This is a genomic window from Kitasatospora indigofera (genome assembly GCF_014655955.1).
Classification (GTDB): Bacteria; Actinomycetota; Actinomycetes; order Streptomycetales; family Streptomycetaceae; genus Kitasatospora; species Kitasatospora indigofera.
The window spans coordinates 1-55,411 of sequence record NZ_BNBO01000045.1; the positions used below are offsets into that span (position 1 = coordinate 1).

The 55,411-nt window shown below is 73.7% G+C and carries 53 protein-coding genes (1 of these 53 cut by a window edge); 31 read left to right on the plus strand and 22 right to left on the minus strand.

The window, feature by feature from the left end; translation table 11 throughout:
* Window positions 1-74: 74 nt before the first annotated feature.
* From IE329_RS29145 to IE329_RS29155, 3 genes are all read right to left on the minus strand, one after another.
* Entirely contained in the window at window positions 75-1,286 is a 1,212-nt protein-coding gene (locus IE329_RS29145; protein WP_190213991.1) for a DUF5667 domain-containing protein, read from the minus strand.
* Between the two features lie 256 nt (window positions 1,287-1,542).
* Window positions 1,543-2,484 (minus strand): ECF subfamily RNA polymerase sigma factor, BldN family, encoded by a 942-nt coding sequence (locus IE329_RS40905; RefSeq protein WP_229927855.1) that lies wholly within the window; start codon window positions 2,482-2,484, stop codon window positions 1,543-1,545.
* A 549-nt stretch (window positions 2,485-3,033) separates the two neighbouring features.
* Complete coding sequence (locus IE329_RS29155) at window positions 3,034-4,209, minus strand: HAD family hydrolase (RefSeq protein WP_229927856.1); 1,176 nt, start codon at window positions 4,207-4,209, stop codon at window positions 3,034-3,036.
* 214 nt (window positions 4,210-4,423) lie between these two features.
* Here IE329_RS29155 and IE329_RS29160 point away from each other — a divergent pair, with 214 nt between their 5' ends.
* From IE329_RS29160 to hemB, 7 genes are all read left to right on the plus strand, one after another.
* Entirely contained in the window at window positions 4,424-4,711 is a 288-nt protein-coding gene (locus IE329_RS29160) for a glutaredoxin family protein (protein ID WP_190213992.1), read from the plus strand.
* Window positions 4,712-4,978: 267 nt separating this feature from the next.
* A complete protein-coding gene (locus IE329_RS29165; protein WP_190213993.1) occupies window positions 4,979-5,716 on the plus strand; it encodes a 3'-5' exonuclease in 738 nt (245 codons plus the stop codon).
* A 101-nt stretch (window positions 5,717-5,817) separates the two neighbouring features.
* The gene (locus tag IE329_RS29170) at window positions 5,818-6,702 is read left to right on the plus strand and encodes a redox-sensing transcriptional repressor Rex (RefSeq protein WP_190213994.1); all 885 of its coding nucleotides are present in this window, start codon (window positions 5,818-5,820) and stop codon (window positions 6,700-6,702) included.
* A 31-nt stretch (window positions 6,703-6,733) separates the two neighbouring features.
* Entirely contained in the window at window positions 6,734-8,170 is a 1,437-nt protein-coding gene (locus tag IE329_RS29175) for a glutamyl-tRNA reductase (protein ID WP_190213995.1), read from the plus strand.
* 41 nt (window positions 8,171-8,211) lie between these two features.
* Entirely contained in the window at window positions 8,212-9,225 is a 1,014-nt protein-coding gene (gene hemC, locus IE329_RS29180) for a hydroxymethylbilane synthase (RefSeq protein WP_190213996.1), read from the plus strand.
* Entirely contained in the window at window positions 9,222-10,904 is a 1,683-nt protein-coding gene (locus tag IE329_RS29185) for a bifunctional uroporphyrinogen-III C-methyltransferase/uroporphyrinogen-III synthase (RefSeq protein ID WP_190213997.1), read from the plus strand. The genes hemC and IE329_RS29185 overlap by 4 nt, the downstream gene beginning before the upstream one ends.
* 62 nt (window positions 10,905-10,966) lie before the next feature.
* Window positions 10,967-11,947 (plus strand): porphobilinogen synthase, encoded by a 981-nt coding sequence (gene hemB, locus IE329_RS29190; RefSeq protein WP_190213998.1) that lies wholly within the window; start codon window positions 10,967-10,969, stop codon window positions 11,945-11,947.
* Between the two features lie 144 nt (window positions 11,948-12,091).
* On the opposite strand, the gene IE329_RS29195 is transcribed toward hemB, so the two are convergent.
* From IE329_RS29195 to IE329_RS29205, 3 genes are all read right to left on the minus strand, one after another.
* Window positions 12,092-12,349, minus strand: coding sequence for a hypothetical protein (locus tag IE329_RS29195; RefSeq protein ID WP_073924434.1), 258 nt, complete (start codon window positions 12,347-12,349; stop codon window positions 12,092-12,094).
* 286 nt (window positions 12,350-12,635) lie between these two features.
* Entirely contained in the window at window positions 12,636-12,980 is a 345-nt protein-coding gene (locus tag IE329_RS29200; RefSeq protein WP_190213999.1) for a rodlet layer protein, read from the minus strand.
* 98 nt (window positions 12,981-13,078) lie between these two features.
* Window positions 13,079-13,423, minus strand: coding sequence for a rodlet layer protein (locus IE329_RS29205; RefSeq protein WP_073924432.1), 345 nt, complete (start codon window positions 13,421-13,423; stop codon window positions 13,079-13,081).
* Between the two features lie 357 nt (window positions 13,424-13,780).
* Here IE329_RS29205 and IE329_RS29210 point away from each other — a divergent pair, with 357 nt between their 5' ends.
* Entirely contained in the window at window positions 13,781-14,446 is a 666-nt protein-coding gene (locus IE329_RS29210; protein WP_190214000.1) for a hypothetical protein, read from the plus strand.
* Window positions 14,447-14,547: 101 nt separating this feature from the next.
* Here the strand turns inward: IE329_RS29210 and IE329_RS29215 are convergent, their stop codons facing one another.
* From IE329_RS29215 to IE329_RS29230, 4 genes are all read right to left on the minus strand, one after another.
* A complete protein-coding gene (locus IE329_RS29215) occupies window positions 14,548-14,901 on the minus strand; it encodes a hypothetical protein (protein ID WP_190214001.1) in 354 nt (117 codons plus the stop codon).
* Window positions 14,902-15,032: 131 nt separating this feature from the next.
* Window positions 15,033-15,320: a chaplin gene (locus IE329_RS29220; RefSeq protein WP_190214002.1), complete on the minus strand. Its 288-nt coding sequence runs from the start codon at window positions 15,318-15,320 to the stop codon at window positions 15,033-15,035.
* A gap of 106 nt (window positions 15,321-15,426) precedes the next feature.
* On the minus strand, window positions 15,427-15,669 hold the full coding sequence (locus tag IE329_RS29225; RefSeq protein WP_073924428.1) for a chaplin: 243 nt from the start codon (window positions 15,667-15,669) through the stop codon (window positions 15,427-15,429).
* Between the two features lie 310 nt (window positions 15,670-15,979).
* Window positions 15,980-16,228, minus strand: a complete 249-nt coding sequence (locus IE329_RS29230; RefSeq protein ID WP_190214003.1) for a chaplin — start codon at window positions 16,226-16,228, stop codon at window positions 15,980-15,982.
* Window positions 16,229-16,454: 226 nt separating this feature from the next.
* On the opposite strand from IE329_RS29230, the gene IE329_RS29235 reads away from it, so the two are divergent.
* Together IE329_RS29235 and IE329_RS29240 are read left to right on the plus strand one after the other, a co-directional pair.
* Window positions 16,455-16,694 (plus strand): chaplin, encoded by a 240-nt coding sequence (locus IE329_RS29235; protein ID WP_073924426.1) that lies wholly within the window; start codon window positions 16,455-16,457, stop codon window positions 16,692-16,694.
* Between the two features lie 357 nt (window positions 16,695-17,051).
* On the plus strand, window positions 17,052-18,722 hold the full coding sequence (locus tag IE329_RS29240) for an RICIN domain-containing protein (protein ID WP_229927857.1): 1,671 nt from the start codon (window positions 17,052-17,054) through the stop codon (window positions 18,720-18,722).
* A gap of 49 nt (window positions 18,723-18,771) precedes the next feature.
* On the opposite strand, the gene IE329_RS29245 is transcribed toward IE329_RS29240, so the two are convergent.
* Window positions 18,772-19,347 carry a DUF4291 domain-containing protein gene (locus IE329_RS29245; RefSeq protein ID WP_190214004.1) on the minus strand — a complete coding sequence of 192 codons (576 nt, stop codon included), beginning with the start codon at window positions 19,345-19,347 and terminating at the stop codon, window positions 18,772-18,774.
* Window positions 19,348-19,746: 399 nt separating this feature from the next.
* On the opposite strand from IE329_RS29245, the gene IE329_RS29250 reads away from it, so the two are divergent.
* Window positions 19,747-20,922, plus strand: a complete 1,176-nt coding sequence (locus IE329_RS29250; RefSeq protein ID WP_229927858.1) for a hypothetical protein — start codon at window positions 19,747-19,749, stop codon at window positions 20,920-20,922.
* Between the two features lie 229 nt (window positions 20,923-21,151).
* On the opposite strand, the gene IE329_RS29255 is transcribed toward IE329_RS29250, so the two are convergent.
* Window positions 21,152-21,775: a hypothetical protein gene (locus IE329_RS29255; RefSeq protein ID WP_370882197.1), complete on the minus strand. Its 624-nt coding sequence runs from the start codon at window positions 21,773-21,775 to the stop codon at window positions 21,152-21,154.
* A 325-nt stretch (window positions 21,776-22,100) separates the two neighbouring features.
* Here IE329_RS29255 and hemL point away from each other — a divergent pair, with 325 nt between their 5' ends.
* The 8 genes from hemL to IE329_RS29295 all read left to right on the plus strand — a co-directional run bounded on the left by hemL (window position 22,101) and on the right by IE329_RS29295 (window position 31,026).
* Window positions 22,101-23,426, plus strand: a complete 1,326-nt coding sequence (gene hemL / locus IE329_RS29260; protein WP_190214005.1) for a glutamate-1-semialdehyde 2,1-aminomutase — start codon at window positions 22,101-22,103, stop codon at window positions 23,424-23,426.
* 192 nt (window positions 23,427-23,618) lie between these two features.
* A complete protein-coding gene (locus IE329_RS29265; protein WP_190214044.1) occupies window positions 23,619-24,266 on the plus strand; it encodes a histidine phosphatase family protein in 648 nt (215 codons plus the stop codon).
* Between the two features lie 247 nt (window positions 24,267-24,513).
* Window positions 24,514-25,122, plus strand: a complete 609-nt coding sequence (locus tag IE329_RS29270) for a TlpA family protein disulfide reductase (protein WP_190214006.1) — start codon at window positions 24,514-24,516, stop codon at window positions 25,120-25,122.
* Window positions 25,119-25,895, plus strand: a complete 777-nt coding sequence (locus tag IE329_RS29275; protein WP_229927859.1) for a cytochrome c biogenesis CcdA family protein — start codon at window positions 25,119-25,121, stop codon at window positions 25,893-25,895. Before IE329_RS29270 ends, IE329_RS29275 begins: the two co-directional genes overlap by 4 nt.
* 2 nt (window positions 25,896-25,897) lie before the next feature.
* On the plus strand, window positions 25,898-27,685 hold the full coding sequence (gene resB / locus IE329_RS29280; protein ID WP_190214007.1) for a cytochrome c biogenesis protein ResB: 1,788 nt from the start codon (window positions 25,898-25,900) through the stop codon (window positions 27,683-27,685).
* A gap of 3 nt (window positions 27,686-27,688) precedes the next feature.
* Window positions 27,689-28,831: a c-type cytochrome biogenesis protein CcsB gene (gene ccsB, locus IE329_RS29285; RefSeq protein ID WP_190214008.1), complete on the plus strand. Its 1,143-nt coding sequence runs from the start codon at window positions 27,689-27,691 to the stop codon at window positions 28,829-28,831.
* 578 nt (window positions 28,832-29,409) lie between these two features.
* Window positions 29,410-29,796 carry a hypothetical protein gene (locus IE329_RS29290; RefSeq protein WP_229927860.1) on the plus strand — a complete coding sequence of 129 codons (387 nt, stop codon included), beginning with the start codon at window positions 29,410-29,412 and terminating at the stop codon, window positions 29,794-29,796.
* Between the two features lie 144 nt (window positions 29,797-29,940).
* Entirely contained in the window at window positions 29,941-31,026 is a 1,086-nt protein-coding gene (locus IE329_RS29295; protein WP_190214010.1) for an NAD-dependent epimerase/dehydratase family protein, read from the plus strand.
* Between the two features lie 110 nt (window positions 31,027-31,136).
* Here the strand turns inward: IE329_RS29295 and IE329_RS29300 are convergent, their stop codons facing one another.
* Window positions 31,137-32,174 carry a ScbA/BarX family gamma-butyrolactone biosynthesis protein gene (locus tag IE329_RS29300; RefSeq protein ID WP_190214011.1) on the minus strand — a complete coding sequence of 346 codons (1,038 nt, stop codon included), beginning with the start codon at window positions 32,172-32,174 and terminating at the stop codon, window positions 31,137-31,139.
* A gap of 397 nt (window positions 32,175-32,571) precedes the next feature.
* On the opposite strand from IE329_RS29300, the gene IE329_RS41635 reads away from it, so the two are divergent.
* Window positions 32,572-33,462: a ScbR family autoregulator-binding transcription factor gene (locus IE329_RS41635; protein ID WP_190214012.1), complete on the plus strand. Its 891-nt coding sequence runs from the start codon at window positions 32,572-32,574 to the stop codon at window positions 33,460-33,462.
* Here the strand turns inward: IE329_RS41635 and IE329_RS29310 are convergent.
* From IE329_RS29310 to IE329_RS29325, 4 genes are all read right to left on the minus strand, one after another.
* Window positions 33,384-34,067: a ScbR family autoregulator-binding transcription factor gene (locus IE329_RS29310; protein WP_190214013.1), complete on the minus strand. Its 684-nt coding sequence runs from the start codon at window positions 34,065-34,067 to the stop codon at window positions 33,384-33,386. The two genes, IE329_RS41635 and IE329_RS29310, sit on opposite strands and share 79 nt — an antisense overlap.
* Window positions 34,068-34,378: 311 nt before the next feature.
* Window positions 34,379-34,588, minus strand: a complete 210-nt coding sequence (locus tag IE329_RS29315; protein WP_190214014.1) for an acyl-CoA carboxylase subunit epsilon — start codon at window positions 34,586-34,588, stop codon at window positions 34,379-34,381.
* A gap of 158 nt (window positions 34,589-34,746) precedes the next feature.
* Window positions 34,747-36,348 (minus strand): acyl-CoA carboxylase subunit beta, encoded by a 1,602-nt coding sequence (locus IE329_RS29320; RefSeq protein ID WP_190214015.1) that lies wholly within the window; start codon window positions 36,346-36,348, stop codon window positions 34,747-34,749.
* A gap of 441 nt (window positions 36,349-36,789) precedes the next feature.
* Entirely contained in the window at window positions 36,790-37,209 is a 420-nt protein-coding gene (locus IE329_RS29325) for a PLD nuclease N-terminal domain-containing protein (RefSeq protein WP_190214016.1), read from the minus strand.
* A 73-nt stretch (window positions 37,210-37,282) separates the two neighbouring features.
* Here IE329_RS29325 and IE329_RS29330 point away from each other — a divergent pair, with 73 nt between their 5' ends.
* The 3 genes from IE329_RS29330 to IE329_RS29340 all read left to right on the plus strand — a co-directional run bounded on the left by IE329_RS29330 (window position 37,283) and on the right by IE329_RS29340 (window position 40,381).
* Window positions 37,283-38,740 (plus strand): menaquinone biosynthesis decarboxylase, encoded by a 1,458-nt coding sequence (locus IE329_RS29330; protein ID WP_190214017.1) that lies wholly within the window; start codon window positions 37,283-37,285, stop codon window positions 38,738-38,740.
* Window positions 38,737-39,645: a menaquinone biosynthesis prenyltransferase MqnP gene (mqnP, locus tag IE329_RS29335; protein WP_229927861.1), complete on the plus strand. Its 909-nt coding sequence runs from the start codon at window positions 38,737-38,739 to the stop codon at window positions 39,643-39,645. The genes IE329_RS29330 and mqnP overlap by 4 nt, the downstream gene beginning before the upstream one ends.
* Window positions 39,646-40,006: 361 nt before the next feature.
* A complete protein-coding gene (locus IE329_RS29340; RefSeq protein ID WP_190214018.1) occupies window positions 40,007-40,381 on the plus strand; it encodes a VOC family protein in 375 nt (124 codons plus the stop codon).
* An 81-nt stretch (window positions 40,382-40,462) separates the two neighbouring features.
* On the opposite strand, the gene IE329_RS29345 is transcribed toward IE329_RS29340, so the two are convergent.
* Window positions 40,463-41,179, minus strand: a complete 717-nt coding sequence (locus tag IE329_RS29345) for an MOSC domain-containing protein (protein WP_190214019.1) — start codon at window positions 41,177-41,179, stop codon at window positions 40,463-40,465.
* An 89-nt stretch (window positions 41,180-41,268) separates the two neighbouring features.
* A complete protein-coding gene (locus IE329_RS29350; RefSeq protein WP_190214020.1) occupies window positions 41,269-42,015 on the minus strand; it encodes a cyclase family protein in 747 nt (248 codons plus the stop codon).
* A gap of 67 nt (window positions 42,016-42,082) precedes the next feature.
* On the opposite strand from IE329_RS29350, the gene IE329_RS29355 reads away from it, so the two are divergent.
* The 6 genes from IE329_RS29355 (at window position 42,083) to IE329_RS29380 (ending at window position 48,279) form a co-directional block, all read left to right on the plus strand.
* On the plus strand, window positions 42,083-42,769 hold the full coding sequence (locus IE329_RS29355; RefSeq protein WP_190214021.1) for a UbiX family flavin prenyltransferase: 687 nt from the start codon (window positions 42,083-42,085) through the stop codon (window positions 42,767-42,769).
* Between the two features lie 119 nt (window positions 42,770-42,888).
* Window positions 42,889-43,350, plus strand: a complete 462-nt coding sequence (locus tag IE329_RS29360) for an Lrp/AsnC family transcriptional regulator (RefSeq protein WP_073924403.1) — start codon at window positions 42,889-42,891, stop codon at window positions 43,348-43,350.
* Window positions 43,351-43,354: 4 nt separating this feature from the next.
* Window positions 43,355-44,341: a threonine ammonia-lyase gene (locus IE329_RS29365; RefSeq protein WP_190214022.1), complete on the plus strand. Its 987-nt coding sequence runs from the start codon at window positions 43,355-43,357 to the stop codon at window positions 44,339-44,341.
* 47 nt (window positions 44,342-44,388) lie between these two features.
* On the plus strand, window positions 44,389-45,552 hold the full coding sequence (gene mqnE, locus IE329_RS29370) for an aminofutalosine synthase MqnE (RefSeq protein ID WP_190214023.1): 1,164 nt from the start codon (window positions 44,389-44,391) through the stop codon (window positions 45,550-45,552).
* A gap of 114 nt (window positions 45,553-45,666) precedes the next feature.
* Entirely contained in the window at window positions 45,667-47,193 is a 1,527-nt protein-coding gene (locus IE329_RS41890; RefSeq protein ID WP_190214024.1) for a L,D-transpeptidase family protein, read from the plus strand.
* Between the two features lie 141 nt (window positions 47,194-47,334).
* A complete protein-coding gene (locus IE329_RS29380; protein WP_190214025.1) occupies window positions 47,335-48,279 on the plus strand; it encodes a beta-ketoacyl-ACP synthase III in 945 nt (314 codons plus the stop codon).
* Between the two features lie 251 nt (window positions 48,280-48,530).
* Here IE329_RS29380 and IE329_RS29385 read toward each other — a convergent pair whose 3' ends face one another.
* Entirely contained in the window at window positions 48,531-49,178 is a 648-nt protein-coding gene (locus IE329_RS29385; RefSeq protein ID WP_190214026.1) for a TetR family transcriptional regulator, read from the minus strand.
* Between the two features lie 406 nt (window positions 49,179-49,584).
* On the opposite strand from IE329_RS29385, the gene IE329_RS29390 reads away from it, so the two are divergent.
* Window positions 49,585-51,948 (plus strand): outer membrane protein assembly factor BamB family protein, encoded by a 2,364-nt coding sequence (locus tag IE329_RS29390; protein ID WP_190214027.1) that lies wholly within the window; start codon window positions 49,585-49,587, stop codon window positions 51,946-51,948.
* A 69-nt stretch (window positions 51,949-52,017) separates the two neighbouring features.
* On the opposite strand, the gene galE is transcribed toward IE329_RS29390, so the two are convergent.
* A complete protein-coding gene (gene galE, locus IE329_RS29395; protein ID WP_190214028.1) occupies window positions 52,018-53,001 on the minus strand; it encodes a UDP-glucose 4-epimerase GalE in 984 nt (327 codons plus the stop codon).
* 191 nt (window positions 53,002-53,192) lie between these two features.
* Here galE and IE329_RS29400 point away from each other — a divergent pair, with 191 nt between their 5' ends.
* Entirely contained in the window at window positions 53,193-54,332 is a 1,140-nt protein-coding gene (locus tag IE329_RS29400; RefSeq protein WP_373311331.1) for a S1C family serine protease, read from the plus strand.
* Between the two features lie 251 nt (window positions 54,333-54,583).
* On the opposite strand, the gene IE329_RS29405 is transcribed toward IE329_RS29400, so the two are convergent.
* A protein-coding gene (locus IE329_RS29405) for a sensor histidine kinase (RefSeq protein ID WP_229927866.1) crosses the window boundary here: on the minus strand, window positions 54,584-55,411 show its 3' portion. 312 nt of this gene lie beyond the right edge of the window; 828 of the gene's 1,140 nt are visible here — the last part of the coding sequence; the start codon falls outside the window, past its right edge — the gene reads right to left on this strand; it ends in the stop codon at window positions 54,584-54,586.

A 55,411-nucleotide genomic window follows, 5' to 3' on the forward strand; every position in this document is an offset into this window, starting at 1 on the left:
GGCACGGCCCCGGGCGATCGCCCGGGGCCGTGCCGCTGCCGCGCCGGTGCGGCCCGGCTCCGGTCAGCCCAGCTTCAGGCCCGGCAGCAGGCCGGGGATGAGCGGCGGGATGTCCAGACCCGGCTGGCTGCTCGGAGCGTTGCTCGCCGCGCCGGTGGGCGCTGCCGTGGAGCCGGGGGTGGCGTCCGGGCTCGGCGAGGGGTGCGCGCCGGTGATGCCGTTGGCCAGGCCGTCGACCAGGCCGCCGACCGCCGCCGGGGGGTTGCCCGGTGTCGCGCTCGGCGCGCCGGAGCCGCTCGCGGACGCGCCGGCCGAGGGCGCCTTGCCCGCGGTGCCCGGCTTCGCGCCGCCGGTGCCGCCGGCCGGGTCGCCGCCGGTCTGCCCGCTGTCGGACGGACCGCCCGCGTGCTCGCCGCCCGCCCCGCCGCCGTCGGCCGGACCGCCCTGGGGGACGGCTCGGTCAGCCGCAGGGGCGCGACGTCCTCGCTTATGTCGTCGAAGAGCCGGTCGACCCGGCCGGCCTCCTGGGTGAGCTGGACCGGGAGCCGGCTCTGCAGCTCCGACCAGCGGCCGTCCTCGTCCTCGGCGAACCCGGCCAGCATCCGCATCGGCTCCAGCGAGCCGTTGCTGCGGTAGACGGACCGGAGCAGCTCGCGGCCCTTGATGGCCTCGGCGTGCATGTCGGCGAGGGCCCGGCGGACCTGCTCGACCGTGTCCGGGTTCAGCGCGGACGGCGAACCGGCCCGCCCCAGCAGTCCCTTGGCCTCGCCGAGCCGGGTGGAGGCCTGGTCGAGCAGCAGTGCGCCGCGCTCGCTGTCGGAGCCCGCGAAGTCCAGCTGCAGCCCCTCCAGCCCGCGCTTCATCCCGTAGAGGGTGTCCCCCGGCAGGGCGTTGGTGCTCGCGGCGGCGGCGCCGGCGAAACTGCCGACGGCGATGCCCGCGACCAGCCCGCCGATCGCGAACCGGCGGCTCCAGCGGCCGCGCGGGACGGTCCGGTGGGCCCGGCTCCTGCGCTGCCGGGGCACGCCGGCCCCGGCGCCACCGGTGAACGCCTGCTCGAACGCGGCCATCAGCTGGGCGCGTTGGACCGTTCGGACCTCCGGGTCCAGCTCCGGGCCCGGCAGTGCGCCGAGCGAGTCGGCCATGCCGAGCAGGACGGCCATCGCGTCCCCGCGGTCAGCGGTGGCCTCGGCGGGCCGCGCAGCGTCCCGGTGCTCTACCTGGTGGGCCTCCAGCGCCTCGGCGAAGGCCTTCGCCCGCCGGTGCTCCAGCACGTTTGCCGTCACGGGCCACACCTCCCTTCGTCGTTGTCGACACCCCGGCCGGCCGGACGGTTGCCTCGGCGGGCCAAAGCCACTCCATCGGGTGAGAGGTCGCGATCCGGCTTGACCGTACGCCTGGTGGAGGCTTGCACGCTGGCCAACGAGCGGCGCGGGCCGTCGGTTACGCACGACTGATCATCGGACCGACCGTTCACCCGCACGTGTGGGCCGGATGATGCTGGTGACGGGGGGCCGGATATCCGTCGGACCACTCCGCCGCTCACCGGGCGTCGGGGGGCAGCAGGCGGGCCAGGGTCCGCACCGCGCGGTACTGAAGGGTCTTGATGGCGCCCTCGTTCTTCCCCATGATGCGGGCCGTCTCGGCGACCGAGAGGCCTTGCAGGAACCGCAGGGTCACGCACTCCTGCTGCTGGGGGTTGAGCCGTCCGACCGCCTCCAGCAGGGCGGCGTTGGAGAGCCGCTCCAGGACGGAGTCCTCGGGGCTGCGCTCGCACTCGTTGGAGTCGAGCATCTCCCCGGTGGTGACCTCCAGCCGGAACCGGCTGGACTTGAAGTGGTCGGCCACCAGGTTGCGGGCGATGGTCACCAGCCAGGCGCCGAAGTCGCGGCCCTGCCAGGTGAAGGTGCCGATCCGGCGCAGCGCCCGCAGGAAGGTCTCGCTGGTGAGGTCCTCGGCGGTGGCCCGGCTGCCGACCCGGTAGTAGATGTAGCGGTAGACGGTGTCCGCGTAGTGGTCGTAGAGCCGCCCGAAGGCCTCGCTCTCACCGGCCTGGGCCCGTTCGACCAGCTCCATGATCGGGTTGTGCTCGGTCTCGAAGCCGGGGCTCGGGGCCGTCCGGGCCCGGCCACGGCCGCCCGCGGTGGCCGGGCGGCCACGGGTGGCGGGGGTGCCGGTGGTGGTGGTCGTGCCGCCCGTCCCCGTCCCGCCGCCGGTCCCGCTGCTGCTGTTGGTGCCGCCGGTGGTCGCGGTGGAGCGCAGGGCCGTCCCGGGAGGGTGGGCGTGGCCGACCGCGAAGGCGGCCCCGGCGGGCACCAGCTGGGGAGCCGGCAGGAACTGGCTGCGGAGCAGGGTGCGCAACAGGTCCAGCCCGGTGGAGATCTGCCGGTCGGAGGCCTGCCGGACCCGGTTGGTGCGGGAGCGCAGGGGCGCGGGCGACGGGCGGGTGGGAGCAGGCGCGTCGTTCCGGACGGGTGGGTACACGGGACTCCCAGAGGCAGAACTGTGGACGGATCACCTCCGCCTGCGCGGAGAGCACCCCCCACCCCGTCCTGAGGACGCACGGGGAGGCGTGCATCCAGGAGAGAATAACGCTTTGTGCAATGACAGCTACACCCTGTTGCCGAAGTGGTCGTTTGGGATCCGCTCCGTGTGCATATGCAGCTGATACTGACCGGAGCTGTCGTCATTCGCCCGGCTCAACGTGACCGAATGACAGCGCTCGGTGACAACTTTCGCGGTGTGACCGGCGGTTTCCCCGACTTCGGGCCCGGCAACCCCAGACTTTCGGGTGCTGTCGAACGATCAGATCCGGTCATTCGGTGGCAGGTTCGCAATCGGGCGACCCGGCCGGCCCTGCGGGGCCGGGAGTTCGCTCGTACGGGGCCCGGCCCGGCCGCCGGATTGACGCCCGGGGCCGGCGCCTTGACCGGCGGCCCGGCCCGGTACCCGGCCCGGTGACCCGCCCGGCTTTCGCTCCGGCGCCGCCGGGCCCGCCGGTCAGGCCGCCGGTCAGGCCGCCGGGCCCGCGGGTCAGGTGGTGCGGCGGCGGTGCACGGCGACACCGGCCGCGGTGGCCCCGGCGACCACGCCGAGCGCGGCGGCGGCCGGGATGCCCACCCGGGCCGCCTTGCGGCCGGTCCGGAAGTCGCGCACCCGCCAGCCCATCGCGCGGGCGTGCCGGCGCAGCGCGCCGTCCGGGTTCACCACGTACGGGTGGCCGACCAGCGAGAGCATCGGGATGTCGTTGGCCGAGTCGCTGTACGCGGCGCAGCGGTCGAGGTCGAGCCGCTCGCGGCGGGCCAGCGAGCGGACGGCGGCCGCCTTCGCCGGGCCGTGCAGCAGCTCCCCGACCAGCCGGCCGGTGTAGTAGCCGTCGGTGGCCTCGGCCACCGTGCCGAGGGCGCCGGTCATGCCGAGCCGGCGGGCGATGATCCGGGCCACCTCCTGCGGGGCGGCGGTGACCAGCCAGACCCGCTGGCCGGCGTCCAGGTGCATCTGGACCAGGGCCCGGGTGCCCGGCCAGATCTTCTCGGCGATGACCTCCTCGAAGATCTCCTCGCAGATCTCCTCCAGGTCGGCGGTCCGCTTGCCGGCCACCAGCCCGAGCGCGGTGTGCTGGGCGTCGGCCATGTGACCCGGGTCCTCGGTGCCGTGCAGCCGGAACCAGGCCTGCTGCCAGCCGAAGCGGGCCACGTCCCGCCGGGTGAAGAACCGCCGGCGGTAGAGGCCGATGCCGAGGTAGAAGATCGCCGCGCCGCGCAGGATGGTGTTGTCGCAGTCGAAGAAGGCGGCGGCGCGCGGGTCGTCCGGGTCGGGCGTGTGGTTCTCGGCCGGCGGCCTGGGCGCCTTGGCGGGCTTCTTGCCGGCCGTTCCGTCCGTCCCGTCCGTCTGCTCCGTCCCGGCCGCTCCGGTGGTCCCGTCCGCGCCGGCCGTCCCGTCCGCCTTGAGGGCGAGGTCCGGTTCGGCGGCCGCGGGGACCGCCTGGGCCCGGGCCGTCCCGGCGGTGCCGGCCGCAACCGTCGGGGCCGTAGCCGTCCCGGCGGCGCCGGCCACGGGGGTGCCGGGGTGTCCGGCGGGGGTGTCCGGCCGGGGCGCCGGCGCCGCGCGCAGGGCGGCCTCCGCCGCCTCGGCGGCGGCCTCGCCCGCCAGCGCGGTCCGCTCGGTCGGGGTACGCCTCGCCTGGGTGAGCCTTCGCAGCACGGCCATGGCACCGAGCATAGCCAGGACGCGGGGCTCTGCCTGTGACTACGGCGTGCAGGCACCGTTAACAGCCAGGTACGGACCGGTCCGGCACCGCCTGCGGCGACCGGGTGCCCCGGAGTCCGGACGGTCCCTCGAAAGGGGGGCCCCGGGCGCGCCCGGGTGAGCGCGCCCGGGGGAACGCGGAGCCGGGCCCGGACCCCGGCGGCGCTGGAGCACAATGGGCCGGGTGAGCCCACTGCTGCGACGCGACAAGAACTCGAACCCGGCCGACCGCACCGTGACCCTGGTCGGCAAACCGGGCTGCCACCTCTGCGACGACGCCCGCGCGGTGATCGTGCGGGTGACCGGCGAGACCGGCGCCGCCTTCGAGGAGAGGGACATCACCCAGGACGAGGAGCTGTACCGCAAGTACTGGGAGCAGATCCCGGTGACCTTGATCGACGGCCGTCAGCACGACTTCTGGCGGGTCGACGAGCGCCGGTTGCGGGCGGCGCTGGGCGCCTGACCGGCGGTTTCCGGCCGGACCGCGGTCGGGCTCCGGCCGTCCGTGCCCGGGGCGCGTCCGGCCGGCCGCCGGACGGGGGTGTCCCGCGGACGGGTCCGGGGGTGTGCCGGGCGCCGCACCGGTAGCGGCCCCGGCCGGCGGTGTGGCGAAGATTTCCCGCCGACGGCTGTCCATCGGCCGCGTGGTCGGCTTACGATCTAACCTCGTTTCGCGCCCAGGGGGGCCTGCCGCAGACGCCGAGGGGGCCGACCGCAGAGGAGAGCAGGCATGCTTCCCGGCCGAACCCCCGGGCCGGCGTCCACCGGCGAGGGTTTCGCCGTGGTCGACGTGGAGACCACCGGACGCAGTCCCTGGCGCCATCGCGTGGTCGAGGTCGCCGTGGTGCTGCTGGACGGCCGGCTGCGGACCGAGGCCGAGTTCTCCACGCTGCTCGACCCGCTGGGCCCGGTCGGCCCCACCCACGTGCACCGGATCTCGCAGGCGGACGTCGCCGGCGCCCCGCGCTTCCGCGAGGTCGCCCCGCACCTGCTGGAGCTGCTGGCCGGGCGGGTCCTGGTCGGCCATCACGTGACCTGCGACCGGGCCTTCCTCGATCGCGAGTTCGCCCGGATCGGGGTGGCCTGGCCCGCGGTGCCGCTGCTCTGCACCATGCGCCTGGCCCGGGCGCACCTGCCGGAGGCCGGCGGCTACGGCCTGGCGGCCTGCGCCGAGGCGGCCGGGCTGGGCGGGTTCCCCGCGCACACCGCGCTCGGCGACGCCCGGGTCACCGCCGACCTGCTGCGGCACTGCATACACGTCCGTTCCTGCCCTCCGGCCGACTGGGCCGAGCCGCTGCGCGAGGCCGCCCGGGTGCCCTGGCCGAGGCTGGCCCGGGCCCGCTCCCGGGCGGACGGGGAGCCGGTGCCGTCGCTCCGGCGAGAGGCGCCGTACGGCCCCTGGCCACGCGGTGTGCAGCCCCCGGCGGTGGCGCGCGAGGACTCCGGTGCTATGGGATTCCCGGCGTGATGCGCGTCACTGTTCATGGACAAATCGGACACCATCTTTGTGCACACGTTCACAAACGCATAGCCTGGCTGCCTAAGCCCAGCTTCACCCACAGGAGCACCGTGGCAATCGGCCGATCACCACAGAGCAGTTCGCAGACGCCCGACCAGGGCGCCGCGCGCCGACCCTCGCGTGCCCGGGGAATCCCGGAGGCGACAGTCGCCCGCCTCCCGCTGTACCTGCGGGCGTTGACCGCGCTCTCCGAGCGCTCGGTGCCCACGGTCTCCTCCGAGGAGCTGGCGGCCGCCGCGGGCGTGAACTCCGCGAAGCTGCGCAAGGACTTCTCCTACCTCGGCTCGTACGGCACCCGCGGTGTCGGCTACGACGTCGAGTACCTCGTCTACCAGATCTCCCGCGAGCTCGGCCTGACCCAGGACTGGCCCGTGGTGATCGTCGGCATCGGGAACCTCGGCCACGCGCTCGCCAACTACGGCGGCTTCGCGTCCCGCGGCTTCCGGGTGGCGGCCCTGCTGGACGCCGACCCGGCCGTGGTCGGCAGCAGCGCGGCCGGCCTGCCGGTGCGCCACATGGACGAGCTGGAGGAGATCGTGGAGACGCAGGCCGTCTCCATCGGCGTCATCACCACGCCGCCCGGCGCCGCCCAGCAGGTCTGCGACCGGCTGGTCGAGGCGGGCGTCACCAGCATCCTCAACTTCGCGCCCACCGTGCTGACCGTCCCGGACGGCGTGGACGTGCGCAAGGTCGATCTGTCCATAGAGCTTCAGATCCTGGCCTTCCACGAGCAGCGCAAGGCCGGCGAGGAGCCCGACCGGGGCGAGTCCGTGCTGGACCGCGCCCCCGGTCCGGTCCGGGCCGCGGCCGCCAAGCTGCGCCGGGCCGCCGGCGCGAGCGCCAAGCGGACCGACGCCAAGGCCGAGCCCGAGCCGGCCAAGGGCGGCCCCGGCCAGGGCCCCGAGGGCGACCTCTCCGCGGTGATGCCGGCATGAGCGCGCGAATCCGTCCGGGCAGGGGGCCGGCATGAGTCTGCTCGTCGTAGGGCTGAGCCACCGCACGGCCCCCGTCGGGGTGCTGGAGCGCGCCGCGCTGACCGGTGACGTCCCGACCCGGCTGCTGCACGACGCCGCCGCGACGGCGACCGTCGCCGAGGCCGCGCTGCTCAACACCTGCAACCGGATCGAGCTGTACGCGGACGTGGACAAGTTCCACGCCGGCGTCGCCGAGCTGTCCCTCCTGCTCGCCCACCACAGTGGCGTCGACCTGGAGGAACTCACCTCGCACCTCTACGTCCACTACGAGGACCGCGCCGTCCACCACCTCTTCTCGGTGGCCTGCGGCCTGGACTCGATGGTCGTCGGCGAGGGCCAGATCCTCGGCCAGCTCCGCGACGCGCTCGCGCGCGCGCAGGAGGAGCACACCGCCGGACGCGACCTCAACGAGCTGTTCCAGCAGGCCCTGCGGGTCGGCAAGCGGGCGCACAGCGAGACCGGCATCGACAAGGCCGGCCAGTCGCTGGTCACCTTCGGCCTGGAGCAGATCGCCGCGGGCGCCGGGGCGATCGCCGGCAAGCGGGCCCTGGTGGTCGGCGCCGGCTCGATGAGCTCGCTGGCCGCCGCCACGCTGCTGCGCAGCGGGGTGAGCGAACTGTTGATCGCCAACCGCACGCCCGAGCGGGCCGAGCGGCTGGTCGCCAACCTCGGCGGCGGCAACGCCCGCACCGTCGACCTGGCCAAGGTGCCCGAGGCGCTGGCCGACGTGGACCTGGTGATCTCCTGTACCGGCGCCGCCGGAGTGGTGATCAGGGTCGAGGACGTCGCGTCCGCCGTCGCCGCCCGGACCGGCGACACACCCCTGGCCTTCCTCGACCTGGCCATGCCGCGGGACGTCGACCACGCCGTGCACGAGCTGCCCGGCGCCCTGCTGGTCGACCTGGAGAGCCTCTCGCACGCCCACGCCGCCACCCCCGGCGCGGGCGACGTGGACGCCGTCAGCGGCATCGTCGCCGACGAGGTCGCCGCGTTCGGCGCCGCCCAGCGCGCCGCCCGGATCGCCCCGACCGTCGTCGCGCTCCGCGCGATGGCCTCCGAGGTGGTGCTCGCCGAGCTCGGCCGGCTGGACTCCCGGCTGCCCGACCTGGACGAGCGCTCCCGCGCGGAGATCACCCAGACCGTCCGCCGCGTCGTCGACAAGCTGCTGCACGCGCCCACCGTGCGGGTGAAGCAGCTCGCCGCCGAACCCGGCGGCGCCTCCTACGCGGACGCCCTGCGCGAGCTGTTCGACCTCGACCCGGCGGCCGTGCACGCGGTCTCCGGTCCGCCGGTCGGCGCCCAGAGCACCGCGCAGGTGGGCCCGCAGGCCAACGGCCCGCAGGTCAACGGTCCGCAGGCGCCCCGCCCGCAGACCCCGGGCCAGGCCCGGCCCGCCAACGGCAGCCTCACGGGCGAGGCCGCCAGATGAACCGTCAGCCATCCCACGAGTACCACCGGGACGATCGCCTCATGAATGGTCAACCGCTCACCGACCAGGCCGCGCCGCTGCGGCTCGGCACCCGCCGCAGCGCGCTGGCGATGGCGCAGTCGGGCATGGTCGCCCGCGAGGTGACCCGGGTCACCGGACGCCCCGTCGAACTGGTGGAGATCACCACGTACGGCGACGTCTCGCGCGAGGCCCTCGCGCAGATCGGCGGCACCGGCGTCTTCGTGTCCGCCCTGCGCGACGCCTTGCTGGAGGGCCGGATCGACTTCGCCGTGCACTCCCTCAAGGACCTCCCCACCGCCGCCCCCGAGGGCCTGGTGCTGGCCGCCGTCCCCGAGCGCGAGGACGTCCGCGACGCCCTCGTCTCGCACGAGGGACTCGGCCTGGAGGAGCTGACGGAGAAGCTGGCCGGCGCCGGGCGCGAGACCCGGATCGGCACCGGCTCCCCGCGCCGGGCGGCGCAGCTGAACGCCTGGGCCGCCGCCCACGGCGCCTCGGTGGTGACCACCCCGATACGTGGCAACGTCGACACCCGGATCGGCTTCGTCGCCTCCGGCGAGCTCGACGCGGTGGTCCTCGCCGCGGCCGGCCTCAACCGGCTCGGCCGGGCCGGCGAGATCAGCCGCCACCTCGACCCCGAGCTGATGCTCCCGGCCCCCGGCCAGGGCGCCCTCGCGATCGAGTGCACCGGCGCGGACACGGCGCTGGCCGCCGCGCTGGCCACCCTGGACCACGCCCCCACCCGGGTCGCGGTGACCGCCGAGCGCGCCCTGCTGGCCGCCCTCGAAGCCGGTTGCTCCGCCCCGGTCGGCGCCCTCGCGACCTGGCACCCCGGGAGCGGGGACGGCCCCCCAGAACTGCAGTTGGAAGGCGTGGTCGGCACCGTCGACGGCGCCACGCTGCTGAAGATGTCCGCCAATGGTCCGCTCGTCCTCGACGAGACGGCCGGGCAGCAGGCGCAGGCCCTCGGCCACGCCCTCGCCGCCCGGCTGCTCGCCGCGGGCGCGTCCACTCTGATGGGGGAGCGAGCCCGATGAGCCCCACCGCTGCCACCGACACCCCCCTCCCGGGCGAGAGCCCGTTCCAGACCGGGGCCGCGCCGTCCGGGCGCTGCACCTTCCTGGGGGCGGGCCCCGGCGACCCGGGACTCCTGACCCTGCGCGCCGTCGAGGTGCTGGCCTCGGCCGACATCCTGGTCGCCGACCCGCTGACCGCCGCCGCGGTCCGCAGCCACTGTCCGGCCGGTGTGCAGGTGCACACCCCCGCCGCCCCGGGCGCCGAGGACCAGGACGGCACCTTCGACCTGCCCCGGCTCGTCGCCGAGGCCGTCCGGGCCGGCAAGCACGTGGTCCGCACGGTCGACGGCGACCCGGGCCTGGACGGCTTCGCCGCCGAGGAGATGCTCTCCTGCGCCCGTTCGGCGATCCCCTTCGAGGTGATCCCGGGCGTGGCCCAGTCGGTCGGCGTGCCGGCCTACGCGGGTGTGCCGCTGCGCGGCAGCCACGGCACCGACGTCCGCTTCGTGGACGGCGCCGCCCTGCTGGCCGGCGGCCCGGTCGACCTCGGCGCGCCGGAGACCACCCTGGTGGTGCGCACCACGCTCGGTCAGCTGCCCGCCACCGCCAACGCGCTGGTGGCCAACGGCCGCAAGCCGGACTCCGCGTTCTGCGCGACGCTGTCCGGCACCACCACCCGCCAGCGCAGCTTCACGGCCACGCTGGCGACCATCGCCGCCGACCTGAAGGCCGCCCGGGTGCTGCCCTCGCCGGTCTCGGCACCGGTCGACACCGCGACCTCGGTGATAGCCGTGGTCGGGGAGCAGGTCGCGCACCGCTCCTCGCACTCCTGGTTCGAGACCAAGCCGCTGTTCGGCTGGAACGTCCTGGTGCCGCGGACCAAGGAGCAGGCCACCGGCCTCTCCGACCAGCTGCGCTCCTACGGCGCGGTGCCGCAGGAGGTGCCCACCATCGCGGTGGAGCCGCCGCGCACCCCGCAGCAGATGGAGCGGGCGATCAAGGGCCTGGTGACCGGCCGCTACGAGTGGATCGCGTTCACCTCGGTCAACGCGGTGCGCGCGGTGCGCGAGAAGTTCGAGGAGTACGGGCTGGACGCCCGGGCCTTCGCCGGCATCAAGGTGGCGGCGGTCGGCGAGACCACCGCGCAGGCGCTGGTCGACTTCGGCGTGAAGCCGGACCTGGTGCCCTCCGGCGAGCAGTCCGCCGCCGGGCTGCTGGAGGACTGGCCGCCGTACGACCCGGTCTTCGACCCGATCGACCGGGTGCTGCTGCCGCGCGCCGACATCGCCACCGAGACCCTGGTGGCCGGCCTGGTCGAGCTGGGCTGGGAGGTCGACGACGTGACCGCCTACCGGACGGTGCGCGCCTCGCCGCCGCCGGCCGAGACCCGTGAGGCGATCAAGGGCGGTGGTTTCGACGCGGTGCTCTTCACCTCGTCCTCGACCGTCCGCAACCTGGTCGGCATCGCCGGCAAGCCGCACAACGTGACCGTGATCGCCTGCATCGGCCCGGCGACCGCGAAGACCGCCGAGGAGCACGGCCTGCGGGTCGACGTGATGGCCCCCGCGCCGTCCGCCGCCGCGCTGGCCCAGGCCCTGGCGGACTTCGGCGCCCGCCGCCGGGACACCGCCACGGCGGCCGGCGAGCCGGTCTACCGGCCCAGCGAGCGCCGCCCGGGCTCGCGCCGCAAGGCCCGCTGAGAATCCCGTCGGGGGAGGCCGGGCGGCCTCCCCCGACGCACGACCGTTCGGAGAGAGAAGCAGTGTCCGCCGAATTCCCGTACGTACGCCCGCGCCGCCTGCGCTCCACCCCGGCGATGCGCCGGCTGGTCGCGCAGACCCGGCTCCACCCGGCCGAGCTGATCCTGCCGCTGTTCGTCCGGGAGGGCGTCAGCGAGCCGGTGCCGATCTCCTCGATGCCGGGCGTGGTCCAGCACACCCGCGACACCCTGCGCCGGGCAGCCGTGCAGGCGGCCGGGGCCGGCCTCGGCGGCGTGATGCTCTTCGGCGTGCCCGAGGTCCAGGACGCGGTCGGCAGCGAGGGCACCAACCCGGACGGCATCCTGCAGCAGGCCATCCGCGACGTGGTGTCCGAGGTCGGCGACTCGCTGGTGGTGATGTCCGACCTGTGCCTGGACGAGTACACCGACCACGGCCACTGCGGCGTGCTGGCGGCCGACGGCAGCGTGGACAACGACGCGACGCTGGCCCGGTACGCGGAGATGGCCGTGGTGCAGGCCGACGCGGGCGTCCACCTGGTCGGCCCGTCCGGCATGATGGACGGCCAGATCGCGGTGGTCCGCCGGGCGCTGGACGAGGCCGGGCACCTGGACACCGGCATCCTCGCCTACACCGCCAAGTACGCCTCCGCCTTCTACGGGCCGTTCCGCGAGGCCGTCGGCTCGTCCCTGAAGGGCGACCGCAAGAGCTACCAGCAGGACCCGGCGAACGCCCGCGAGTCGCTCCGCGAGCTGGAGCAGGACCTCGCCGAGGGCGCCGACATGGTGATGGTGAAGCCCGCCATGGCGTACCTGGACGTGCTGCGCCAGATCGCCGACGCCTCGCCGGTGCCGGTCTCCGCCTACCAGGTCTCCGGCGAGTACTCGATGATCGAGGCCGCCGCCGCCAACGGGTGGATCGACCGGGAGCGCACCATCCTGGAGACGCTCACCTCGATCCGCCGGGCCGGCGCCGAGCAGATCCTGACGTACTGGGCGGTCGAGGCCGCCGCGATGCTGCGCTGAGCCGCCGTCCCGCCGCCGGCGGGACACGGTGAAGGCCGGGCCCCGATCGGGGCCCGGCCTTCGGCGTACCGGGGCTGCGCCGGCATGTCCGGCACGCCTGACCGGTGCCGGCCCCGGGCGGCTGTCCGGGGCCGGGGTCCGGGATCAGCCGATGTGGGCGAAGCCCTCCTGGCCGCCGGCCAGGTCGGTGGAGGTGGCCCAGCCCCACTGGTGGGCGCCGGTCAGGATGTTGCTGGTGTGCGCCACGCCCCACTGCTCGCCGGCCGCGAAGACCGGGTCGGCGGAGGCCACGAACTCCTGGCCGCCGGCCACGCCGACGTGCGCGTAGGCGGGCGCCGAGACACCGGCGACAGCCAGCGCGCCGACCGCGGTCAGAACGGCCTTGCCCAGCATGCTCTTCATCGAAATCTGTCCTCTCTCCTGCGGTCCGCCTCCCGGGCCCGGTGGGCCGGGGAGCTGGTCGGACCGGGTGGGGGCCTGTCATGTCACGTGACCACACGAGGCCGGTGGACGGGCCCCGCCGCGCGCGCCGCCCCGTGGGTGTGTCACCCGAAGGGATCGCGCGCTGACGGACCGTCCGGCCGGCTGGTCGTGGAGAAGCCCGTGGGGCCCGGAGGTGGTCCCCCCGAGCCCCACGGACCGTGTTCGGCCACGGCTGGTGAGCCGTGCGGCCGAGCAGGTGGCCTGATCAGCCGATCAGGTGCGAGACACCCGCGTCGCCCGAGGACTGGGTGTTCTGGCCGACGTTGCAGATCTGCTTCGGGGTGCTGTTGAGGATCGGCACCTCGACCGGCACCGCGACACCGACGACGGCGACGGCGATGTTGTGGACCTCCGGCAGGCAGATGTTCGGGTTGTCCAGGGTGTGGAAGTTCGGGCTGTGGTCGCCGTGGGTGCCGGTCGCGTTGGTGCCGCCGTCGCCCTGGACGGAGACGGCCGAGCCGTCGGAGTCGGCGATGGCGGAGGCGGAACCGGCCGACATGGCGATCGCGGCGACGGCGAGGCCGGCGGCGGCGAGGGTCTTCTTGATCATTTCTGGTCTTCCTCTCGGGGGTGAATCGGGGGCGATTCGGGGTGGTTCAGGAGGGGTGGAGCGGAGTGGTTCAGGTGGTCCCGACGGTGGCCGGGAGATCAGCCGACGAGGTGCGAGACCCCGGAGTCACCCTTGGACTGGGTGCCCTGGCCCTGGGTGCAGTACTGCTTGCCACCGCTGTTGGCGATCGGGACCTCGACCGGCACCGCCACACCGAGGACGCCCACAGCGATGTTGTGGATCTCGGGGAGGCAGATGTTCGGGTTGTCCAGGAAGTGGAAGTTCGGGCTGTGGTCGCCCCACGTGCCGGTGTTGTTGGTACCGCCGTTGCCCTGGAGCGAGGCGGCGGCGCCGTCCGCGTCACCGATGGCGGAGGCGGGGCCGGCAGCCATGGCCAGTGCGGCCGTGACCAGGCCGGCGGTGGCGAAAGTCTTCTGGAGCATGGGGGAGATCCCTCTCTGAAATGCTTTTTCGGATTCCGTGCGTTCAACGATGAGACCCGGTCTGCGGTCACTGGCCAGATTGGGCGGACTCTCCAATGCACTGTGGCATCCGGTCCTGCCATCGTCGTGGCTGCGACATTGAGATCAAAGAATGACGGGCCGGAAGGTTACGCGGAATCTGGAAAACCATCCGCGGATCGTGCCCGGTGTTCGTCGTCGAACGGCCGTGCAGTCGGATTATTAGGCCGAATCGGTTAACGGGCGCAATCCGGGCCCCCGGTACCTCGTTAAAGCAGTTGCTTTCGGCTGCACGACGCAGCCGTCCCCAGAAGATCTCCAGCTAGAACGGTGAATACCATGAAGCTCTCCAAGCGGGCCGGTGCGATGCTGCTGGCGGTCGGCGCCGGCGTCCTCGCCTCCCAGGGCGCGGCCGCCGCCGCCGGCATCACGCCCGATCAGGTCGGCGCCCTCGAAGGGAAGCTGGCCACCGAGCACGTGCCCTTCGACGTCCCGCTCGGCGCCGCGACCGACCACCTCGGGCTGCTGCCGGCCGGCGGGCACCTGCACGGCGGCATCCCGACCTCGCTGCTGATGCCGGCCGTGCCGGAGAAGGAGCAGGGCAACCAGCTGGTCCCCGAGCGGATCATCCCCGCGCTGGCCGGCGGCAAGGTCGGCCCCGAGCTGCAGGCGGCCGTCCCGCTGCCGATCGCCGACCGCTCCACCGAGCTCGGCGACCTGCTGGTGGACGCCCCCGCCGCGCCGCTCAACCTGGCCGGCCCCGCCCTCACCCTCGGCCGCCCGGTCAGCTACGTCGAGGGCACCAGCGGGCCGCTGACCGAGAACCCGTTGAAGTTCGGCGAGATCGACCCGCAGCTGGTCACCGCCCCGGTCCAGGCCGTGCCCGGCGCCAAGGCCTCGCTCGGCGGCTCCGACAAGCGGATCTCGGTGGCGGAGTCGGTGGAGAACCTCGCCGCCACCACCACCGCCACCGCCACCGGCGTGCTGGAGCAGGCCCAGGGCTGAGCCCGTACCGGTGCCCGCACGGCCAGGAGCCCGGTGCCCCGCCGTCCGTCCCTGACGGGCGGCGGGGCACCGGGCTCCTGACGTGTCCCGGGGGCGGGCGGTCAGCCCGGCAGGACGCCCAGCAGCGGGCCGACCGCGGGCAGGTCCCTCGGGCCGCCGCCGTCGCTGAGCGGGCCCGTGACGGTGGTGGTGGCCACCGGCGCCAGGCCGGAGTTCTCGGGCTGCACGGCCACCCCGTTGTTCAGCACGTCGGCGGAGGACTGCGCGAACGGGTCCAGCCGCAGGTCCTTGACCGGCGCCACGCCGTAGCCGAGGGCGCCGGTCAGCCCGCCGACGGCGGGCGCCACGTCGTTGCGCTGGAGGTTGGTGACGGGGTTCGCGTGCGCCGTACCCGTGCCGAGCAGCATCGCCGCGCCCAGCACGGCGAGGCCGGCCCCGCTCTTCTTGAAGGCCATCAGGACCTACCCTTCGGGTGTTTCGGTGGTGCGGGGGCGCCGGGGTCGCGGGGACGGACGGGGCCGATGCCGTACTGCCCCAGGGCCGGGGGCCGAGGGGCAGTACGGTCAGGATTCGTGCCGATCGGTGATCAGCAGTCTTCCTCGACGACGGGGGGCGGCGTCTGCTGCTGCGGGACCTCGACGTTGGCGCAGCTGTTGCCGAACGCCGGGTTGAGGGCCCCGATCACGTTGACCGAGTTGCCGCAGAGGTTCACCGGAACGTGCACCGGCACCTGGATCAGGTTGCCGGAGAGCACGCCGGGGGAGCCGGCGGCGACGCCCTCGGCGGTGGAGCTGGCGGCAGCGGCACCCGCGCCGGCCAGCACCATGCCGGCGGCGGCAGCGGTCAGGACGACGGCCTTCTTCACGTTCTGCATGGGAGTTGATCTCCTAGATCACAAACGGGGGACGTGCCGCACCCCGCGGTGGCGGGGTGCGGCACGGACTCGGTGGAACGGCGTCGCCCGATCAGCGACCGCCGTTTCAGCCGACGTTGGCGCAGCTGTTGCCGAACGCCGGGTTCAGCAGGCCGATCACGTTGACGGTGTTGCCGCAGACGTTGAGCGGCACGTGGACCGGGACCTGGATCAGGTTGCCGGAGAGCACGCCGGGGGAGCCGGCGGCGACGCCCTCGGCGGTGGAGCTGGCGGCAGCGCCACCGGCCGCACCGACCACGAGGCCGGCCGCGACGATGGACAGGACGGCAGCCTTCTTGAGGTTACGCATGGGGGTCTTCCTCCATTGTCTTCCCGACGGGATCGACTGTCGGGATCCGGGCGAATCAGAATCATCGCCCGCGGGTTTCGGGGTGCGCCGTGATTGTCACTCTGGCGGCCCAAGTCGCGCGTGTCGCCCCTGGCTTGGGCGGTGCTCGGCCGCTTCGTTCTTGCGCCCCTCGAACAATTCCCGCACGGCCGGGAAAGGTTCGCTCGGTGGCGCGACCAGGAGATCGTCCACGAAGAACGGTAGTTCGACGCGGGGGTGACCTCCCGGGAGTCCGGGGAACCGGATTCCGTCCGGGCCCGGCGCCCTGGGGTCAGCCGTTGGCGCAGGCGTTGCCGAAGGCCGGGTTCAGGGCGGCGATCACGTCGACGGAGTTTCCGCACAGGTTGACCGGGACGTTCACCGGCACCTGGACCAGGTTGCCGGAGAGCACACCGGGCGACCCCGCCGCGACGCCCTCGGCCGTCGCGCCGTAGGAGTGGGCGGAGGCCGTGGCGGCACCGCCGAGCAGCAGGGCTGCGGCGGCCGCGGTGCCGAGCACGCCGTGGGCGAGCTTGAGCATGTGTCGGGGTCCCGTTTCGTGAGTGGGCCGGATGAAGCGTGTTCCGCCAGGAAGAACGACGGGACGCCCGGGGGGAAACGGCCGGGTTCTCCGATCACCCGAATGCCCCGGGTAAGCCGTACGGGTGATAGCCGTCCGGTGCGCGCAACCCGGTACCCGGGGCCTCGTTGGAGATCACGCACGTTCCGTGCAGCTGTGAACCCTTCGATCGTTCAGGAGGCTCGATATGAGCATCAAGAAGACCGCCGCAGTTGGCGCCGCCGTGGTAGGCATCATTGCGGCCGGTGCCGGCAGCGCGATGGCCAGCTCCACCGCGGAGGGCGTCGCCGCCGGCTCCCCGGGTGTCGCCTCCGGCAACAACATCGCCGTCCCGGTGCACATCCCGGTCAACCTCTGCGGCAACTCCATCGACGTTGTCGGCCTGCTGAACCCGGCCTTCGGCAACAGCTGCGCCAACGTCGGCTGACCTCGGTCGGTCCGTTCGTTCCGCGCAGCACCGAGCCGCCGTCCTCGCCTCCCTCCTGGGGTGCGGGCGGCGGCTCGGTGCTGTCCGGCGGCCGTGCGCGCGGAGCGGTTCCGCCGCCGGTGCCCCGGGCCGGTGCCCCTGACCGGCCCGCCGGCGGCGTTCCGGCGGCGTTCCGGCGAGGTGCCGGCGGGACCCTTGTCATGACCCTTGTTGCGTTACTTGTCAGTACCTAGAATATGAGGCCTGCTCATATTTCCCTCGGCCGACGGCAGTTCGGGCCGGGGGCACCGCACGCTCCACGCTCCGCGCCGCCCGGCCCCCACCGGTCGGCGTCCCCGCCCTCGCAAGGAGTAACGCGTGATCAGGTCACTGTTCCCCGCTGCCCGGCGATGTCGCACCGTGCCCCGGCGCTCCCGCGCGGGAGCCCTGCTCGCCACCACCGGCTTGGTCGCCGGCCTCGTCCTGGCCGGCGCCCCGGGCGCCCTGGCCGGCACCGCGGCCGCCGCCGCGCCCCGCCCGCCCGCGATCGTCGCCCTCGGCGACAGCGCCATCTCCGGGGAGGGCGCCGGCACCGACACCGGCGACGGCTACTTCCCCGACAGCGACACCCCCGCCAACTACTGCCACCGCCACCCCAAGTCGGAGATCTTCGTCACCGACATCCCCGGCGTCACCCCGGTCGACCTCGCCTGCTCCGGCGCGCAGACCGGCGACCTGGTCAGCGACCCCGAGCTCGCGAAGATCACCGGCCCCGGCAGCGGCGACTTCGGCGAGCCCAAGCAGGACGTCCAACTCGCCCGGGCCGCGGCCCGGTACGACATCAAGATGATCGTCGTCACGATCGGCGCCAACGACGACTTCGACTTCAGCGGCATCATGATGCACTGCCTGAGCCAGTACTTCCCGGTCCCGCAGGGCCAGGGCTGCCGGGACACCATCGGCAGCGCCGAGATCGCCGAGCGGGCGAAGCGGGTCCAGCCCAAGGTGGTCGCGGCGCTGCGCGACATCCGGCAGACCATGCGGGCGGCCGGCTACGCCGACTCCTCGTACCAGCTGGTCCACCAGTCGTACTTCAACCCGATCACGCCCGACATCCGCACCAACACCTACGTCGGCAAGGTCGCGGCCGGCTGTCCGGCCTTCCCCGAGGACCTCGCCTGGGGGCACAACTGGGTGGTGCCGGTCCTGAGCGACGCCCTGCGCGCCGCCGCCGAGCAGGTGCCCGGCGTGCGCCACCTCGACCAGCGCCGGGTCTCCTTCGGCCACGAGGTCTGCGCGGAGTGGACCAGTTCGCCGTACGAGTACACCAACGGCGACGTGATCAACCTCTCCGAGTGGGTCCGCAACGGCTGCGACCAGCAGATCGGCATCCCGGGCCTGTGCATGAACATGGTGCGCCAGTCGTACCACCTGCGGGTCGCCGGCTACCGCGCCGAGGGCGTCTGCCTCGGCCAGTTCTACGCCCGGCCCGACCAGCAGCAGGCGTACTGCACCCTCAACCAGCAGAACACCACCTCCATCGAACCCCTCACCCCCGGGCAGCCGTTCGGCGACCGGCCCGAGGACGGCGCCTGGTACCAGCTCACCGACACCGCCACCGGCAAGGTGCTCGACCTGTCCGGCGGCGGCAGCTACGGCGACAGCACCGACGGCCGGGCCGCCATCACCTACCGGGCCACCGGCGGGCTGAACCAGTCCTTCGTCCTGGAGGCCAGGTCCGGCGGCAGCTACGAGCTGGGCTTCAGCGGCAACCGCGCCATGTGCCTGGACGCCACCGGGGCCTCCACCGCCCCGGGCACCCGCCTGGTGCAGTGGCGCTGCAACGGCGGCGGCAACCAGCACTGGGTCTTCAAGCCGGCCGGCGACGGCCGGTACACCCTGGCCGACTCGCAGGACACCGGGAAGGTGGCCACCGCCGGCCCGCCGGACGCCCAGGGCAACCAGCTGATCGAACTCGCGGCCGACACCGGCGCCCCCGGCCAGCTGTGGCAGCTCACCAAGCTCGGCATCGTCCACCTGCACGGCTGAGCCGCGCGGAGGCGGTGCGGCATCCGGCCGGGTGCCGCACCGCCCTCTCTCAGCCCGTCGCCCCGATCACCGCGGCGACGGTCTCCGGCAGCGGGTACGGCAGCTCGACAGGTGCGCCCCGGCCACCGCCGCGGCGCACCTCGCCCGCCAGTGCCGTCACGTCCGAGACCGAGACCAGCCACTCGTCCGCGTACCGGCGGACCGCCTCCCCGCGCAGCCCGACCTGCAGGGCCCGCCACGGCAGCGGGCGCAGGGCCGCGTCCCGCTCCGGGTCCCACTGCAGCCGGACCTCGCCGCGTCGCAGCTCACGCCGCCAGGCGTCCCTGGAGGGGTGCAGCCGGGGCCGGTAGGAACTCTCCACCGCCCGCGCGAGCGCCCACTCGAAGCCCTCCCGGGTGATCTCCAGGGCCAGGACCCGCTCCTGGCCCGGCGCCCGGCCCCAGTCGCTGCGGTACATCATCCAGTGGAAGGACGGCTTGATCCAGGTCATCCGCTCCCGGTCGAAGGCCGTGGGGAAGCGCCCGGTCCGGGCGGCCGGTATCCCGATGGCGGCCGGGAAGGCCTGGTAGACGGTGATCGTCGACGCGGTGAAGACGGCCCGGATCCGACGGACGGGGAGGGACATGCCCGGATCCTCGGCCACCACCCGTCCGGCCCGCCACCGGACATCCGCGCCACGGGCGGGCGGCGGGGGCGGTCCGGAGCCTCCCGGTGGCGCGGGGGCAGGCCCCCGTGGGCGCCGGCGGGCCGTGCCGTAGGCTCGCCCGGCAGCTTGCGCGTACAGCGGCGGTCCTCGGCGGGGGCGGAGTCAGGGATCATGAGCACAACACCAACCAGCGCGTCGCCCGAGGCGCCCGCCCGGCCCGGCACGCCGGCGCGGCCGGCGGCGGCCGGCTCCGTGGGCCCTCGTCGTCCGCCCGGCCCGTCGCAGGGCCCGCCGGACGGGACACCGGACGGCGCGCGGCCGGCCGGTGCGCCGTCGGACGGTGCGGGGCCGGCCGGGACGCCGGGTGACCGCCGGGCGGTGCGCCGCCTGGCCGGCCGCTACGGCGCCGCGCTCGGTGCCTACGCGGCCGTGAAGTCGGCCGGGTTCGCCGTCTTCCTCGCCCTGCTCGTCCACGCGGACGACTACAGCGGCAAGGCCACCGGGCGCGGCGGCGGCGCCCGGCCCTGGGACGTCCTCGGCAGCTGGGACGGCGTCTGGTACCAGCGGATCGCCCTCAGCGGCTACCACCCCCAGCTGATCCCGCTGCAGGGCTACCAGCACGCCACCCTGTACGAGAACTCGGCGGTCTTCTTCCCGCTCTACCCCTGGCTGATCCGGATCGTCTGCGCCTGTACCGGCCTCGGCACCTACGGCGCCGGGATGCTGGTTGCAGTGGTGGCCTCGTTCGTCGCGGCCGCCGGGATCTTCGCCGTCGCGGCCCGGCTGGGCGGGGTGCGGGCGGGCGTGGTCGCGGCCGCGATCTGGGGCCTGTTCCCCGGCTCGGGCGTGGAGTGGGCGGTCTACTCGGACTCGCTCTTCGTGGCGCTGGCGGCCTGGTCGTGCCACTGCGTGATCACCCGGCGCTGGCTCACCGCGGGACTGCTCGCCTTCACGGCCGGCCTGGGCCGCCCGACGGCGGCGGCGCTGATCGCCGCGGTGTCCCTCACGGCGCTCGTCGCACTGGTGCGGCGCACGGACGGCATCGTGCGCCCCCTGACGGCCGTGCTGATCGCCCCGTGGGGCCTGCTCGGCTACATCGGCTGGGTCGGCTGGAAGGTCGGCGAACCGGCCGGCTACTTCCACCTCCAACGCGGCGCCTGGAACCGCTACTTCGACTTCGGTTCGGCCACCGCCCACAGCCTCCTGGACGTCCTGGTCGGCCGCTGGCACGCCTGGCAGGTCAACCCCGTCCCGGACCTGATCGCGATCGCGCTGCTGATCGCCCTCCCCGGCCTGGTCGTCCTGCTGATGCGGACCCGCCCCCCGCTGGTCCTGGTCGTCTACACCGGGCTGACCATCGTCGCGGCGCTGGCCAGCAACCAGATATTCGACAACATCTCCCGCTACCTGCTGCCGGCCTTCCCGCTCTTCATCGGCCTGGCCACCGCCCTGCGCCGGTACAGCTGGGCCACCCTGGCCGGCCTCCTCACGCTCCCCGCCCTCGCCTCGGGCTGGTACGCGGGCTACGCCCTGTTCGAACTGGGCGTGCCGTAGCCGGCGCCGACCCCGGCCACTCCCGTCGATCCCGCCGCCGGCGGCCCTGCGGGGCTCCGCCGGCGGGTGATTGACGCCGCGTCACGGACGCCTGCGCGGCGGCCGGCGCCGCCGAGACCGACGGGTCGTGCCGGGCACGCCCGCGCCCCCGTCCGGACGGCTGCCCGGTCCGGACGGCTGCCCGGTCCGGACGGGGGCGCGGGGCGGACGGTCGTCCACGGGGTGCGGCTCAGGGCCACACCAGGCAGTACAGCTGGTGCCCGGCGTCGTGCAGCCGGTTCGCGAAGTCCTGCCACTCGTGCAGCATGCTGTAGATCACGAAGGCGTCGCGCGGGCCCCGGCGGTCCGGGACGGTGGACCAGATGAAGGCCGCCGCGCCCAGCTCGGTCTCGTCGGCCTTGCGGAGCGGCTCGACGACGATCTGCGGCAGCTGGACGACCGCGTAGTCCGGGTGCAGGACGACGAGTTCCAGCGGCGGCACCTGGTGCAGCGGGACGCCCTGGATGCCGGTGAGGACCATCGCGCTCATGGTCTCCGGCTTGATCTTGGTGGAGAGGTGCCCGTTGGGGGAGCCGCTGGTCTCCATCAGGTCGCCGAGGCGGCCGAGGGCACCCAGCTCGCCGGCGTCCAGGCCGAGGCCGCCGGGGCCGAGCGCGGTGGGGACTCTGGCGGCGGTGGCGCGATCGGGTGCGCCGAAGTACTTGTAGGTCACCCCCACGCGTCCCTCACCCCGTCTTCCACTGCGACCTGCACCCGTACCCGCTCCCGTACCGCCGCTCGCGGCCCGCGCGGACCGTCGGGAGCCGCCCGCGATCTCGTCGTGGCCGTCCTGCGCCTCGGACACTCGGACCATCCTCACCGGAATTCGCCGGAATCGACAGACCCCCGCACGTCCGGTGTCCCTCCCGGACGTGCCCCTTACCCGTCATGGGCCGCCGTACACGGCCGCCGTCATACCGTCCAACCCGTTCACACGCTCGTACGTCACCACTGCCCGCGGCGGCGGTGACGTAAGCCCTGTGCACTGCATGTGCGCACAGTCTGACCGGTCCGGTCAAGGCAGCAGTCAGCGCCCCTGCTGTACGGACAACCGTACAGACAACGGCACACGGATCATCGTTCCAGATGATCGGGTCCGACATGCAGAGGTGAAGGACACGATTTGAGACCATGTGCGGGTGAGCTACCCCTACGAAGCACCTCAATCCCAGTCGCTGTTCGACCGCGCCTCGGTCGTCACCCCCGGTGGCGTCAACTCGCCGGTGCGCGCCTTCCGCGCGGTCGGCGGCACGCCGCGCTTCATGGTGTCCGGAAACGGCCCCTACCTCACCGACGCCGACGGCCGTGAGTACGTCGACCTGGTGTGCTCGTGGGGGCCGATGATCCTGGGCCACGCGCACCCGGCGGTGATCGACGCCGTCCAGCGGGCGGTCTCCCTCGGCACCTCCTTCGGCACGCCGGGGCAGGGCGAGGTCGAGCTGGCCGAGGAGATCGTCGACCGGATCGCGCCGGTCGAGCAGGTCCGGCTGGTCTCCTCGGGCACCGAGGCGACCATGTCGGCGATCCGGCTGGCCCGCGGCTTCACCGGCCGCGCCAAGGTGGTCAAGTTCGCCGGCTGTTACCACGGTCACGTGGACGCGCTGCTGGCCGCGGCCGGCTCCGGCGTGGCGACCTTCGGCCTGCCGGACACCCCGGGCGTCACCGGGGCCCAGGCCGGCGACACCATCGTGCTGCCGTACAACGACCTCGCCGCGGTCGAGGCGGCCTTCGCCGCGAACCCGGGCGAGATCGCCTGCGTGATCACCGAGGCCTCGCCCGGCAACATGGGCGTCGTCCCGCCGCTGCCCGGTTTCAACGGCGGCCTGGCCCGGCTGTGCCGGGAGAACGGCGCGCTGTTCATCTCGGACGAGGTGATGACCGGCTTCCGCGTCTCCAGGGCCGGCTGGTACGGCCTGGAGGCCGCGAACGAGGGCTGGGCGCCGGACCTGCTGACCTTCGGCAAGGTGATGGGCGGCGGCTTCCCGGCGGCGGCCTTCGGCGGCCGGGCCGACGTGATGGGCCACCTGGCCCCCGCCGGGCCGGTCTACCAGGCGGGCACGCTGTCGGGGAACCCGGTCGCCACCGCGGCCGGCCTGGCCCAGCTGCGCGGCTGCACCGACGAGGTGTACGCGACCGTGGACCGGGTGGCGGCCGAGGTGTCCGGCCTGGTCTCGGACGCGCTGGCGAAGGAGGGCGTGGCCCACCGCCTGCAGACGGCCGGGAACATGTTCTCGGTGTTCTTCACCGACCGGCCGGTGACCGACTACGACGAGGCGAGGACGCAGGAGGCGTACCGCTTCAACGGCTTCTTCCACTCGATGCTCGCGCAGGGCGTCTACCTGCCGCCGTCGGCCTTCGAGTCCTGGTTCGTCTCGGCGTCCCACGACGAGCGGGCGATCGAGCGGATCGCCGCCGCCCTGCCGGCCGCCGCCCGCGCGGCCGCCGAGGCCCGCCCGGCCGCCTGACCCGCCCCCGCACGGCCCCGCGGCGCCGGTCCGCCCCCGGACCGGTGCCGCGCCCCGGCCACCGGGGACCCGGCACCCCGGGGCCCGACCGCCCGGACCGTACGCCCGGACCCGACCGCCCGTACCCAACCACTCAGCAGCCCGCCAGGAGAACTTGAAGTGAGCGCCCAAGAGATCACCGTCGTGCACCTCATGCGGCACGGTGAGGTGCACAACCCGGAGGGCATCCTGTACGGCCGCCTGCCGGACTACCACCTGTCCGAGCTCGGCCGGCAGATGGCCGACCGGGTCGCCGAGGACCTGGCCGGGCGGGACATCACCCACGTGGTGGCGTCCCCGCTGGAGCGGGCCCAGGAGACCGCCGAGCCGATCGGCAAGTCGCACGGCCTGGACGTCGCGGTCGACGAGCGGCTGATCGAGGCCGACAACATCTTCCAGGGCAAGACCTTCGGGGTGGGCGACGGCTCGCTGCGCAACCCCTCGTACTGGAAGTACCTGACCAACCCGTTCCAGCCGTCCTGGGGCGAGCCGTACGTCGAGCAGGCGGTGCGGATGATGGGCGCGCTGGCCGCCGCCCGGGACGCGGCCCGCGGGCACGAGGCCGTCTGCGTCAGCCACCAGCTGCCGATCTGGACGGTCCGCTCGTTCGTGGAGAAGCGCCGGCTGTGGCACGACCCGCGCCGCCGGCAGTGCTCGCTGGCCTCGCTGACCAGCTTCACCTACGAGGGCGACCGGATCGTGTCGGTCGGCTACCGGGAGCCGGCCCGCGACCTGCTGCCGGCGCACCTGGTGGGCAAGGGCGGCAAGGGCAAGCCGGTCGGCAAGAGCTTCGGCGCCTGACCCGGCCGGGCCCGGGGGAGTGACCGTGCTCACCCGGGCCCGCACGGCTTCCCGGGCCGGTGCCGCCCCGGCCCGGGCCGGGGCCGTTCCCGGGCGGCCGGGGCCCCGCCGGGGCCGGTCCGGCGGATAAGCGCTTCGCGACCGGAGCGCCCAGCCGCGCCTTGGCGCAGCCGCAGGTCAGGGGCGGTTCGACACGCTAGGTCGGACCCCCCGAAACCCGCCCGGAGTCCCATGCGAAACTTTTCACATGTCTGGCACGACGCGTCCCCGCCTTCGTCTCGCCGCAGCCGTAGCCGCCGCTGCCGCGCTCGTCCTCACCGGTTGCTCGTCGTCCGGGTCATCGGGCAGTGGTGACGCGCAGACCGGCTTCATCGTCGGCAAGGGCGGCGCGCCGGACACCGCCGCCGCCGGCCACCGCAAGGACGCGCCGGACATCTCCGGCACCACCCTGGAGGGCACCAAGGTCGCGCTCTCGGACTACCGGGGCAAGGTCGTGGTGCTGAACATCTGGGGCTCCTGGTGCAACCCGTGCCGCGCCGAGGCCCCCAACCTGCAGTCGGTCTGGGACGCCTACAAGGACCAGGGCGTCCAGTTCCTCGGCATCAACACCCGGGACATCGACCCGGCGAACGCCGTCCGCTTCGAGCAGGAGAAGGGTGTCACCTTCCCCAGCCTGTACGACCCGGACGGCACCCAGATCCTCAAGTTCCCCAAGGGCAGCCTCAACCCGCAGTCGATCCCGACCACCCTGGTGATCGACCGCGACGGCAGGCTGGCGGCCCGGGCGATGCGGGCGCTGGAGGCCGAGGACATCGAGGCGATGCTGAAGCCCGTCCTGGCGGAGCAGAAGAGTTGAGCACCACCCTGACCGCGCTGGGCGGCGCCGCCGGCACCGTCGAGAGCGGCGCCATCCTGCTGGCCGTACCGGTGGCGCTGGCGGCCGGCCTGCTCTCCTTCTTCTCGCCCTGCGTGCTGCCGCTGGTGCCGGGCTACCTCTCGTACGTCACCGGCTTCTCCGCCGCCGACCTCGCCGACGCGCGCGGCGCCCGGCGCGGCCGGATGCTGCTCGGCTCGGTGCTGTTCATCCTCGGCTTCACGGCGGTGTTCGTCTCCACCGGCGCGCTGTTCGGCTACTTCGGGCAGACCTTGCAGGAGCACCGGCGGGCGATCGGCGTGGTGCTCGGCTCGCTGACGATCGTGATGGGGCTGGCCTTCATGGGCCTGGTGCCCGGCCTGAGCATGCGCGAGATGCGCTCGCACCGCCGCCCGGCGATCGGCCTGGCGGGGGCGCCGCTGCTCGGTGTGGTCTTCGGGGTGGGCTGGACGCCGTGCATCGGCCCGACCCTGGGCACCATCCTGTCGCTCTCCACCAGCGAGGCGGACGCGGGCCGCGCCGCGCTCCTGATGACCGTCTACTGCCTGGGGCTGGGCGTACCGTTCATCCTGGCCGCGCTGGCCTTCCGCCGGGCGCTGGGCGCCTTCGGCTGGGTCAAGCGGCACTACCCGCTGGTGATGCGGATCGGCGGCGGCATGCTGGTCGCCGTGGGGCTGCTGCTGGTCACCGGGGTCTGGGACTCGCTGGTGCAGCAGATGCAGGTCCTGACCGCCGACTTCTCGATCGGAATCTGAGCGTGAGCAACACCGACACCGACACCGGGGTCAGCCGGCCCGACGAGGACGAGCGGACGGCCGAGCGCCTCAGCAGCGCCCCGGCCGAGTCGGACGGCCCGGCCGGCATAGGGGCGTTCGGCTGGCTGCGCTGGACGTGGCGCCAGCTGACCTCGATGCGGGTCGCGCTGATCCTGCTCTTCCTGCTCTCGCTGGCGGCCGTCCCCGGCTCGCTGATCCCGCAGAACGGCCAGAACGCCTTCAAGGTGCAGGCCTGGAAGGCCGCCCACACCACGGTCGCGCCGGTCTACCAGAAGCTCCAGCTGTTCGACGTCTACAGCTCGGTCTGGTTCTCGGCGATCTACATCCTGCTGTTCGTCTCGCTGGCCGGCTGCATCGTCCCGCGCACCTGGCAGTTCGTCGGGGTGCTGCGCGCGCACCCGCCGGCCGCGCCGCGCAACCTGACCCGGATGCCGGTGTACGCGGCCTGGCGCACCGACGCGGACGCCCGCACGGTGAACGCGGCCGCGCACCGGCTGCTGCGCCGCCGGCGGTTCCGGGCGAACCTGGCCGACGGCTCGGTGGCGTCCGAGAAGGGCTACCTGCGCGAGGTCGGCAACCTGCTCTTCCACCTGTCGCTGTTCGCGCTGCTGGCCGGCTTCGCCTGGGCGAGCCTGGCCAGCGGACAGGGCGGCAAGCTGGTGATCGAGGGCCAGGGCTACTCCAACACCATGACCCAGCTGGACGACTTCAAGGGCACGGCCTTCTACGGCTCGGAGGACCTGGACTCGTTCGGCTTCAAGCTCGACAACTTCACCTCCCGCTTCCAGACCAGCGGTGACCAGGTCGGCAGTGCCCGCGAGTTCACCGCGCACATCCGGTACTGGAAGGGCAGCGACGACTCGAAGCTGACCAAGGGCGACATCGAGGTCAACCACCCGCTGGAGATCGGCGACAGCAAGGTCTTCCTGATCGGCCACGGCTACGCGCCGGTCGTCACGGTGAAGAACGCCAAGGGCGAGGTGGTCTACTCGGGCCCGACCGCGTTCCTGCCGCAGGACGCCAACCTGACCTCCACCGGTGTGATCAAGGTGTCCGACTACGGCTTCAGCGAGAAGGACGACAAGAAGGTCAAGATGGCCTTCCAGGGCTTCTTCCTGCCGACCGCGCCGGCCAACTTCGACATGAGCACCGGCCCGCGCTCGCTGTTCCCCGGTGACGCCGACCCGCTGCTGGTGCTCAACGCGTACGTCGGCCCGGCCGGCGACTCCGGCCTGCCGGAGAACGTCTACCAGCTGGACAGCCGGGGCATGACCCAGCTCACCCAGGACGGCCAGATCGCCAAGGTGAAGCTGAAGCCGGGCCAGGGCTGGACCCTGCCGGACAACTACGGGACCGTCACCTTCGACGGCTACAAGCAGTGGGCCAGCTTCAACGTGTCCCACCGCCCGGGCAACGCGATCGCCCTGACCGGAGCGGTGTGCGCGATCCTCGGCCTGATCGGCTCGCTGTTCGTGCAGCGCCGCCGGGTCTGGGTGCGGGCGGTCGCCCTGCCGGACGGCACCACCCTGGTCGAACTCGCGGGGCTCGCCCGCAGCGAGTCCGCGAAGATCGCCGAGGAGCTGGCCGAACTCGCGGTCGACCTCCAGGACGACGCACCGGCCCTCGACGAGCCGGACCCCGACGAGCCGGCCCTCGACGAGCCGGAACGCGACGAGCCGGGGACGGATGCGGCCGAGGCCGAGGCCGGACCCGCACCCGACGCAACCCCAGACCCCGCAGTCCCTGCCGACCCGCACTCCAAGGAGTAGACGGTGCATCTCGCCTCGGCGGTCGACCCCAGCCTGGCCGACCTCTCCAACAAGCTCATCTACTCGGCCATGGCCGTGTACCTCTTCGGCATGTTCGCCTACATGTTCGAGTGGACCTTCGGCAGCAAGGGCGCGGTCGCCGTCCGCTCCTCCGAGCAGTCCAGCCTCGCCGAGACGGTGGCCGCGGCCGCCGCGGGCAAGCCCGCGAAGGCGGCCAAGAAGGTCACCGTCACGGTGGCCGCGGCCGGCGGCGGCACCACCACGCTGACCCGGACCGCCCTCGCGGGCGAGGGCGCGACGGTCGTCACCAGCGGCCGCGGCGAGGGCGAGGAGGCGGACGGCCCGGGCGCGGCCGGCGGCAGCGAGAAGGCCGACCTGGCCGGGCGGATCGCCATCTCGCTCACCGTTCTCGGCGCGCTGCTGCACGCCGGCGGGGTGATCGCCCGAGGCCTGTCGGTGACCCGCTGGCCCTGGGGCAACATGTACGAGTTCTCCTGCGCCTTCGCGCTGACCATGGTGCTGGCCTTCCTGGCCCTGCTGGCCGCCAAGAAGCAGGCCCGTTGGCTCGGCCTGCCGGTCATGGTGGCCGGCCTGCTGACCCTCGGCGTGGCCACCACGGTGCTCTACACCGACTCCGAGCAGCTGGTGCCGGCCCTGCACTCGTACTGGCTGGCCATCCACGTCTCCACCGCGATCATCTGCGGCGGTGCGTTCTACGCGGCCTTCATCACCACCGCGCTGTACCTCGGCAAGGACTCGTACGACAAGCGGATCGCGGCCGGGCTGACCACCGGCCCGCTGCGCACCTCGGCCTCGGTCTGGCAGCGGCTGCCCGCCGCCTCCACCCTGGACAAGCTCTCGTACCGGATCAACGCCCTGGTCTTCCCGCTCTGGACCTTCACCATCATCGCGGGCGCGATCTGGGCCGAGGCCGCCTGGGGCAAGTACTGGGAGTGGGACCCGAAGGAGACCTGGTCCTTCATCACCTGGGTCGCCTACGCCTGCTACCTGCACGCCCGTGCCACCGCCGGCTGGAAGGGGCGCAAGGCGGCCTACCTGGCGCTGGCGGCCTTCGCCTGCTGGCTCTTCAACTACTACGGCGTCAACATCTTCGTCACCGGCAAGCACTCGTACGCGGGCGTCTGACCGCAGCCGGCCGGCACCCTTCGGCGGCCGGCCCGGGGGGCCCGGCCGGAGGCCGGGGGGAGGCCGCCGGCAGCCGGCCGCCGTCCGGGCCGCACGCTCCACCGCATCGCATTCTCAGGGGAGGGGAACGATGGCCGAGGACCAGGCGCGCCGTCCCGGCCGCGACCGTCCCGGCGGGGTGACGACCGGCCGGGCCGGGCCCCCGGCGGAGTCGTCCCGCCGGTGCTCCTGCCGGCCGCCGCCGGGGCCCGGTACCTGGTGCTGACCCGGCGGCACCGCCGCGCCGCCGCCTCCTCCCCCGACGGGGTGCCGCGGCCGGACCTCCCGGCCTCCCCCGCGATCCCGCCGGTGAGGTCCCGCTGACGGTCGCCACCACGGCCGAACGGGCCCACGGCGCCGGGCCGGTGCCGGTACCGGTACCGGCGGCAGCGGCGGCCGCCGGGCCGCCGTCGCGGCCTTCCTGACGCCGCCGGGGGCGGTGTCCGGATATATGACAGTTTGTGGCAGGGTATGTGCCAGGCATCTGGGCCTGGCACGGGAGCGTCGAGGAGGACCGCGCAATGGAGTGCGACGAGGTCATGGTGACCGTCCGAATCACCGCCGCCGAGCGAACGCTGCTCCGCAGGCTCGCACAAGGGCACCACAGCGATCTGTCCGAGGTGGTCGCCGACGGCCTGCTGGACGTCATCCCCACCCTCTACAGCCCGGCGGACGCCTACCGGCTGCTCGCCGCCCTGGCCGCCCCTGCGCCCTGCGCCCTGACGGTCTGGCTGCCCACCCCGCTGGCGGACCTGCTCGTCCCCGGCGCGGCCCGGGTCGCCCAGGTCACCGGCGTGCGGATCGGCTCCGCCAGCGCCATGCTCGGGGCCACCCTGCGGCTCTGGCTCACCCAGGACCCCAACCGGCTGGCCCTCAACCTCAGCGTCATGCACGCGGGCCGTCCGGCGGCACTGGCCGCGGCCTGACCGGCCCGACCGGACCGGGCCGCCCGGAGGCCCCGACCCGGCCCTGAGCGGCCCTGCCCGGCCTTGACCTGCCCGGCCTTGACCGGCCTGACCGGGACGGCCCGGCCGGGCCGCCCACCCGTGGAGAGCGAGAGGCGCACGCCGATGCCGAGCACCACCCGGACCGTCCTGCTGACCGGAGGAGCCGGCTTCACCGGCGGCTGGACGGTCGGCGAGCTCCGGCGCGCCCTGCACCGGGCCGGCGCGGAGGCCGGGCGGCCGTCCGTCCTGCGGGTGCTGACCCACCGGCGGCCGGTGCCGGACGGGACGGGCACCGGCGCCGGCGCCGAGGCCCTGCCGCGGCCGGAGCACGCCCACGGCGACCTCACCGACCCGGCCTCGCTGCGCGGCCTCTGCGACGGCGTGGACACCGTCCTGCACCTCGCCGTGCGGGTCGGCGAGGACGAGGAGGAGGCCCGCGCGGTCAACGTGGAGGGCACCCGCAACCTGCTGGCCGAGGCCGCCCGTGCGGGTGTGCGCCGGATCGTCCAGCTCGGCACCGCGGCCGTCTACCGCGACGGCGCCCACCGGGGGGCCGCCGAGGGCGAGTTGGAGACCGGGCCGGTCTCCGTCACCAGCCGGACCAGGCTGGCGGGCGAGCGGCTGGTGCTCGCGGCCGGCGGTACGGTGCTGCGCCCGCACCTGGTCTACGGCGCCGGGGACACCTGGTTCGTGCCGGCGCTGGCGCAGCTGGTGCGCGGGCTGCCGCACTGGGTGGACGGCGGCCGGGCCAGGCTCTCGCTGGTCGCCGTGGACGACCTGGCGCGGGCCCTCGCCGCGCTCGCCGTCGGCCCGGGGCCGGGCCGGGCGGCCGGGCATGCCCCGGAGCAGGCCCCGGATCCGGCCGGGCGGCCCGGCGGGCGGGTCCTGCACGCGAGTCACCCGGTGCCGGTCACCGCGCGGGAGCTGGTCGGGACGGTGGCCGCCGCGCTGGGGCTCCCGCTGCCCGAGGGGGACATCACCATGGCGGCGGCGCTGGAGCTGCTCGGCGGCGCGACCCCCGTCCGGGAGCGCCGGCTCTCGCTGCTGGCCGTCGACCACTGGTACGACAGCTCCCGGCTCTGGGCGCTGGCCGGCGTCGACCCCGGCCCGGGCTTCGCCGCGCGGTTCGCGGACCACGCGCCCTGGTACCGCGCCGCCCTGGCCGGCGGCGCCGCTCCCGCCGGCCACCCGGCCCGGGCACGGTCCTGAGCGCACCCAAGCCGCGCACCCAGGCCACGCGCACCCAGGCCACGCGCACCCAGGCCGTGCAGGCCGGCTGAGCGCGCCGGGCCGCGCGCAGCCCGCGGGCGGCCGCCCGGTCAGGAGGCGATCTGCAGGTCCTGGCCGTGGCCGTCCCGGAAGCCCGGGGCACCCGGCAGCGCCGGGGCCTCCAGCATCGCCGCCGCGGGGGCCAGCGGCTCGGTGACCAGGCGGCACTCGGCGGCGGTGCGGCCGTCCTGCTCCAGCGTCACCCGGACCGGCACCCGGCGCGGGTCCGGGCCCGGCTCCAGCCAGGCGCGGACCAGGCAGGGCCGGTCCAGCTCGATGTAGTGCTCGAAGCTGCTGATCGCCTCGACGGGCACCACCGGCTCGGGGTGCCGCAGCCGCTGGGCGGCCTGGCGGGCGGCCTCCAGGACGAGCATCCCGGGGACGTGGTCGACCGGGTGGTCGAACAGGACCGGGTGCCGGGCGTCGGCCCGCAGCAGCCAGGTGCCGGGCTGGCGGGCCGGGGTCAGCACCACGTCCGAGGGGTTCTCCCGGCCGACCAGCGCGGGCGTGGTGGCGGTGCCGGGCCGGAGCGGGACGGGGTAGAGGCCGTCGCGTCCGCGCAGCCGCCGGTAGGCCTGCGGCGGGATCACCGAGACCTGCCCGGAGCCGTGGCCGAGCGGCCGCCCGTCCCGCTCGGCCTGGACGTCGATCCGCAGCGAGGCGAGCCGGCGGTGCCGCATCCGGACGTCCTGGCAGCTCACCCGGAGCATCAGCGAGGCGGGGCGGGCGCCGATGGTCAGGCCGGCCAGGTCCACCGTGTAGGACAGGTCGTCCATCGCGAACTGGTGGCCCTGCGGGACGCCGAAGCCGACGTGCGAGATCAGCAGGCCGGCCTGGCGGATCGTCTCGGCCATCAGGACGGGGTCGTGCTGGGCGTCCCCGGGCAGCCGGTAGAAGCCGTGGGCGCGCGGCCACTGGGCGCCGAGCAGGAAGTCGTACGGGCCGGTGGCCTGCCAGCCGGTGAGGAAGACCTCGGAGACCGTGGTGCGGTGCACCAGGTGCCGGGAGACGGTCCGCTCGTGGAAGTCGTAGCCGGCGCCGGGTTCGGGATACGCCTCGTCCTCGCCCAGTTCTGCGATCAGCGGCATTCCTTGCCCCACTCCCGGGAGTTGGTCGACGGGACCGCGAGCGGGCGGCCACGAGAAACATACAGACCACCCGGTTTCTCCTGCTGGCCGGGGGCCGTCCGGGCTTGGGACAACTGTGGTGGGGTGCGGACCGGCAGCGCAAGGGCCGGACTCCACCGCCCGCTGCACGAAGACTACTGCGCAAGGGTTAGATTAGAAACCAACCATGCGGTTTAGACCGGCCGGCGGACGGGGCAGGTGCGGGGCGGGGGGCCGGAGCCGGGCGGGGATCCGGTCGCCGGGCCGGCGCTCCGGCCCGCCCGGCCGGCCCCGGATCGTCCCCGGAGGATCCGGGGGCGCCAACGGCCGGGGCGGTGGGACGGGCTGTGCCGTGCCGGTCGAGAGGGAGGGGCCTTCAGTGGTCAAGCAGGAGCGGGCGGGACGCACCAGGCAGGCCGTGCTGCTCGCGGCGGCGAGGACTTTCGCCGACGCGGGCTACGAATCGGCGAGCCTGGTGGACATCAGTCGCTGTGCCGGGGTCAGCAAGGGGGCCCTCTACTTCCACTTCGTGTCCAAGCAGGCGCTGGCCGAGGGGGTGCGGGCGGCGGCCCGCCGGGTCATCGCGACCGCGGTGCTGCGCGCCCGCCGCAGTGACGGGCCGGCCGTGCAGGCCCTGCTCGACCTGGCCCACGAGCTGGCCAGGCTGTTGCGCGAGGACATCGTGGTGCGGGCCGGGGTGCTGCTCAGCCAGGGCACCCAGAGCGGCAAGGAGCCGCCGGGCCCGGGCGCCCCGGAGGGGTGCGGCCCCTGGCGGGACTGGACGGTGATGGTGCGCCGGCAGCTGGTGCTGGCCGAGGCCTCGGGCGAACTGCGGCCGGGGGCAGGCCCCCAGGAGTCGGCGGAGCTGCTGACGGCGGTCGCGGCCGGCCTGGTGCTGCTCTCCTGGGCGGACGCCGCGGTGCTCCGCCCGGAGGCGGTGGCCGCCGTGCTGGCCTCGGCGCTGCCGGCCCTGGTGCCGGCCGGGCGGACGGGTGAGTACCGGACGGAGGGGTCGGGAGCGGTGTTCCCCCGGGCCGACGGGCCGGCTCCGGTCGCCGGGGGCTGCGCCGGGCCCGGCCCGGAGCGCGCCGCGCACCCCGCCCCGGAGCGCGCCGCCGTCCCGGGCCCGGCCTGGGTGTTCGACCTCGGGCGCGGGTTCGTCCCGGCGCCCGCCCGCGTCCCGGCGCCGGTCTACGAGCCGGGGTTCGAGCCGGGATCGGAGCCGGGGTTCGAGCCCGGGTTCGAGACCTGCTCGGCGGCCTCCGGCTGAGGCGGGTGCACGGCCAGCCGGGCCAGCGCGTGCGGCTGCACCAGGCCGGGCAGCAGCAGGGTCCACAGGTCGGTCATCCGCTTGATCAGGTCCTGCCGGTCGGTCAGCACCTGGGAGGTGAGCTGGATGCCGGTCACCGCGCCGACGATCACGTCGGCCGCCCCGGCGGTGTCCAGCCCCGGGTGCAGCTCGCCCTTGTCCATGGCGTTGCGCAGCAGCAGGTGGGCCGCGTCGGACCAGCCGCGGTAGGCCATGGTCTGCGGCTGGGTGAAGGTGCCGTGCTCGATGGTGAGCCGGATGCTGCCGCGGACCAGCGGGTCCCGCTGCAGGGCGTCGGCGAAGGCGTACCCGAGGTCGATCAGCGTCTGCACCGGGCTGTCCGAGGTGGGGACCCAGGACGCGAGCCAGGTGGACTGCTCCTCGATGACCGCCCGGGCCAGCTCCTCCTTGGAGCTGAAGTGGAAGTAGAGCGCGCCCTTGGTGACGGCCGCCTGCGCCAGGATCTCGGACATCGTGGCACCGGCGTAGCCCCGTTTGTCGAACACGACGGCCGCGGCGCGGAGAACTGCCTGCCGGGTCGCCAGGGCACGGGCCTGCCGAGCCATCGGAGCCTCCTAGGGGTCGTGGGTCCGCGCCGGCGTCCGGTCGGGGGCGGCGGGTGTCCGGGGGTCTGGGGAGGATAGCCGCAAACCGCGCAGGTGGAATTGTACGGGGGCCAACTTCCCTTCCCCCGGCGGTCTTCAAGAATTCGCCCGGCCCTTCCACCGGCCCGGCCCGCCAGGGTACGCGAACGGCCCCCTCGGCACCCGGTGTCCGGGGTCGAGGGGGCCGTTCGCGTGGTGCCGGCGGCGCAGGGGTGCGGGCGCCACCGGCCGGGTTGACGCTCGGGTGCCGGGCGGGGCGGCCCGGCGGGCGGTTACGCCGCCTGCTGCCAGCTGACCGGCGACCAGTACGGCTGGCGCCGCTCCAGGCGCTGCCAGCCGGCCATCGGCTCGACCGGGGCGATCGCCGCGGCGGCCTGCTGGGCGACGGCCGCGCGGGCCATCAGCACGGCCGTCAGGGCGGCGAGTTCCTCGTCGTTCAGCGAGCCGCGGACGATGCGGACAAGAGGTTCGGAAGCGCTCATGGCCTTTGGTTTCTCCCCCGTGCAGATTTCTGGATGGATGGTCGGAGTGCGGGCTCCCCGGCCTGCGGGGAGCTGTCGCGAGCTGCGCGCACGTGCTTCGAACTGCGTCGAACTGCTTCGGGCTACTGCGAACTGCGGCGGTGCACTGCGGTGATCCACTACATCGGCGGGTTGCCGTGCTTGCGGCTGGGCAGGTCGGCGTGCTTGGTGCGGAGCATGGCGAGCGAGGCGGCGAGCACGGCGCGGGTCTCGGCCGGGTCGATGACGTCGTCCACGAGGCCGCGCTCGGCCGCGTAGTACGGGTGCATCAGTTCGCTCTTGTACTCCTTGATCTTCTGCGCCCGCATCGCCTCGGGGTCGTCGGCGCCGTTGATGTCCCGGCGGAAGATGACGTTGGCCGCGCCCTCGGCGCCCATCACGGCGATCTCGTTGGTGGGCCAGGCGAAGGACAGGTCCGCGCCGATCGAGCGGGAGTCCATCACGATGTACGCGCCGCCGTAGGCCTTGCGCAGGATCAGCTGGATCCGCGGCACGGTGGCGTTGCAGTACGCGTAGAGGAGCTTGGCGCCGTGCCGGATGATGCCGTCGTGCTCCTGGTCGACGCCGGGCAGGAAGCCCGGGACGTCCAGCATGGTCACCAGCGGGATGTTGAAGGCGTCGCACATCTGGACGAAGCGCGCGGCCTTCTCCGAGGCGTTGATGTCCAGCACGCCGGCCAGCGACTGCGGCTGGTTGGCGATGATGCCGGTGACGTGGCCGTCGATCCGGGCCAGCACGCAGAGCACGTTGGTGGCCCAGCGCTCGTGGATCTCCAGGAACTCGCCGTGGTCGACGATCTCCTCGATCACCTTGCGCATGTCGTACGGGCGGTTGCCGTCGGCGGGGACGAGGTCCAGCAGCGAGTCGTTGCGGCGGTCCACCGGGTCGTCGTTGACGTTGGCCGGGGGCATCTCGCGGTTGTTCTGCGGCAGCAGCGACAGGAGGTAGCGGACCTCCTCGATGCAGCTCTGCTCGTCGTCGTAGGCGAAGTGCGAGACGCCGGAGACGCCGGAGTGGACGTCGGCGCCGCCGAGGCCGTTCTGGCTGATCTTCTCGCCGGTGACGGCCTGCACCACGTCCGGGCCGGTGATGAACATCTGCGAGGTCTCGCGGACCATGAAGATGAAGTCGGTCAGCGCGGGGGAGTAGGCGGCGCCGCCGGCGCAGGGGCCGAGCATCACGGAGATCTGCGGGATGACGCCGGAGGCGCGGGTGTTGCGCTGGAAGATGCCGCCGTACCCGGCGAGCGCGGTGACGCCCTCCTGGATGCGGGCGCCGGCGCCGTCGTTCAGCGAGATCAGCGGGGCGCCGGCCGCGATGGCCATGTCCATGATCTTGTGGATCTTCTGCGCGTGGGCCTCGCCCAGCGCGCCGCCGAAGATCCGGAAGTCGTGGGCGTAGGTGAAGACGGTGCGCCCGTGCACGGTGCCCCAGCCGACGATGACACCGTCGGTGTGCGGCTTCTTGGCCTCCAGGCCGAAGCCGGTGGCGCGGTGCCGGCGCAGCGGCTCCACCTCGTGGAAGGAGCCCTCGTCCAGGAGCAGGTCGATCCGCTCGCGAGCGGTCAGCTTGCCCTTGGCGTGCTGGGCCTCGGTGGCTTTCTCGCTCGGGCCGCTGCGAACCTTCTCGCGCAGTTCGTGCAGCTCGGCGACCCGCCCGCGGGCGTCGGCCGGGATCTCGGGGATCTCGTCACCGACCGGCGCCTCATGCACAACCGTCATCTCGAACCACTCCAAGGGTGAGGGAACTGTCCGACAGCCAACGTCTGCGGTGCCCCCGGCTGCGAATCACTTCTTCAGTTACCGACTCTACGAGGCCCGGCAGCTTGGTTTCGGCGTCGATTCCGTACAAGGTCGCGAGCGATTAGATGTCAGTCCTGAACAGAAAGCGCCCCCATCGGGCCCACCGGGCCGGTATCGGGGCGGATCTGCCGAGCGGTGTCGGCGGGGCTTGGAGGAAGACGGGAAGGTGCAGGTCAGAGCCGCTGGTCCAGAGCCGTTCGAGGGCGGATGGAGGGATTCTCCGGCTCGGCCCGAGTGATCTGTGCATGTCGGCGAGTGCCGTCGTCAGGGCGGTGGACTCGTAGGGATGCGCCAAAAATGCGGAAGCCCACCACGGGCGGTGCCGGGTGGGCTGTCCGGGGGAGCGGCGGGCGGGCCGGGTCAGCCCCGGCCGCCGGTGTCCGGGTCGTCCTTGCCCCGCAGGTCCTCCTCGCGGCGGCGCAGGTCGGCCTCCCACTGCTTGAGCATGTCCTCGTGCCGCTTGTTGTCCTTCTTCAAGGACGCCAGGAACTCGGGGTCGTCGTCCGGCGCGGTGCTGCGGCCGGCCGCGGGCCGCTCGTACTCCGGGTAACCGGCGGTGCCGGAGGGCCAGGCCACCTGGCGGCGCTGGGCGCCGGCCCGCTGCTTGCCGGCCACCAGCCAGGCGATCGGGCCGAGCAGGACCTCGCCGAAGAGCAGGATGATGATCACCCACACCACCTTGGGCAGGTGGCGGACCTCCTCCTCCGGCGTGGTGAGGCAGTCGATGAACGCCCAGATCCACAGGGCGAGCACGATCAGGAACGGAAGCATCCTCAGCACGGCGGTGATCTCCCCCGGAGACAGGTGGGCCCCTTGACCGGCCCAGGCTATCGGGTGGCGGATACTGACTCGCATGGCATACGACGATCTCCGCTCGTTTCTCCGGGCGCTGGAACGAGAAGGCGACCTCAGGCGGATCAAGGCCGAGGTGGATCCCCATCTGGAGATCGGCGAGATCGTCGACCGGGTGCAGAAGGCCAAGGGCCCGGCGTTGCTCTTCGAGAACGTCAAGGGCGCGGCGATGCCGCTGGCCATGAACGTCTTCGGCACCGAGCGCCGGCTGGCCAAGTCGCTCGGCCTGAAGGGCCCGGAGGAGATCTCCGAGAAGATCGCCGGTCTGCTGAAGCCGGAGCTGCCGCAGGGCTTCACCGGCTTCCGGGACGCCTTCGGCAAGCTGGCCTCGATGGCGCACGTGCCGCCGAAGAACGTGAAGTCGGGCGACGCCCCGGTGCACGAGGTGGTGCTCACCGGCGACGACGTCAACCTGGACGACCTGCCGGCGCTGTTCACCTGGCCGCTGGACGGCGGCTCCTTCTTCAACCTCGGCCTGACCCACACCAAGGACCCGGACTCCGGCATCCGCAACCTCGGCCTGTACCGCCTGCAGCGGCACGACCGGCGGACCATTGGCATGCACTGGCAGATCCACAAGGACAGCCGCAACCACTACGCGGTGGCCGCCAAGCGCGGTGAGCGCCTGCCGGTCGCGATCGCCTTCGGCTGCCCGCCAGCCGTCACCTACGCGGCGACGGCGCCGCTGCCCGGCGACATCGACGAGTACCTGTTCGCGGGCTTCGTGGCCGGCGAGCGGGTGCGGATGGTCGACTGCAAGACCGTGCCGCTCCAGGTGCCCGCCGACGCCGAGGTCGTGCTGGAGGGCTGGCTGGAGCCCGGCGAGATGCTGCCGGAGGGCCCGTTCGGCGACCACACCGGCTTCTACACCCCGCAGGAGCCCTTCCCGGCGCTGACCATCGACTGCGTGACGATGCGCAGGCGGCCGGTCCTGCAGTCGATCGTGGTGGGGCGCCCGCCGACCGAGGACGGCCCGCTGGGCAAGTTCACCGAGCGGTTCTTCCTGCCGCTGCTGAAGATCATCATCCCGGACATCGTGGACTACGACCTCCCCGAGGCCGGCGGCTTCCACAACTGCGTGATCGTCTCGATCGACAAGAAGTACCCCAAGCACGCCCAGAAGGTCATGCACGCGATCTGGGGCGCCCACATGATGTCGCTGACCAAGCTGATCATCGTGGTGGACGCCGACTGCGACGTGCACGACTACCAGGAGGTGGCCTGGCGGGCGCTCGGCAACACCGACTACAGCCGGGACCTCTCGGTCGTCGAGGGCCCGGTCGACCACCTGGACCACGCGTCCTACCAGCAGTTCTGGGGCGGCAAGGCGGGCATCGACGCCACCCGCAAGCTCCCCGAGGAGGGCTACACCCGCGACGGCGGCTGGCCCGAGATGGTCACCTCCGACCCGGAGACGGCCGCCCTGGTCACCAAGCGCTGGAAGGAGTACGGGCTGTGAGCACCACCGCCGATCTCTTCGAGGCCCCGCCGCCGAACAAGGCCAAGGCCTTCCTGCGGCTGGTCATGATCGAGCACTCGGTGTTCGCCCTGCCCTTCGCCTACATCGCGGCCCTGACGGCGATGTTCCTCACCGACGAGCGGGTGCACTGGTCCACGCTGGTGATCGTGACCGTCTGCATGGTGGGCCTGCGGACCTTCGCGATGGCCGCCAACCGGATCATCGACCGCGAGATCGACGCCCGGAACCCGCGCACCGCCGGCCGCGAACTGGTCACCGGCGCCGTCTCGATGCGCACCGCCTACACGGGCTCGGCGATCGCCCTGGTGGTCTTCCTCGGCGCCGCCGCCCTGCTCAACCCGCTCTGCCTGGCGCTCGCCCCGGTCGCCGTCGTCCCGATGGTGGTCTACCCGTACGGCAAGCGGTTCACCGACTTCCCGCACGCGATCCTGGGCCTGGCCCAGGCGATGGGGCCGGTCGGCGCCTGGCTGGCCGTCACCGGCAGCTGGTCCTGGGACGCCGTGGTGCTCGGCCTCGCGGTCGGCATCTGGATCGGCGGCTTCGACCTGATCTTCGGCTGCCAGGACGTCGCCGCCGACCGCGCCGAGGGCGTCCGGTCGGTGCCGGCCCGCTTCGGCATCGCCGGCGCCCTGTACGGCGCCCGGGCCTGCCACGTCCTCACCGTGCTGCTGCTCGGCTGGTACGCCGTCCTCACCGACGCCGGCCCGGCCTTCTGGGTGGGGCTGCTGGTGGTGGTCTGCGCGTTCGTCTACGAGCACTCCATCGTCAAGCCCGGTGACCTCTCGCGGCTCAACCGCGCCTTCTTCACCACCAACGGCTTCGTCGGCATCTCGCTCTTCTTCTTCGCCCTGCTCGACCTGGTGATCCGGGGGCTGGGCGTCTGACCGTCCCGCCCCCGGCGCCCGGCGTCCGGACTCAGGCGTCGATCTCGCACCACAGACCGGTACGGCTCGAATGGCCGTACCGGTCCGCCGCGTTCAGCACCGGCAGCGCGGCCGCCTGCACGCTCCGGTCGGCCCCGCCTGGCCGCCTCCGCCGAGGCGTGGCAGGGGTTCGTGACGGCCGCAGCGGCGGGCCTGCTGGAAGGGGCCTGACCCGCGGCCCGGCCGCCGTCCTCGACGGGCGCCGGGGTGGGCGGGCCGGCCGGTCCGGGCGGCGACGGCGGGGCGGCGGTTTCGGGGCGCGGCGAGGTGGTACGCGTAGGTGTCGTACCTGTCCGCCGCCCTTCCGGAGGAGTCAGCCCGCATGATCGGCAAGCTGCAGTGCATCGTCCTGGACTGCCACTACCCGGCCGCGCTGGCCCGCTTCTACGCGGCGCTGCTCGGCGGGGAGGTGGACCGGCCGGATCCGCGGTGGTCGCTGGACGAGGACTGGTCCACCCTGCACACCGACGGCGGGCTGGTGGTGGCCTTCCAGCGGGTGCAGGACTTCCACCCGCCGCAGTGGCCGGACCCGGCCCACCCGCAGCAGATCCACCTGGACGTCGACGTCGAGGACATCGAGGCCGCCGAGCGGGCGGTGATCGCCCACGGTGGCGCGCCGCTGAAGGCGTACGAGGGCTGGCGGGTCTACGCGGACCCGGCGGGGCACCCGTTCTGCCTGATCGGCGGTTCCGCCTGACCGGCGGCCCGGTGGCTCTTCCTGACCGGCGGCCGGCCGTCGCGTCCGGCCGACCGGGCCCCGGCGGGGCTCAGGCCGGGGTCAGGCCAGTGTCAGGCTGTCGCCCAGCTGCAGCCGGCCCGGGCGGCGGACCTCGGCGAGGGCGTCCAGGTGGCCGTCGTGGGAGGCGAAGATCGCCTTGAGGATCTCGGGGGCGTGCGGCAGACCCGGTTGCGGGGCACCGGTCATGACGCAGCGTTCGCTGGAGCGGAGGAAGGCGAGCCGGGGGCCGGCCCGGCCGGTGACGGTGGCCTCGTGGCCGAGCCAGTGGTCCTCGACGAAGGGCGGGGTGCCCGGCGGGGTGCGCAGCAGGATGTTGGGCCGGAACCGGCGTTCGTCGACGACGGTGCAGGGCGCGGCCTCGCGGACCCAGTCCAGGGTGGCGGTGGTGAGCACGCTGACCGGCAGCTGGTCGAAGTGCGAGACGGCGTCCTCGCGGGCGAGTTCGACGTCGTCCAGCTGGAGGAAGGCGCGCAGGAAGGCGTCGGGGTCGGTGACCGGGCGGCCGAGCGGGTCGAGCAGGACGGGCCCGTCGAGGCGGTGGCCGAGCCGGGCGCCGAGGCGGAGCAGGCCGTCCATCCGGCGGAAGCGGCGGGTGTTCTTGCCGGAGCCGAGCTTGCCCGCGCCGTCGCGCACGGCGTAGAGCCGGTCGCCGGCCAGGCCGCGTTCGTCCACCTGGACGGAGTCGAGCTGTTCGCCACCGGTGGATTTCACGGGGTAGCGCCAGAGCCGCTCGACCACACCGATGATCTCTGCCATGGCGGGCAGCCTATCGGCGGGTCGCCATGATGGTCTAGACCAAGGTCCGGGCCGGCTCGGTTCGTTCGGGCCCTGCGGGGCCCGGCGGTTCAGCCGATCCGGGCCACCGCGCGGACTGGCGCGCCGTCCGCCGCGACGAGCCGCAAGGGGAAGAACGAGACCTCCACGGGCACCCCGGCGCCCTGCGCCGCCAGCAGCGGGGTGAGGTCGGTGAGGTTCTCCGCGATCACCGCGCCGCCCTCGGCGCCGAGCAGCACCCGGTGCGCCGCGAGGCCGCCGCCCTCCTCCGGGTGCCCGCCGTCGTGCTCGTCGGCGAGGTCGGCGAGCAGCGCCGCCACCGCCGGGTCGGCCGGGCCCGGGTCCGCCGTCCGGTCGATGCTGAGGGCGTCCACCCCGATGGTCCGGACGCCGGCCGCGACCACGGCCTCGGCGGCGGCGGGCGTCAGGTAGGGGTGGGCGAGGTAGTGGTCGGTGCCCCAGTGGCGGGGCCAGCCGGTGGCCAGCAGCAGCACCGCGCCGGGGGTGACCAGCGCCAGCGCGTCCGCGAGCAGGCCGGGGGTGACGGCGGTGCGCGGCTCCAGGCCGCGCAGGTCGGCGAGCACGGCGGGGCCGGTGAACAGGCCGAGCGGCAGCCCGTCCAGGGTCGGCCAGGTGACGTCCACGTGGTACGGCGCGTCCACATGGGTGCCGGACTGCGAGCCGAGGTGCAGCCCGAGGACGTTGACCCCGGCGGTGGCGGTGGTCAGGGCCGGCCGCAGCTCCACCTCCGGGTCGCCCGGGTAGACGGGCATGCCGGTGGTGAGCGGATGGGTGAGGTCGATCAGCGTCGGCGCCATGGCCCCATCCTCCCGTGCCCGGCGGGCCCGGCGGATCCAAACCGGTGCTGCGTATAGAAATGAGGTCATGAGCGCAGCGAAGTCAGCAGACGGTACGGCGGTCCGGCGGCCGTGGGTGGTCGGGGTCTCGGGGGCGTCGGGCACCCCGTACGCGGCGTCGGTGATCCGGGGGCTGCTGGCCGCGGGCGAGGCGGTGGACCTGGTGGTCAGCCGGGCCGCCCGGCTCACCATCCTGGACGAGACCGGCATCTCCTTCCGGGACGCCCACTGGCGGCAGGACCTGGCCCGCTGGCTGGGCTCGGACGAGGGCCTGGACGACGTCCGGCACTGGGCCGCCGGGGACTTCGCGGCCGGCCCCTCCAGCGGCTCCTACCCGGCCAAGGGGATGCTGGTCGTCCCCGCGACCACCGGGGCGGTGGCGGGCATCGCGCTCGGGCTGAGCAAGGACCTGCTCCAGCGGGTCGCCTCGGTCACCCTCAAGGAGCGCCGCCCGCTGGTGGTCTGCGTCCGCGAGACGCCGCTCAACGGGGTGACGCTGAAGCACCTGGTGGAGCTGGACGCGCAGGGCGCCGTGGTGCTGCCCGCCTCGCCCGGCTTCTACGCGGGCGGCTCCACCGTGCGCGAGCTGGTGGACTTCGTGGCCGGGCGGGTGCTCGACGCGGCCGGCGTGCCGCACCTGATGTACCGCCGCTGGGAGGGCGAGTTGGGGGCGGCCGCCAGGGGGCCGGCCGGGGCGGCCGACACGGTGGAGTGAGCGGGCCCCGGCCGGGAGAGTATGTTCTTTGCGATATCCGGGTTGGTCTGCCCATGGCACCTTTGATTCCGGATAATGATCTGTGGGTCTGGTGAGGTTCGGAAGGACGCGGACGGTATATGGACACGGTGGACAGACAGCTCATCCAGGCGCTGCGGGAGAACGGCCGCGCCTCCTACGCCGAGCTGGGCCGGCTGGTCGGCCTGTCCGGCCCGAGCGTGACGGACCGGATCAACCGTCTGGAGCAGGCCGGCGTCATCACCGGGTACCGCGCGACGGTCAACCCGGCCTCGCTCGGCTTCGGCGTCACGGCCCTGATCGGCCTTCAGCTCACCGACGCGGCCGACCACGAGGACGTCGCGCACCGGCTCAAGGAGCTCGGCGAGGTCGAGGACTGCTGGTTCATCGCCGGCGACGACTCGTACATGCTCAAGGTCCGGGTCTCCAACGTGGAGGGCCTGGAGTCCGTGGTGAAGCGGCTGTCCGGCACCAAGGGCGTGGCCCGGACCCGGACGACCGTGGTGCTCTCCACCAAGTGGGAGAACCGGGTCAGCGAACTTCCCCTCGACGAGACGGAGTAGGGCGATGGCACTGGTCGGCCTGGAGGAGCTGCGCGCGGCGCAGCGGCGGATCGAGGGCGTGGCGGTCCGGACGCCCCTGATGCCCTGCCCCTGGGCCGACCGGGGGCCCGAGGACGGGTCGGCCGAGCGCCGGCTCTGGCTGAAGCCGGAGAACCTGCAGCCGACCGGAGCCTTCAAGATCCGCGGCGCGTACAACCGGCTGGCCGCGCTGAGCGGCGCCGAGCGGGCGCGCGGGGTGGTCGCCCAGTCCAGCGGCAACCACGCGCAGGCGGTGGCGTACGCGGCCCGGCTGCTCGGCCTCAAGGCCGTCATCGTGATGCCGGACACCTCGCCCGCGGTCAAGGTGGCGAGCACCCGCTCGTTCGGCGCCGAGGTGGTGCTCGTCCCGCCGGAGCAGCGCGACACGCTGCCCGCCGAACTGGCGGAGAAGCACGGCTACGTCTGGGTGCCGCCCTACGACGACCCGTGGATCATCGCCGGGCAGGGCACCGTCGGCCTGGAGATCGGCGAGGACGCCCCGGACGAGCTGGACACCGTCCTGGTGCCGGTCAGCGGCGGCGGCCTGATCTCCGGCACCGCGGCGGCCCTCAAGCTGAGCTGCCCCGGCGTACGGGTGATCGGGGTCGAACCGGAGCTGGCCGCCGACGCGCAGCAGAGCCTGCGCACCGGCCGGCGCACCAGCTGGCCGGTGGCCGACACCTACCGGACCGTCGCCGACGGGCTGCGCACCCCCTCGGTGGGCGAGCTGCCCTTCGAGCACCTCCAGGCCTACGTCGACGACATCGTGACCGTCGGCGAGGACGAGATCCGCGACACCGTCGCCCTGCTGGCCCGCAGCGGCCGGCTGGTGGCGGAGCCGTCCGGCGCGGTGGCCCCGGCGGCCTACTTCCACCGGTCGGCCGAACTCGGCGGCCGGGTCTTCGCCGCCGTGGTCAGCGGCGGCAACATCGACCCCGGCCTGCTTGCGGAGCTGCTGGCAACCGGGGCGTAGGCTCGTTCCGGTCAACGAATCGAATGTGCAGGGAGGCGGTCCGCCGCATGGACGCAGGGCTGAAGCGCGAGCTGGAGGCGAAGGTCTACGCGGGTGAGCGGCTGACCCGCGAGGACGGGATCGCGCTCTACGAGAGTGACGACCTGGCCTGGCTGGGGGGTCTCGCCCACCACGTCCGGACGCAGAAGAACGGCGACGTCGTCCACTTCAACGTCAACCGTCACCTCAACATGACCAACGTCTGCTCCGCCTCCTGCGCGTACTGCTCGTTCCAGCGCAAGCCGGGCGAGAAGGACGCGTACACGATGCGCATCGAGGAGGCCGTGCGCCTCGCGAAGGCGATGGAGGTCGACTCCCTCACCGAGCTGCACATCGTCAACGGCCTGCACCCGACCCTGCCGTGGCGCTACTACCCGCGCAGCCTGCGCGAGCTGAAGGCGGCGCTGCCGAACGTCTCGCTGAAGGCCTTCACGGCGACCGAGATCCACTGGTTCGAGAAAATCAGCGGCCTGTCCGCCGACGAGATCCTCGACGAGCTGATCGACGCCGGCCTGGAGTCGCTGACCGGCGGCGGCGCGGAGATCTTCGACTGGGAGGTCCGCCAGCACATCGTCGACCACGCCACCCACTGGGAGGACTGGTCGCGGATCCACCGGCTGGCGCACAGCAAGGGCCTCAAGACCCCCTCGACGATGCTCTACGGCCACATCGAGGAGCCCCGCCACCGGGTCGACCACGTGCTGCGGCTGCGCGAGCTGCAGGACGAGACCGGCGGCTTCCAGGTCTTCATCCCGCTGCGCTACCAGCACGACTTCCACGACTCCAAGGACGGCGTCGTGCGCAACAAGCTGATGGCCCGTACGGAGATGGCGACCGGCGCCGAGGCGCTGAAGACCTTCGCGGTCTCCCGGCTGCTGTTCGACAACGTCCCGCACGTGAAGGTGTTCTGGGTGATGCACGGCGTCACCACCGCGCAGCTGGCGCTCAGCCACGGCGCCGACGACATGGACGGCTCGGTCGTCGAGTACAAGATCACCCATGACGCGGACAACTTCGGCACCCCGAACAAGCTCGGCCGCGAGGACCTGCTCGGCCTGATCCGTGACGCCGGGTTCCGCCCGGTGGAGCGCAACACGCGCTACGAGATCATCCGCGAGTACGAGGGGCCGGATTTCCAGCGCCGCGAGACCCCGCAGGCGATGCGCCTCTGACCAGCGGATTCGACGGCCCCCGACCCCCTCGCGGGTTCGGGGGCCGCATTTTGTGACAGTGTTGCCCGGCCCCGCGGGTTTCCCAACAGGCCCCGGATTTGGCAGGATCGCCGCATGTCCGGATCCCACCGCGCTCATCCGCTCCCCCACACCGGCGCCCAGGCGGCGGTTCCGGGGGCCCGCCGGGAGCCGGATCCGTACCAGCCCGCCGGGGCGTCGTACCCGTCGTACGGGCAGTCGCAGCAGCCGGCCCAGGAGCAGGCCCACGGCTCCTACGACCAGGCCTACCAGCAGCAGCCGTACCAGCAGCAGGCGTATCCGGCGCACGAGGCCTACCCGTCCGGGTACCAGCAGCCCTACGCCGGCGGGTACCAGCAGCAGTACCCCGCCGAGCCGTACGGGCAGCAGTACCCGGAGTACCCGGCCCACCGGTCCTACGAGGCGTCAGCGCCGTACGAGGCCCCCGGGCCCTACGAAGCCCCCGGGCCCTACCGGGCCACCGCGCAGTACCAGGCCCCCGCGCCGTACCAGGAGTACGGGACGTACGGGGGCGCCGGTGTGTACGAGGCCTCCGAGCCGTACGAGCCGGGCGACGAGGTGTACCTGCGGAGCGGTGCCGAGGACGGCGGCGACGAGTCCTACGGCTCCGGCGGTTGGTTCGAGCCGGCCGGGCCGGCCGGGCCGCACCGCTCCCAGGGCGTCCACGAGCCGGCCGACGAGCCCGGGCCCGCCGTCGTCGTCGCGCGCGCCGTGCCCGGCGCGACGGCCCCCGGCGAGCCGCGCTCCCAGGGCCGCCGGCGCAAGGCGAAGAAGAAGTCCCACGGCGGCGCCCTGACGGCCGGTACGGCGCTGCTGCTGGCCGCCGCCGCGGCCGGCTGGTACACCGTCGGCCCCGGCGGGGCGGCCCCCGCGGTCACCTCCGCCGACGGCGGCGGCCCGGAGGGCCCCGACGCGGCCGCCCCCGACGCCGCGCCGCAGGCCGCCCAGGCGGCCGCGGCCCACACCGAGGCCCCGGCGGCCGACCGCAGCGAGAGCCGCGCCGACGGCTCGCTGGTCGCGATACCGGGCCTCGGCGCCGCGTTCACCGCCCGGATACCCGCCACCACCAACCAGGTCGTGCTGGCCTCGGGCAAGAACAAGGACGGCAACGAGACCACCGTCACCGTCTGGACCAGGACCCCGGAGGGCCGCTGGCTGGCCGGTGAGGCCTGGGCCGGCCACAACGCCTACAAGGGCTGGACCACCGACCACAACGAGGGCGACCTGCGCAGCCCGATCGGCGTCTTCACGCTGACCGACGCGGGCGGCCGCAACGCCGACCCGGGCAGCAAGCTCCCGTACGACAAGGACGCCAACTTCGTGGTCAGCGGCAAGGGCTTCGCGGGCGAGTCGCTCGCGGGCTCCTTCGACTACGTGGTCGCCATCAACTACAACCGGGTGCAGGGCGCCTCCCCGCTGGACGCGCGGCGTCCCAACGGCAGCACCAAGGGCGGCGGGATCTGGATCCACGTCGACCACGGCGGTCCCACCCACGGCTGCATCTCCGTCCCGGAGGACAAGATGGCCAGGTTGCTGCAGCTGCTGGACCCGGCGGCCAACCCGGTCATCGTGATGGGCGACGCCGCCTCGCTGGCGGCCTGACCACCGCACACCGGTACCCGGTGGCCCTCCTGGCGGACCATGCGCCCCATGGGCTCTTGTCCGGCCCCTACAGCATCCGGGGGTGGATCCTGTAGCCGGTCGCGACCGGATGACCAGCCGGTAACGGGGTTGAGTGGCTGTATGAGCGGATCCCGCATTGTTGCCCTGGGGCACTACCAGCCTCCCAAGGTCCTCACCAACGCCGAACTGTCGACGCTGGTGGACACCGACGACGAGTGGATCCGCAGCCGCGTGGGAATCCGCACCCGGCACATCGCGGTGGACGAGTCCCTGGTGGACCTCGCCACCGAGGCGGCCCAGAAGGCGCTGGCCAACAGCGGCCGGTCGGCCGCCGACGTCGACCTGGTGGTCGTCGCGACCTGCACCGCGGTCGAGCGCAGCCCCAACACGGCCGCCGCCGTCGCGGCCCGCCTCGGGGTGCCCTCCCCGGCCGCGTACGACATCAACACCGTCTGCTCCGGCTTCTCGTACGCGCTCGCGACCGCGGACCACGCGATCCGGGCCGGCGCCGCCCGGCTGGCGCTGGTGGTCGGGGCCGAGCGGATGTCCGACACCATCGACTGGACCGACCGCACCACCTGCGTGATCTTCGGCGACGGCGCCGGCGCGGCCGTGGTCGAGGCCCAGGAGGAGGGCGGCGAGCCGGGCATCGGCCCGGTGGTCTGGGGCTCGGAGCCGGAGAAGGGCGACGCGGTCGTCATCACCGGCTGGGACCCGACCATCAGCCAGCAGGGCCAGTCGGTGTTCCGCTGGGCCACCACGAAGATCGCCCCGCTGGCCCGGCAGGCCTGCGAGAAGGCGGGCATCGACCCGTCCGAGCTGAAGGGCTTCGTGCCGCACCAGGCCAACCTGCGGATCATCGACGCCATCGCCAACAAGCTCGGCGCGCCCGACGCGGTGATCGCCCGCGACGTGGTCGACTCGGGCAACACCTCGGCGGCGTCCATCCCGCTGGCCTTCTCCAAGCTGGTGGAGCGCGGCGAGCTGGCCTCCGGCGACCCGGTGCTGCTGTTCGGCTTCGGCGGCGGGCTGGCGTACGCCGGCCAGGTCGTGCGCTGCCCCTAGGCCCCCTCGGGCCGCCCGGCGCGCCCTGACCGCCCCCGGGCCCCCGGGAGCCGTCGGGGCCCCTGGCAGGCCCCTGGAGGGCTTGTGACATGCCGGTGGGCGGGACCCTGGGAGGGTCCCGCCCACCGGCATGTCTGGCGCACTGCGGTACGTCGGCGAACCTCCCCCGAGGCAACGGCCGCCGTCCGTCGTTCCCCGGACAGGAGGCCGGGGACGTGCGCGGAGCGGATGGCTGGATAGGAGGGAAGGACCTACTTGGGCGGCTTCTTGCCGGTGACGCCCAGGTACACCAGGGGTGCGAGGTTGGGCTTGAGGTCCTTGACCTTGACGCCCCAGGCCGTGAAGGCCTTCCCGTGCTCCGCCGCGGAGGCGAGCAGCGAGATCAGCGCGCCGGAGACGGCGGCCGGATCCAGCGTCTTGTCGGCCTGGCCCTTGCTCTGGAGGTCCTTGACGGCATCCGTGAGCGGCTTGGCGACCGAGTTGAGGACGGTCATGCGGATCTTGAAGAACCGCTTGTCCCCTTCGGCGGCACCGAGAGTGACCACTCGGAGAATGGCGTCGTTCTTGCGCCAGAAGGCGAGGAATCCGTCCACCAGTTCTTCCGAAGTGGCGACACCGGATTTCCCTGCCCAGGACTTTCCGGCGACGAGCTCTTTGAGCCCGTCGCTGTCCTTGGCCATTTCCTCGGCGATCTCGAGGACAGCGCCCTCGACATCCGGGAAGTACTGGTAGAAGGTCGCGGGGGAGGTACCCGCCATACGGGCGACGTCGATGACCTTGACGTCCCGATACGGCGACGTGCTGAGCATCTCGCGGAGGCAGTCGAGCAGCTTCTGCCGCGTCTCCTGCCCGCGTCGCCCGGCGACGCGACCGTCGACGGTGCGAACTTGTCCTGTCATGCCGTCAGCTTACCGTGGCACGATCTTGGCGCGATTCGGTGATGCGACTATTACTCCGCCCGGGGGTGGTATACAACCGCCAAACCGGTCCCTGCGGATATTCACCGGGCCCCGGAGGCACTGTTTTGGAGCCCCCCCGTGAGCTGATGACCTCGCAGCGTGACGACGAGTCCGCTGAGGGATGGTCGGGTGGCGCTCCGTAACCTTGACGGGGCCGGCGGGACCCTCCGGGGCCGCCGGAAGGGGCGTCAGAATCCGGCCAGAACTTTCACAGTGGACGCCGGGGGGCGCGCGGGACGCGGGCCGGGCGCCCTGGGCGGGGGATGTTGGATCTGACCCGGGCGGCGTTGGAGAATCAGACCGGCACCCCTCGGTGGGTGCCGGGAGACGGGGAGGTGGCAGCGGAGTGGACCAGCTGACGGCGCACGATCCGAGGCGGATCGGGCCCTTCGAGGTGCTGGCGCGGCTCGGCGCGGGGGGAATGGGCCTGGTGTACCTGGCGCGCTCCGCGTCCGGCCGGCGGGTGGCCATCAAGACCGTGCGGGGGGAACTGGCCGAGGACGAGCTGTTCCGGGTCCGCTTCGCCCGCGAGATCGCGGCCGCCAAGACGGTCGGCGGCTTCTACACGGCCGCCGTGGTCGACGCGGACGCCGACGCCCGGGTGCCCTGGCTGGCCACCGCCTACGTGCCGGCCCCCTCCCTGGAGGACCTGGTCGGCGAGTGCGGGCCGCTGCCGGTCGGCGCGGTGCGCTGGCTGATCGCCGGCATCGCCGAGGCCCTGCAGTCGATCCACGCGGCCGGGCTGGTCCACCGCGACCTCAAGCCCTCCAACGTGCTGGTGGTGGAGGACGGCCCCCGGGTGATCGACTTCGGCATCGCCGCCGGCGTCTCGCACACCCGGCTCACCATGACCAACGTGGCGGTCGGCACTCCCGCCTACATGTCGCCCGAGCAGGCCCGGGACAGCCGCAGCGTGACCGGCGCCAGCGACATCTTCTCGCTCGGCTCGCTGCTGGTCTTCTGCGCCACCGGGCACCCGCCCTACCGGGGGGCCAACCCCGTCGAGACGGTCTTCCAGCTGCTCCGCGAGCAGCCCGACCTCTCCGGCCTGCCGGTCGAGCTGGTGGACCTGGTCCGGGCCTGCATGCGGCCCTCGCCCGAGCACCGGCCGACGCCCGCCCAGATCCAGGCGGAGCTGGCCCCGCACCTGTTCTCCCGGGACGACGCCTCCGGCGAGGCGGGGGACTGGCTGCCCGCCAACGCGCTGGACCTGATCGAGCGCAAGCGCAGCAGCCGGCGGCCGCTCGCCCAGCCCCCCGCCGTACCGGCCCAGCCGGCGCCCCCGCAGCCGGTGGCCCCGCAGCCCCGGCCGGTCCCGCAGCTGCCCGGCCCCGCCGACCCGCGCACCGCGCAGCACGGCCGCGCGCTGCCGCCGCCGCCCGGCCGGACCGGGCCGGTGCACGGCGCCCGGCCGGGCCCCGTCCCCGACACCGAGGCGGCCACCGAGAAGATCGCCGCCCGCCGGCACCGGGCCCCGGCCGGCGAGAGCGCGGCCGAGGTGCGGCTGCCCGGCGCCTCCGTCCGGATAGGCCCGGGCCCCCGGGCCGAGCAGGGCGCGGACGGGGCCGCCCCCGCCGAGACGGACTGGGTGCGCCGGGCGGCCGTCCCGCCGCCGGCCAGGGCCACCCGCTGGCGCCCCTGGCGGTTCCGGATGTCCAACGACGTCTGGGGCACCCCGGTGGTCGCCGACGGCACCCTGTTCGTCTCCAGCTTCGAGGTGCACGCCCTCGACATCGGCACCGGTGAGCGCCGGTACAAGACCCGGGACGTCGCCTGGGCGATGGCCGTGGACTCCGGCCGGGTGCACGCCGCCGACGGCCCGCACCTGTACACCGTCGACGTGGCGGACGGCACCGAGCGCTGGCGCAACTCCCTCGACGGCTGGGTCTTCTCGCTGGACGCCGCCGACGGGGTGCTCTGCTGCGGCATCCGGGGCGGCGGTGTCCAGCTGCGCTCGGCCGCCAACGGCGCCGAGCTGTGGCGTGCCGACGACGCCCAGCAGGACTACGAGAACCCGCAGTCCGGGCCCGTCCTGGTGGGCGGCGCGGCGTACTACTACGGCGGTGGCCGGCTGCGCTGCGTCGACCCGCGCGGGGCCGGCCTGCGCTGGTCGTTCCCGGTCGGCGAGGACGTCCCGTCCCGGCCGGTCGAGCGGGCCGGGGTGCTGTACGTGACGGCCGGTACCCGGGTGTACGCGCTGGACACCGCCACCGGCGCGGAGCGCTGGCGCTTCGAGGCCCCGGTGGTGCTCTTCACCCCGCCCGCGATGGACGCCACCGCGGTCTACGTGGCCGACTACCTGGGCACCGTCTACGCCCTGGACGTCACCACCGGACGGGACCGCTGGCGCGGGCGGACCGGCAGCCGGCAGGGCGCCGAACCGGTGATCGTGGCCGACGGCACCGTGCTGATCGGCAGCGGGGACCGCCTGCACGCCTTCGACACCGCCACCGGCCAGGAGCGCTGGCGCTACACCGCCCGCGGCGAGATCGTCGGCTCCCCGGCGGTCGCCGACGGGCTGGTCCACCTCGGCAGCCGGGACCACTCGCTGCACACCCTGGACCTGTCGACCGGTCAGCTGCGCTGGGAGCTGGGCACCAAGGGCGAGCTCACCGGCTCCCCGGTGGCGGTCGGCGGCCGGGTCTTCGTCGGCAGCAAGGACCGGTGCGTCTACGCCCTGGACGCGTACTACGGCACCGCGGTGCCGTAGCCGCGCCGGGGACGACGCGGGGGCGGGTGCCCGGTCACCGGCACCCGCCCCCGTGCGTCGCCGCCGGCCCTACCTGCGGGCGCCGGGGTGGCGGCTGCACCAGCCGTCCCAGGCGGAGGCCACCATCTCCTCGACGCCGTACCTGGCGCTCCAGCCCAGCTCCTTGTGGATCAGGTCGGCCGAGGCGACCACCCGGGCCGGGTCGCCGGGCCGGCGCGGGGCGACCTCGCCGGTGGCGTCGTACCCGGTCACCCGGCCGATCACGTCCAGCATCTCCTTGACCGAGACGCCCTCGCCGCGGCCGATGTTCAGGACGAGCGAGGTCTCCCCGGCCTTGTCCGTGCGCATCCGGCGGGCCGCCGCGATGTGCGCCGAGGCGGTGTCGGAGACGTGGATGAAGTCACGGACGCAGGTGCCGTCCGCGGTGGGGTAGTCGTCGCCGAAGATCCGCGGGGCCCGGCCGGCGGTGAGCCGCTCGAAGACCATCGGGACCAGGTTGAGGACGCCCGTGTCGGAGAGCTCCGGCGACTGCGCCCCGGCCACGTTGAAGTAGCGCAGCGAGACGGTCGACATGCCGTACGTCCGGCCGGCCGCCGCCACCAGCCATTCGCCGGCCAGCTTGGTCTCGCCGTACGGGTTCATCGGGTGGCAGGGCGTGTCCTCGGTGACGAGGTCGACGTCCGGCATGCCGTAGACCGCGGCGGAGGAGGAGAAGAGGAACCGCTTGACGCCGCCATCGGCCGCCGCCTCCAGGACGGTCTGCAGGCCGGTGATGTTCTCCCGGTAGTACAGGAAGGGCTGCTCGACGGACTCGCCGACCTGCTTCTTCGCGGCGAAGTGCAGGATGCCCTCGACCTCGTGCTCGCGGATGGCGCGGTCCAGCGCGGCCCGGTCCAGGGTCGAGCCCTCGACCACGGCGACGCCCGCGGGCAGCCGGGTCCGGTCGCCGGTGCTGAAGTCGTCGATGAGGGCGACCCGCTCGCCCGCGTCGATGAGCTGACGCACGACGTGCCCGCCGATGTATCCAGCCCCGCCCGTGATCAACCAAGTCATGACCGAATCCTAGGCCGTTCGTCCGCGGGTGATCGGTTCCCGTTGCGGCGTCCGGGCGGCCCCGCCGGGCGAGTCGGCGCGTCGATTCGGACAAAGAGGTGAAATGCTGACAAAAATCGGCCCCCGTCCTCGACCTGAGGAGAGCTCTCCCCAGGGCCGGGCCGCGCGCGTACGGAACCGGAGGCAGCCAGGTGCACCCCAAGAAGGAACCCACCCGCCCGATCCCGGCCGGGCCCCGGCCGACCGGACCGCGCACCCCCGGCCGCCGGCTGGTCGCCGCCGGCGCGGCGACCGCGCTGGCCGCGCTGGCCCTGGCGGGCTGCAGCAGCGGCTCCGCCTCCTCGAACAGCTCCTCGCCCGGCGCCACGTCCAGCGGCTCCGCATCGGCCGCCGCGGGCGGCAACCAGCTCCAGGACGACTACGAGCGGGTGATCTCCGAGGTGCTGCCCTCGGTCGTCCAGATCACCACCGCCGGCGGCCTGGGCTCGGGCATCGTCTACGACGGCAAGGGCAACATCGTCACCAACGCCCACGTGGTGGGCACGGCCACCACGATGACCGTCACGCTGGCCAACAGCACCAAGTCGCTGGACGCGACCCTGGTCGCCAGCTACCCCGACTCCGACCTCGCGGTGATCAAGCTGACCAGCCCGCCGAGCGGGCTGAAGCCGGCCGTCTTCGCGGACAGCAAGAAGGTCGAGCTCGGCCAGATCACCCTCGCCATGGGCAGCCCGCTCGGCCTCGCCAGCAGCGTCACCGAGGGCATCGTCTCGGCGACCGGCCGGACCGTCTCGGAGCCCGGGACGGGCGGCGCCCCGGGGGCCACCATCGGCAACATGGTGCAGACCTCGGCCGCCATCAACCCCGGCAACAGCGGCGGGGCCCTGGTGAACCTCGCCAGCCAGGTGATCGGCATCAACACCCTCGCCGCCACCGAGCCCGAGGGCAACGGCGCGGTCGCCCCCGGCATCGGCTTCGCCATCCCGGCGTCCACCATCACCAGCATCACCGACCAGCTGATCAAGAGCGGCAAGGTGACCAACTCCGGCCGGGCCGCCCTCGGCATCACCGCCCGGACCTTCTTCGACGCGGGCTTCCAGCCGGCCGGCGCGGTGATCGTCTCGGTGGTCTCCGGCGGGCCCGCCGACTCGGCCGGGCTCCAGGTCGGGGACGTGATCACCAAGCTGGGCGACACCGACATCACCACGCTGAACTCGCTCACCACGGCGCTCGCCTCGCTCACCCCCGACAGCAAGGTCACCGTCACCTACGTCAGGGACGGCCAGTCCAGGACCGCCGACGTCACGCTGGGCACCCTGCCCACCTCCTGACCCTGCCGGCCGGCCCGGGACCACCGGACCGGCCGGCAGCACCAACCCGGCCCCGGCCGGCCGTCCGCGCACCGCGCAAGGGTCCACGGACGGTGGACGGGACCGTCCCTGCCCCGTACGCCGGTGCGGACGCAGGGCCGGCCGGGGCGCCGCCACTGCCTCGGCGGCGCCCCGGCCGTTCGTCCGCGCCGGCTGTCCGGGCCCCGGCTGCGTACGTCCCCGGCCGTGCCCGGGGGGTGGGGGTGGCCGGGTCAGACCCGGCGGGCCGCCCGGGTGTGCCACGGCAGTTCGATCGTCACGGTGGTCGGGCCCCCCTCCGGGCTCTCCACCAGGAAGACCCCGTCCACCGAGCGGATCCGCTCGGCCAGCCCCGCCAGGCCGCTGCCGGGGTAGGGGGCCGCGCCGCCCTTGCCGTCGTCCTGGACCAGCAGCATCAGCCGGTCGGCGGCCCGCCAGAGGTCCACCGTGGCCGTGCGCGCGCCGGCGTGCTTGGAGACGTTGGTGAGCAGCTCGCTGACGGTGAAGTACGCGATGCCCTCCACCGCGGAGTCGGGGCGCTCGGCGGAGCCGTCCGCGCCCCGCAGGTCCACGTGCACCTTGACGCCGCCGGGGACGGTGCAGCGGGCGGCGACCGCGGACAGCGCCGCGTCCAGGCCGCGGTCGGTCAGCACGGCCGGGTGGATGCCCCGGGCGAGGTCCCGCAGTTCCTGGAGGGCGAGCTTCACCTCGCCGTGCGCGGCGCCGACCATCTTCGCGGCCGCCTCCACGGTGTCGGGGGTCGGCTCGTCGGTCAGCTTCTCCTTGGCCAGGCCGAGGTCCATCGCCAGCGCCACCAGCCGGGCCTGGGCCCCGTCGTGCAGGTCCCGCTCGATCCGCCGCAGGTCGGCGGCGGCGGTGTCGACCACCGCGCCCCGGTCGTCCTCCAGCTCGCGGACCCGCTCGGACAGTGCGGTCGGGGCGAGCAGGCTCTCCAGCAGGATCCGGTCGATCGCGGTCTGGGCCCCGACCACCCACGGCAGCACCGGCCAGCCCACCAGCAGGAACACCAGGGTGACGGCGAAGGTCAGGACGCCCCAGGG

Excerpts from the sequence above, each read along its gene's own strand:
- IE329_RS29200 (WP_190213999.1), bottom strand. The coding sequence starts at position 12,980 with ATGATCAAGAAGACCCTCGCCGCCGCCGGCCTCGCCGTCGCCGCGATC.
- IE329_RS29350 (WP_190214020.1), bottom strand. The coding sequence starts at position 42,015 with ATGGCGCCGACGCTGATCGACCTCACCCATCCGCTCACCACCGGCATG.
- IE329_RS29355 (WP_190214021.1), top strand. The coding sequence starts at position 42,083 with ATGAGCGCAGCGAAGTCAGCAGACGGTACGGCGGTCCGGCGGCCGTGG.
- IE329_RS29220 (WP_190214002.1), bottom strand. The coding sequence starts at position 15,320 with ATGCAGAACGTGAAGAAGGCCGTCGTCCTGACCGCTGCCGCCGCCGGC.
- IE329_RS29320 (WP_190214015.1), bottom strand. The coding sequence starts at position 36,348 with ATGACGGTTGTGCATGAGGCGCCGGTCGGTGACGAGATCCCCGAGATC.
- IE329_RS29210 (WP_190214000.1), top strand. The coding sequence starts at position 13,781 with ATGAAGCTCTCCAAGCGGGCCGGTGCGATGCTGCTGGCGGTCGGCGCC.
- IE329_RS29385 (WP_190214026.1), bottom strand. The coding sequence starts at position 49,178 with ATGACAGGACAAGTTCGCACCGTCGACGGTCGCGTCGCCGGGCGACGC.
- IE329_RS29295 (WP_190214010.1), top strand. The coding sequence starts at position 29,941 with ATGCCGAGCACCACCCGGACCGTCCTGCTGACCGGAGGAGCCGGCTTC.
- IE329_RS29245 (WP_190214004.1), bottom strand. The coding sequence starts at position 19,347 with ATGTCCCTCCCCGTCCGTCGGATCCGGGCCGTCTTCACCGCGTCGACG.
- IE329_RS29195 (WP_073924434.1), bottom strand. The coding sequence starts at position 12,349 with ATGAAGAGCATGCTGGGCAAGGCCGTTCTGACCGCGGTCGGCGCGCTG.
- IE329_RS29290 (WP_229927860.1), top strand. The coding sequence starts at position 29,410 with ATGGTGACCGTCCGAATCACCGCCGCCGAGCGAACGCTGCTCCGCAGG.
- IE329_RS29315 (WP_190214014.1), bottom strand. The coding sequence starts at position 34,588 with ATGAGCGCTTCCGAACCTCTTGTCCGCATCGTCCGCGGCTCGCTGAAC.
- mqnE (WP_190214023.1), top strand. The coding sequence starts at position 44,389 with ATGGACGCAGGGCTGAAGCGCGAGCTGGAGGCGAAGGTCTACGCGGGT.
- IE329_RS29230 (WP_190214003.1), bottom strand. The coding sequence starts at position 16,228 with ATGCTCAAGCTCGCCCACGGCGTGCTCGGCACCGCGGCCGCCGCAGCC.
- IE329_RS29345 (WP_190214019.1), bottom strand. The coding sequence starts at position 41,179 with ATGGCAGAGATCATCGGTGTGGTCGAGCGGCTCTGGCGCTACCCCGTG.
- galE (WP_190214028.1), bottom strand. The coding sequence starts at position 53,001 with ATGACTTGGTTGATCACGGGCGGGGCTGGATACATCGGCGGGCACGTC.
- IE329_RS29265 (WP_190214044.1), top strand. The coding sequence starts at position 23,619 with ATGCGGCACGGTGAGGTGCACAACCCGGAGGGCATCCTGTACGGCCGC.
- IE329_RS29165 (WP_190213993.1), top strand. The coding sequence starts at position 4,979 with ATGCTTCCCGGCCGAACCCCCGGGCCGGCGTCCACCGGCGAGGGTTTC.
- IE329_RS29155 (WP_229927856.1), bottom strand. The coding sequence starts at position 4,209 with ATGGCCGTGCTGCGAAGGCTCACCCAGGCGAGGCGTACCCCGACCGAG.
- IE329_RS29255 (WP_370882197.1), bottom strand. The coding sequence starts at position 21,775 with ATGGTCCGAGTGTCCGAGGCGCAGGACGGCCACGACGAGATCGCGGGC.
- IE329_RS29225 (WP_073924428.1), bottom strand. The coding sequence starts at position 15,669 with ATGCGTAACCTCAAGAAGGCTGCCGTCCTGTCCATCGTCGCGGCCGGC.
- IE329_RS29185 (WP_190213997.1), top strand. The coding sequence starts at position 9,222 with ATGAGCCCCACCGCTGCCACCGACACCCCCCTCCCGGGCGAGAGCCCG.
- IE329_RS29175 (WP_190213995.1), top strand. The coding sequence starts at position 6,734 with ATGAGTCTGCTCGTCGTAGGGCTGAGCCACCGCACGGCCCCCGTCGGG.
- hemC (WP_190213996.1), top strand. The coding sequence starts at position 8,212 with ATGAATGGTCAACCGCTCACCGACCAGGCCGCGCCGCTGCGGCTCGGC.
- IE329_RS29330 (WP_190214017.1), top strand. The coding sequence starts at position 37,283 with ATGGCATACGACGATCTCCGCTCGTTTCTCCGGGCGCTGGAACGAGAA.
- IE329_RS29270 (WP_190214006.1), top strand. The coding sequence starts at position 24,514 with ATGTCTGGCACGACGCGTCCCCGCCTTCGTCTCGCCGCAGCCGTAGCC.
- IE329_RS41890 (WP_190214024.1), top strand. The coding sequence starts at position 45,667 with ATGTCCGGATCCCACCGCGCTCATCCGCTCCCCCACACCGGCGCCCAG.
- IE329_RS29310 (WP_190214013.1), bottom strand. The coding sequence starts at position 34,067 with ATGGCTCGGCAGGCCCGTGCCCTGGCGACCCGGCAGGCAGTTCTCCGC.
- IE329_RS29365 (WP_190214022.1), top strand. The coding sequence starts at position 43,355 with ATGGCACTGGTCGGCCTGGAGGAGCTGCGCGCGGCGCAGCGGCGGATC.
- IE329_RS29235 (WP_073924426.1), top strand. The coding sequence starts at position 16,455 with ATGAGCATCAAGAAGACCGCCGCAGTTGGCGCCGCCGTGGTAGGCATC.
- IE329_RS29340 (WP_190214018.1), top strand. The coding sequence starts at position 40,007 with ATGATCGGCAAGCTGCAGTGCATCGTCCTGGACTGCCACTACCCGGCC.
- IE329_RS29360 (WP_073924403.1), top strand. The coding sequence starts at position 42,889 with ATGGACACGGTGGACAGACAGCTCATCCAGGCGCTGCGGGAGAACGGC.
- IE329_RS29205 (WP_073924432.1), bottom strand. The coding sequence starts at position 13,423 with ATGCTCCAGAAGACTTTCGCCACCGCCGGCCTGGTCACGGCCGCACTG.
- IE329_RS29380 (WP_190214025.1), top strand. The coding sequence starts at position 47,335 with ATGAGCGGATCCCGCATTGTTGCCCTGGGGCACTACCAGCCTCCCAAG.
- IE329_RS29160 (WP_190213992.1), top strand. The coding sequence starts at position 4,424 with ATGGGCCGGGTGAGCCCACTGCTGCGACGCGACAAGAACTCGAACCCG.
- IE329_RS29300 (WP_190214011.1), bottom strand. The coding sequence starts at position 32,174 with ATGCCGCTGATCGCAGAACTGGGCGAGGACGAGGCGTATCCCGAACCC.
- IE329_RS29215 (WP_190214001.1), bottom strand. The coding sequence starts at position 14,901 with ATGGCCTTCAAGAAGAGCGGGGCCGGCCTCGCCGTGCTGGGCGCGGCG.